General features: G+C 43.6%; 42 protein-coding genes and 1 tRNA gene (1 of these 43 running past the window's edge). 29 read left to right on the top strand and 14 right to left on the bottom strand.

Going from position 1 to position 53,471, the window contains the following annotated elements; translation table 11 throughout:
• The first annotated feature begins 374 nt into the window (after positions 1-374).
• Positions 375-2,183, top strand: a complete 1,809-nt coding sequence (locus X939_RS0115535) for an arylsulfatase (RefSeq protein ID WP_025764208.1) — start codon at positions 375-377, stop codon at positions 2,181-2,183.
• Between the two features lie 163 nt (positions 2,184-2,346).
• Here the strand turns inward: X939_RS0115535 and X939_RS0115530 are convergent, their stop codons facing one another.
• Both X939_RS0115530 and X939_RS0115525 read right to left on the bottom strand, forming a co-directional pair.
• Positions 2,347-2,739 (bottom strand): RidA family protein, encoded by a 393-nt coding sequence (locus X939_RS0115530; protein ID WP_025764207.1) that lies wholly within the window; start codon positions 2,737-2,739, stop codon positions 2,347-2,349.
• Between the two features lie 77 nt (positions 2,740-2,816).
• Complete coding sequence (locus X939_RS0115525; RefSeq protein WP_025764206.1) at positions 2,817-3,509, bottom strand: helix-turn-helix transcriptional regulator; 693 nt, start codon at positions 3,507-3,509, stop codon at positions 2,817-2,819.
• Between the two features lie 386 nt (positions 3,510-3,895).
• Between X939_RS0115525 and X939_RS0115520 the strand changes: the two genes are divergently transcribed.
• From X939_RS0115520 to X939_RS0115450, 14 genes are all read left to right on the top strand, one after another.
• A complete protein-coding gene (locus X939_RS0115520) occupies positions 3,896-5,443 on the top strand; it encodes a hypothetical protein (RefSeq protein ID WP_025764205.1) in 1,548 nt (515 codons plus the stop codon).
• 352 nt (positions 5,444-5,795) lie between these two features.
• Positions 5,796-6,362 carry a hypothetical protein gene (locus X939_RS0115515; protein ID WP_229236070.1) on the top strand — a complete coding sequence of 189 codons (567 nt, stop codon included), beginning with the start codon at positions 5,796-5,798 and terminating at the stop codon, positions 6,360-6,362.
• On the top strand, positions 6,359-7,357 hold the full coding sequence (locus X939_RS0115510) for an alpha/beta fold hydrolase (protein WP_025764203.1): 999 nt from the start codon (positions 6,359-6,361) through the stop codon (positions 7,355-7,357). The genes X939_RS0115515 and X939_RS0115510 overlap by 4 nt, the downstream gene beginning before the upstream one ends.
• A 285-nt stretch (positions 7,358-7,642) precedes the next feature.
• The gene (locus X939_RS0115500; protein ID WP_025764202.1) at positions 7,643-8,269 is read left to right on the top strand and encodes a phage tail protein; all 627 of its coding nucleotides are present in this window, start codon (positions 7,643-7,645) and stop codon (positions 8,267-8,269) included.
• 63 nt (positions 8,270-8,332) lie between these two features.
• A complete protein-coding gene (locus X939_RS0115495; protein ID WP_084299499.1) occupies positions 8,333-9,262 on the top strand; it encodes a T9SS type A sorting domain-containing protein in 930 nt (309 codons plus the stop codon).
• A 119-nt stretch (positions 9,263-9,381) separates the two neighbouring features.
• Positions 9,382-9,990, top strand: a complete 609-nt coding sequence (locus X939_RS0115490; RefSeq protein WP_025764200.1) for a phage tail protein — start codon at positions 9,382-9,384, stop codon at positions 9,988-9,990.
• Positions 9,991-10,657: 667 nt separating this feature from the next.
• The gene (locus tag X939_RS0115485) at positions 10,658-13,081 is read left to right on the top strand and encodes a TonB-dependent receptor plug domain-containing protein (protein WP_025764199.1); all 2,424 of its coding nucleotides are present in this window, start codon (positions 10,658-10,660) and stop codon (positions 13,079-13,081) included.
• 11 nt (positions 13,082-13,092) lie between these two features.
• Positions 13,093-14,400 carry a RagB/SusD family nutrient uptake outer membrane protein gene (locus X939_RS0115480; RefSeq protein ID WP_025764198.1) on the top strand — a complete coding sequence of 436 codons (1,308 nt, stop codon included), beginning with the start codon at positions 13,093-13,095 and terminating at the stop codon, positions 14,398-14,400.
• 30 nt (positions 14,401-14,430) lie between these two features.
• Positions 14,431-17,493: a SusC/RagA family TonB-linked outer membrane protein gene (locus X939_RS0115475; protein ID WP_198034427.1), complete on the top strand. Its 3,063-nt coding sequence runs from the start codon at positions 14,431-14,433 to the stop codon at positions 17,491-17,493.
• A 26-nt stretch (positions 17,494-17,519) separates the two neighbouring features.
• Complete coding sequence (locus tag X939_RS0115470; RefSeq protein WP_025764196.1) at positions 17,520-19,046, top strand: RagB/SusD family nutrient uptake outer membrane protein; 1,527 nt, start codon at positions 17,520-17,522, stop codon at positions 19,044-19,046.
• A gap of 21 nt (positions 19,047-19,067) precedes the next feature.
• Entirely contained in the window at positions 19,068-19,703 is a 636-nt protein-coding gene (locus tag X939_RS0115465) for a fasciclin domain-containing protein (RefSeq protein WP_025764195.1), read from the top strand.
• Between the two features lie 8 nt (positions 19,704-19,711).
• On the top strand, positions 19,712-20,569 hold the full coding sequence (locus X939_RS0115460; protein WP_025764194.1) for a DUF5007 domain-containing protein: 858 nt from the start codon (positions 19,712-19,714) through the stop codon (positions 20,567-20,569).
• 6 nt (positions 20,570-20,575) lie between these two features.
• Positions 20,576-22,207: a LamG-like jellyroll fold domain-containing protein gene (locus tag X939_RS0115455; RefSeq protein WP_025764193.1), complete on the top strand. Its 1,632-nt coding sequence runs from the start codon at positions 20,576-20,578 to the stop codon at positions 22,205-22,207.
• A gap of 7 nt (positions 22,208-22,214) precedes the next feature.
• The gene (locus X939_RS0115450) at positions 22,215-22,697 is read left to right on the top strand and encodes a hypothetical protein (RefSeq protein WP_025764192.1); all 483 of its coding nucleotides are present in this window, start codon (positions 22,215-22,217) and stop codon (positions 22,695-22,697) included.
• Between the two features lie 417 nt (positions 22,698-23,114).
• On the opposite strand, the gene X939_RS0115445 is transcribed toward X939_RS0115450, so the two are convergent.
• The 3 genes from X939_RS0115445 to X939_RS0115435 form a co-directional block, all read right to left on the bottom strand.
• Positions 23,115-23,507, bottom strand: a complete 393-nt coding sequence (locus X939_RS0115445; RefSeq protein ID WP_044199702.1) for a relaxase/mobilization nuclease domain-containing protein — start codon at positions 23,505-23,507, stop codon at positions 23,115-23,117.
• 13 nt (positions 23,508-23,520) lie between these two features.
• Positions 23,521-24,639: an ATP-binding protein gene (locus tag X939_RS0115440; protein WP_025764190.1), complete on the bottom strand. Its 1,119-nt coding sequence runs from the start codon at positions 24,637-24,639 to the stop codon at positions 23,521-23,523.
• Positions 24,640-24,784: 145 nt separating this feature from the next.
• Positions 24,785-24,857, bottom strand: a tRNA-Phe gene (locus tag X939_RS0115435).
• Positions 24,858-25,109: 252 nt separating this feature from the next.
• On the opposite strand from X939_RS0115435, the gene X939_RS0115430 reads away from it, so the two are divergent.
• The 4 genes from X939_RS0115430 to X939_RS0115415 all read left to right on the top strand — a co-directional run bounded on the left by X939_RS0115430 (position 25,110) and on the right by X939_RS0115415 (position 28,475).
• Positions 25,110-26,444: a 4Fe-4S dicluster domain-containing protein gene (locus tag X939_RS0115430; RefSeq protein WP_025764189.1), complete on the top strand. Its 1,335-nt coding sequence runs from the start codon at positions 25,110-25,112 to the stop codon at positions 26,442-26,444.
• A 43-nt stretch (positions 26,445-26,487) separates the two neighbouring features.
• Positions 26,488-27,285 (top strand): (Fe-S)-binding protein, encoded by a 798-nt coding sequence (locus X939_RS0115425; RefSeq protein ID WP_025764188.1) that lies wholly within the window; start codon positions 26,488-26,490, stop codon positions 27,283-27,285.
• A gap of 146 nt (positions 27,286-27,431) precedes the next feature.
• Positions 27,432-27,932 carry a hypothetical protein gene (locus X939_RS0115420; RefSeq protein ID WP_025764187.1) on the top strand — a complete coding sequence of 167 codons (501 nt, stop codon included), beginning with the start codon at positions 27,432-27,434 and terminating at the stop codon, positions 27,930-27,932.
• 60 nt (positions 27,933-27,992) lie between these two features.
• Entirely contained in the window at positions 27,993-28,475 is a 483-nt protein-coding gene (locus X939_RS0115415; protein WP_025764186.1) for a gliding motility lipoprotein GldH, read from the top strand.
• Here X939_RS0115415 and X939_RS0115410 read toward each other — a convergent pair.
• Positions 28,472-29,695, bottom strand: coding sequence for an AI-2E family transporter (locus X939_RS0115410; protein ID WP_025764185.1), 1,224 nt, complete (start codon positions 29,693-29,695; stop codon positions 28,472-28,474). The genes X939_RS0115415 and X939_RS0115410 overlap by 4 nt on opposite strands.
• Between X939_RS0115410 and X939_RS0115405 the strand changes: the two genes are divergently transcribed.
• Positions 29,694-30,551 (top strand): YjiK family protein, encoded by an 858-nt coding sequence (locus X939_RS0115405; protein WP_025764184.1) that lies wholly within the window; start codon positions 29,694-29,696, stop codon positions 30,549-30,551. The genes X939_RS0115410 and X939_RS0115405 overlap by 2 nt on opposite strands.
• Positions 30,552-30,638: 87 nt before the next feature.
• Entirely contained in the window at positions 30,639-31,355 is a 717-nt protein-coding gene (locus tag X939_RS0115400; RefSeq protein ID WP_025764183.1) for a response regulator transcription factor, read from the top strand.
• On the opposite strand, the gene X939_RS0115395 is transcribed toward X939_RS0115400, so the two are convergent.
• Positions 31,356-33,830 (bottom strand): AsmA-like C-terminal region-containing protein, encoded by a 2,475-nt coding sequence (locus X939_RS0115395; RefSeq protein WP_025764182.1) that lies wholly within the window; start codon positions 33,828-33,830, stop codon positions 31,356-31,358.
• A gap of 355 nt (positions 33,831-34,185) precedes the next feature.
• On the opposite strand from X939_RS0115395, the gene lysS reads away from it, so the two are divergent.
• A complete protein-coding gene (gene lysS / locus X939_RS0115390) occupies positions 34,186-35,904 on the top strand; it encodes a lysine--tRNA ligase (protein WP_025764181.1) in 1,719 nt (572 codons plus the stop codon).
• Between the two features lie 67 nt (positions 35,905-35,971).
• Here the strand turns inward: lysS and X939_RS0115385 are convergent, their stop codons facing one another.
• Positions 35,972-36,166 (bottom strand): cold-shock protein, encoded by a 195-nt coding sequence (locus X939_RS0115385; protein ID WP_025764180.1) that lies wholly within the window; start codon positions 36,164-36,166, stop codon positions 35,972-35,974.
• Positions 36,167-36,517: 351 nt separating this feature from the next.
• On the opposite strand from X939_RS0115385, the gene X939_RS0115380 reads away from it, so the two are divergent.
• Complete coding sequence (locus X939_RS0115380; RefSeq protein WP_025764178.1) at positions 36,518-36,739, top strand: PspC domain-containing protein; 222 nt, start codon at positions 36,518-36,520, stop codon at positions 36,737-36,739.
• On the opposite strand, the gene X939_RS0115375 is transcribed toward X939_RS0115380, so the two are convergent.
• The 3 genes from X939_RS0115375 to X939_RS0115365 all read right to left on the bottom strand — a co-directional run bounded on the left by X939_RS0115375 (position 36,720) and on the right by X939_RS0115365 (position 40,330).
• Positions 36,720-37,748 (bottom strand): glycosyltransferase family 2 protein, encoded by a 1,029-nt coding sequence (locus X939_RS0115375; protein ID WP_025764177.1) that lies wholly within the window; start codon positions 37,746-37,748, stop codon positions 36,720-36,722. The genes X939_RS0115380 and X939_RS0115375 overlap by 20 nt on opposite strands.
• A gap of 10 nt (positions 37,749-37,758) precedes the next feature.
• Positions 37,759-38,106, bottom strand: a complete 348-nt coding sequence (locus X939_RS0115370; RefSeq protein ID WP_084299496.1) for a YbaB/EbfC family nucleoid-associated protein — start codon at positions 38,104-38,106, stop codon at positions 37,759-37,761.
• Positions 38,107-38,389: 283 nt separating this feature from the next.
• The gene (locus tag X939_RS0115365) at positions 38,390-40,330 is read right to left on the bottom strand and encodes a T9SS type B sorting domain-containing protein (RefSeq protein WP_084299494.1); all 1,941 of its coding nucleotides are present in this window, start codon (positions 40,328-40,330) and stop codon (positions 38,390-38,392) included.
• Positions 40,331-40,545: 215 nt separating this feature from the next.
• Here X939_RS0115365 and X939_RS0115360 point away from each other — a divergent pair, with 215 nt between their 5' ends.
• The 3 genes from X939_RS0115360 to X939_RS0115350 all read left to right on the top strand — a co-directional run bounded on the left by X939_RS0115360 (position 40,546) and on the right by X939_RS0115350 (position 43,284).
• Positions 40,546-41,796, top strand: coding sequence for a bifunctional 3,4-dihydroxy-2-butanone-4-phosphate synthase/GTP cyclohydrolase II (locus X939_RS0115360; protein ID WP_025764174.1), 1,251 nt, complete (start codon positions 40,546-40,548; stop codon positions 41,794-41,796).
• Positions 41,793-42,221 carry a GNAT family N-acetyltransferase gene (locus tag X939_RS0115355; protein ID WP_044199641.1) on the top strand — a complete coding sequence of 143 codons (429 nt, stop codon included), beginning with the start codon at positions 41,793-41,795 and terminating at the stop codon, positions 42,219-42,221. Before X939_RS0115360 ends, X939_RS0115355 begins: the two co-directional genes overlap by 4 nt.
• 61 nt (positions 42,222-42,282) lie before the next feature.
• Positions 42,283-43,284 carry a bifunctional heptose 7-phosphate kinase/heptose 1-phosphate adenyltransferase gene (locus tag X939_RS0115350; protein ID WP_025764172.1) on the top strand — a complete coding sequence of 334 codons (1,002 nt, stop codon included), beginning with the start codon at positions 42,283-42,285 and terminating at the stop codon, positions 43,282-43,284.
• A gap of 305 nt (positions 43,285-43,589) precedes the next feature.
• Here the strand turns inward: X939_RS0115350 and X939_RS0115345 are convergent, their stop codons facing one another.
• The gene (locus tag X939_RS0115345; RefSeq protein WP_025764171.1) at positions 43,590-44,570 is read right to left on the bottom strand and encodes a hypothetical protein; all 981 of its coding nucleotides are present in this window, start codon (positions 44,568-44,570) and stop codon (positions 43,590-43,592) included.
• A gap of 129 nt (positions 44,571-44,699) precedes the next feature.
• Here X939_RS0115345 and X939_RS22510 point away from each other — a divergent pair, with 129 nt between their 5' ends.
• From X939_RS22510 to X939_RS0115330, 3 genes are all read left to right on the top strand, one after another.
• Complete coding sequence (locus X939_RS22510) at positions 44,700-46,436, top strand: DUF4153 domain-containing protein (RefSeq protein ID WP_025764170.1); 1,737 nt, start codon at positions 44,700-44,702, stop codon at positions 46,434-46,436.
• Between the two features lie 208 nt (positions 46,437-46,644).
• Entirely contained in the window at positions 46,645-47,283 is a 639-nt protein-coding gene (locus tag X939_RS23145; RefSeq protein WP_025764169.1) for a response regulator transcription factor, read from the top strand.
• A 114-nt stretch (positions 47,284-47,397) separates the two neighbouring features.
• Positions 47,398-49,497: a sensor histidine kinase gene (locus X939_RS0115330; RefSeq protein WP_131694758.1), complete on the top strand. Its 2,100-nt coding sequence runs from the start codon at positions 47,398-47,400 to the stop codon at positions 49,495-49,497.
• A 98-nt stretch (positions 49,498-49,595) separates the two neighbouring features.
• On the opposite strand, the gene X939_RS0115325 is transcribed toward X939_RS0115330, so the two are convergent.
• Together X939_RS0115325 and X939_RS0115320 are read right to left on the bottom strand one after the other, a co-directional pair.
• Positions 49,596-51,587 carry a T9SS type A sorting domain-containing protein gene (locus X939_RS0115325; protein ID WP_025764167.1) on the bottom strand — a complete coding sequence of 664 codons (1,992 nt, stop codon included), beginning with the start codon at positions 51,585-51,587 and terminating at the stop codon, positions 49,596-49,598.
• 819 nt (positions 51,588-52,406) lie between these two features.
• On the bottom strand, positions 52,407-53,471 hold the final stretch of the coding sequence (locus X939_RS0115320; protein ID WP_025764166.1) for a DUF6923 family protein. 1,920 nt of this gene lie beyond the right edge of the window; 1,065 of the gene's 2,985 nt are visible here — the last part of the coding sequence; its start codon lies beyond the right edge, outside the window; it ends in the stop codon at positions 52,407-52,409.

Genomic DNA, 53,471 nt, shown 5'->3' with positions numbered 1-53,471 from the left:
CAAGTTACTCCACAACATTTGGTCTTGATCCTTAACCAATTCGGACTCAATTCTCCAAATAGTACCAATTTGTATCCATATAAAGAGGCCATTTTAACAACTTCCAAAACTAGATCAAGCCCAATACCTTCGGTTAGCGTGACGGTTTAATAAAATTGTAATTTCATCCTTAAGCCGGTGGTCTTTATATCACCCATTCCGGGTTTTGGGAATAGAAGCAGGCAATTGATTTCTATCTGGAAACCAATAATAAAAACTTTTTCAATGGGGCATTTCTTACCAGAACATAACGGTAAGCTAATGGTAAAAACGAGATAGATATGCCTTATGGCCGTAGATTAAGGAAATATATTTATAACTAAAATTAGAGCCAGGTGGTTAATCTTCATTTTCCCTATTGCCTTCGCCCCAAAAAATTTGTAGCCATTCTATTCTTCTTGGCGATAATATGCCCTGTTTCAGGAGCAAAGGCTGACAAAAAACGTCCTAATATCATCCTCATCATGTCTGATGATCAGGGATGGGGAGATTTAAGTATAAATGGAAATCCGGATGTACAAACACCTCATATCGACCAGATAGCCGCCAACGGTGCCCGATTTGACAATTTCTACGTAAGTCCTGTATGCTCCCCTACCCGCGCCGAATTACTCACGGGTCGCTACCACCCTCGCACCGGTGTTTACAGCACCTCTGAGGGCGGAGAAAGAATAAATCTGGATGAAACGACTATGGCCGAAATATTCAGAGCCTCTGGCTATCAGACCGCGGCATTCGGCAAATGGCATAATGGAATGCAATATCCCTATCACCCGAATGCTCGGGGTTTTCAAGAATTTTATGGTTTTTGCTCTGGACATTGGGGAAATTATTTCAGTCCTCTACTCGAACATAATGGAAAAATCGTTCAGGGTGAAGGATTCATCATTGATGACCTGACCAATAAAGCCATAGATTTTATAGAGCAGAATAGCACAGAACCCTTTTTTGTTTACCTACCCTATAATACCCCCCACTCTCCCATGCAAGTTCCCGACGCTGAGTGGGGACGATTTAAAGAAAAGGAACTCACCCTACATGGTGAATCACGCAATGGCCAAGAGGATCTGAACTTTACAAGAGCGGCACTGGCACTTTGTGAAAATATAGATAAAAATGTTGGTCGTATTCAACAAACCGTTGATCGACTCAATTTAGGAGAGCACACGATTATCATTTACCTCAGTGATAATGGCCCAAATGCAGTTCGCTGGAATAATGGTTTGAAGGGCATTAAAGGCTCGACAAACGAGGGTGGCGTAAAGTCTCCTATGCTCATTCAATGGCTAGGAAAGATTGATGCCGGCAAAAGAATCTTACAAAGAGCTGCCGCTATTGACTTGCTCCCTACCTTGGCAGAACTAGCTTCTCTAGACCTTCATACGCCTAAACCTCTGGATGGGCTTAGCCTGGCACCACTGCTCCTGACCGAAACAATAAAATGGCCCGACAGGTTGCTGTTCACCCACTGGAACGGACGTGTGGCGGTTCGAAATCAGCAATATTTCCTGGATGATGAAGGTCAACTATATGATTTGTTGCTCGATCCCGGACAAACCCGAAGCCTTACACCGAACCATACCGCCGTAACCCGTGCACTGAAAGACACGTTGTATGCATGGAAAAATGAGCTTTTGAAGGATATGCCTCAAGACATTCGTCCCTTTCCCGTAGGCCACCCTAATTTTAAATATACCCAACTTCCGGCACGGGATGCAAAGAGTCAGGGTGGAATAATCCGATCCAGCAGGCACCCTAATAGTTCCTATTTCACTAACTGGACCCATATTAATGATGCAATCAGCTGGGACATAGAAGTACTATCCGCGGGTGATTATGAAGTGACCGTATACTATTCGAGCCTACCACAGGATCTGGGTGCTACCATGGAACTCAGTGCGGGGCAAAGCACCCTTAGCTTTGAAGTGGAGGCCCCCAGAAACGGGCTACCCATCAACAATGATATACTCAATAAACGTTATGATCGTGTGGAACGTAAGGAATCTTATGAACTGGATTTTAAACCTCTGAATGCAGGAACCATACACCTGGCTAAGGGCCGCACCCAGCTTTTATTAAAGGCTCTGAATATACCCCATGAAAAAGCAATGGAGTTTAGATTGATTAATCTAACAAGAAAATAATTCAGATATGGCCCCAGCGCGTCTGGCTTAACGATTTAATTGTAAAATACTTTTATTTATATATGCCTTCTGGATTAGCATATCATCTCCAGATGCAAGGCTCTGATTTTTGCGTACGGCAAATACGCAAAAATCAGAAGCCCTTTTCTATTGCATTCCATTCTTATCGGACTACTGTAGCTTCCAGCTCAATGGTCAGTGTAGCAAAAAGTCCTTTTACCTCCAATAAAGTGGTAGCCTGTTTAATCCCATATTTCTGAAGAAAGGGTACATAAATATCCATACAGTTGGTAAAGAACTCCTGCGTAGAGGTGGTATAAACGTTCAACCTCACCAGATTTTTACATTCATAGCCCGATTCGGTTACAAGCTGTTCCAGATTTTTAATAGTCTGTTGCAGCTGAGTGCGCATATCCGCAGCGCTAGGGACTCCGTAGGAATCGATGGCCACCTGGCCAGAGCAATATAGCGTACCTTCTGCATTACGCACTTCCACTGCCTGAGCAGAATTGGTTCTTTCCCCCCAAGCCCATGGGTCAATCGTTCTCTTTTCCATATTTAGTTTTTTTTAAATTTGATTATGCAAAACTAAATGGGGGCTTTGACAGCCTTATGTCAGGGGTCCGGGAGAAACTAGTGGTATTTATCAAAAAATTCCTGCAAGGTCATACGATGTGGTGCAAATCGTGTGGAAAGTATCTGTATTTGGCGTATCCGGTCTAACCGAAAATATCGGAATCCCTTTCGTGAATGACACCAGGCAATCAGCAGCCAATTTTCGGTAGTACTGATCAGTGCAAAAGGCTCTATTAGCCTAGTGGAAGCGACACCATCATCATTAGTGTAGGCTATATTGGTAATATAGAAATTGGTAATGGCATGTTGAAACTGAGAAAGGTTATCACTATTCCTCTCCCTATTCAAATTCTGTTCGAACCGGGTTCTTTCAGCAAGTAAATTAGCCTTGTCCTTTTCTGAAGGCCTTAGCACTGCCTTTATTTTATCAATAGCCTCCGTATAATCTTTTATAAATGAAGCATCCTTATTTTTCAGCACCAGTTGTTCGGCGAGAATTAGGGCATTGGCCTGACTCTCTGTAAACATCACAGGCGGTATTTTATAACCTTCCAAGAGGGAATAACCCTTCCCTTCATCTGATACAACAGGAACACCTGCGGCTTCCAAAGCTCTTATATCGCGGTAAATGGTCCGTACGCTGACGCCAAATTTCCTAGATAGGGAGGTTGCCGTTAATAACCGCTTTGTCTGAAGCTGAGTCAATATAGCCGTGAGCCGAGAGAGCCGCTTGATATCGTTTTCGTTCATTATGAGAAGTTACTATTGCTTAGTAATTATAGCTCAATTAAGCATTTTGACCGACTACAAATCTAAAGGAATTTATGAAAGTGAAACGAATAGGAAACGTGTATTAGGGTACAGCATCAGAAATAATCGTCGTCTGCATGTCCTGAGTAGGCTGGTTGATACAGGTCAGAGGTAAACTATAAAAGTTGGAAAAGGCGCATATTCAGAGTACTGACCGTGAGTATATTAATAATTCTGCAGCCTTTATAAATTCATATTATTCAAAATAAATCTTCCTAAAGTTCTATCTACGGTAAGGTACCCGAACTGCTGGTAGACATCGGGAAATCATAAGATAACCAACTAACCCACCTATGAAGTATTTATTGATTTTTGTCTTTTACTGCATGTCTACAGTCCTATCTCAAGGGCAGGATACGCCATCTCTGAGAAAGGTAACACCGGAATTTATCGCTAAAATACGGGCCAGCGGGTATGTCCGGTATAGTGACTTTGGCGCTAAGGGAGACGGTATATCCGACGACATAGAAGCCATTGCTGCGGCGCATGCATTTGCTAATGCCCATCATATAAAAGTCAAAGCAGACGATAAAGCCACTTATTATATTGGAGGTAAAAACAAAACTGCTGTGATAAAAACGGATACCGATTTTGGCAAAGCATCCTTCATAATAGATGATACCGAAGTAGAAAATCGTAATGCCTCCGTTTTTGAAGTACGTTCAGACCTAAAGCCTTTCAAACTGACAAACATAACCCAGCTTAAGAGGGATCAAAAAAAGATTGATACTGATTTACCAGGACCCTGCCTGGTTACGGTTACGAATGCTCATGTGAAACAATATATCCGCTATGGACTCAACCAGAATAATGGCTCTCCTCAAACCGATATTTTTGTCGTAGATAAAAACGGAAATGTAGATATGGATGCCCCTATCATCTGGGACTTCGATCGGATTACCGAATTAACGGCCTTACCAATTGATGAGTCAACACTCCGGGTGACGGGAGGAAAGTTTACGACGATTGCCAATAAAGCCGAATCTAAATATACTTATTATAGCCGGAACATTGCCATCAGGCGCTCAAATGTAATAGTCGATGGTCTGGAACACTATATCAAAGGCGAAGGGGAACATGGTGCTCCCTATGGCGGTTTCCTCAATATAGGAGACTGCTCATATATCATGGTCAAGAATACGGTCTTAACCGGCCATAAAACCTACCGGACCATTGGGGCAGCAGGCAAACCTGTTTCCATGGGCACTTACGACCTCTCTGTAAACCGCGCCCTAAATGTCTCCTTCGTCAATTGCCGCCAGACCAACGACATTAATGACGGTAACTACTGGGGTATCCTAGGCTCTAATTTCTGCAAAAATTTGCTATATGATGGATGTAACTTCTCCCGCTTCGATGCCCACCAAGGCGTTGCCAATGCCACCATTCGCAACTCCACCCTGGGCCATATGGGCATCAATGCCATTGGAAGTGGACGATTACTGATTGAAAATTCAACCATCCGGGGGAGAAGTTTCGTAAACCTTCGCTCCGATTATGGTAGTACCTGGCAAGGGGAGGTCATTATCCGGGATTGTGTTTTCGTGCCAGCCAATGGCCGGCCCAGCAATGCCGCACTGATCAGCGGTTCTTATTCCGGACAACACGATTTTGGATATACCTGTTATATGCCCGAACGCATCACCATCGAAAACCTCCGTATAGAAGATAACCAGCATCCGGAAAATTACCAAGGGCCGGCGATTTTTGCCAATTTCAATCCACAAATGAAAGACGAAAGTTATCAGCAGGAATATCCTAATGTCATCACCAAAAAAGTAGTTCTTCGAAACGTCACTACCGCGAGTGGCAAACCACTGAGAATCAGCGACAATGAATTTATATTCAAAGATGTAGAGGTGGTTAAAAAGTAATATTATAGACATTGTCTGCCGTAGGCAGAAATCACGAAGCATAATATCAAATCATAGGCCAGCCTTTTCCTTAGGGAATGGGCTGGCCTATTCTTTTTTGAATAGCCATTTTCCTCAGGGGAGTTCTTGTTGTACTCATATTAAAAATCATGCGGTTCAGACAAAAAAACACACAACTTAAAAAATCATATATCTGAAATTTAAACATATAGGCCATATTTGTTTGCTTTAGCATAGCGACCATTCCTCCTTATCCTCACAAGTCTGGAGTTACACCTGTAACACCTCACTCCTTAGGTGACCCGAGTAGAAAAGTTGGAAATGATAAATAGCTTTAATAGCAAAACCAGCCATGATGTCCTATAGATTTTTATTTTTTCTCTTAGCAGTTTTTTCGGCCCCTCCTCTCTGGGCACAGTCGATACGCCTAGGATATTTTGGAGAAAGCATCACCCATTATGGCTTGAAGGGAGGGGTGGAATGGGAAATGGGAAGTCACTACCAAAGCGGTCGCAAAGTGAAAAAGGGATGGCTAATCTCACCTACCTTGGCATGCTATCGGCACCCTCATAACCATATCGGGATATTACTCTCTTCCGAACTTACTTACCGCCGCAGGAACCAGCGTGGTGGAATAATAGAAGCGGGACTTTCACCAGGCATTTTTCGTTATTTCCTAGACGGCACTACCTATCAGCCTGACGATGGGGGTGTGCTACATCGGGTACGCCTGGCCGGTGGCAACGCCTTTATGCCCTCCGTCTTTATGGGGGCGGGGAAAGATCTCTCTCTCCGCCGACAGGTTAACTTAACCTTGTTTACCCGAATTAACCTTATGCATCAAAGGCCATATAATACCGGCGGTCTGATGCGCTTTAGTCTTGAAGCTGGTATAGTATCCCCCCTCAAGAAGCCATGAAACCGAGTCGTATCTGCTTGTCAATAATCGCTCTTTTCCTTTTTCTATCCTGTGGAGATCGCGACCCTAAGCCTACCGAAGACAGCACTTATTTTCTTCGCAATAAAGGAGCGGACATGCCCATCTGGGTAAAAGGAAATCGTTCAGCGAAAAAGATCATACTTTTCATACACGGTGGACCTGGCGACTGCGCAATGTGCTACCGCTACTACCTCAAAGGATTAGAAAACCAGTCGATGGTGGCATATTGGGACCAGCGAGTAGCGGGAGCATCCATGGGAAAGGTTCAGGAATCTACCCTCCGATATGCTCAGTTTGCCGAAGATTTGGGGTATGTCGTGAAGCTATTAAAAAAGCAGTATCCCGATTCAAAAATTTTCCTGCTGGCTCATAGCTTTGGTGTAGAATTAGCCTGGCAATACCTAACTGAGGGGGATCATCAGCTAGGCATAGAAGGCCTTATAGCAGTAAATGGAATGTACTCCTTCTCCAACTGGTTGGCCTCCGTGAGGGAATGGGCCTTGAATGAAGCGCGCATTCAGGGAAATTACGAGGCCGAATCCTATCTGTTGGCACATCCTGTTACCGCAGCCAATGCTGCTACTGTATCCTGGGAAGAAATATATCGATGGATGTATAAGCTTGGCGGAAACCCCGTTTCCGTGTATGACGACCATAAATATTTGATCAATTATGCCTTCAATTCTCCCAATACTACCCTGGCTCAGTTTTCCCATGCAAAAGCATATGGTTATTACGGAAATATAGAAAGCAGGCAGTTCGAAAAGGGTGCTTTACTCCAGAAAATTCAAATTCCTGTCGGGTTATTTTGGGGGGTAAAAGACGGGGTAGTACCTCTCGAAGTAGGGGAAGCCACCAGTCGGCTGCTGACTCAGGCCTTGGTCAGTAAAGTTTATTTCGACTCTTCCTGGCATGAACCTTTTATTACCGAAACAGTCAAATTTAATCAGGCGGTTATAGAATTTATTGAGTAAAGGCTGAACAAGACAAGAGCCTACCGATTTAAATTAAAAAGCCTAACGCTGTCTGAAAAAACCTAAAAAATGGAGGATGCTCTTCCTATTTTTTCATCTACCACTTACATTCTTACAGGATTTATCAAAATGGCCTTTTACGGAGAGGAATAAGGTTGGTTTTAACCAACCTATATACGCCTAATTAATTTTAGGAATATATAGTACATTGAAGTGAATTAATTGTATATTGATTTTGAATTGTATTCTCGATGAATTATAATTTTACACTAATCTCAATATACGATGACCAAGCCATTCATAACTTTTGCCTTTTCCCTAGGGGCATTATTACTTAACATGGGTCATTTGAAGGCTCAGAGTAGTCAGTTTATTGGAGAAATTAGAATGTTTGCCGGAGACTTCGCTCCGTCGGGTTGGGAGCTATGTAATGGGCAGCTTCTTTCAATATCTTCGAACCAGGCTCTGTTTTCCCTCATAGGAACTTTTTATGGCGGAGATGGAGAAACCACTTTCGCCTTACCTGACTTCCGTGGAAGAGTGCCCATTCATGCAGGGAACGGACCAGGATTATCTCAGTACCGACTAGGTCAGAAAGGGGGAGCGGAACAGGTAACACTCACCAATAATAATCTTCCGACGCACAGCCATACGGCTACCATAAAAATGGGTGTAAGCGACCAGCCTGGAAATACCTCTAATCCTATTGGATCCATTTTGGCCAATTCAGGCGCATTTGACAAAGAATATACCGATCAGGACACTACCGGAACTTTAGGGACTACCTCTGTTACGGTCAGCCCTACTCATCCCAGCCCTTCTGGTAACACAGTGCCAGTAAACTTAATCCAGCCTTATAATCAGGTCAATTATATCATCGCTCTAATAGGCATATACCCCTCTGCCAACTGATCAGTCTTGCCTGGCAGGCATCCGGTTTACTTCCATCCTCTTAACTACACACCAATACTCAATATGAAAAACCTATACCCTTTCATCTTCTTTTGCATTGTTATATTGCTAGTCTCGCCTTTCAGACTATTGGCACAAGGGCCTGAAACCATAGAGGTAGCAGGAGCCTGTATTGACTCGGAGATTTCGCTCGCTCTCAGCCCTTCTTCCCCTATAGACGGTAAGCCAGCCTATGAGGCGACGGGTACTGTAGCAGGCGTTTCCGGCACCGACCTGGCCATCTTCTGGAGCGATGCTGAGGGCAAATGGTTTCTGGCCTTTGACGGTCAACCCTATTTTTATTATGATGGTAATACCGTAGATCCACCGAATAATTTGCTGGAGAACTGGGCGGCAGCACCCGGAACTAGTTCTACCTGTCCGGAAACCTCCCCACTTCTTATCAACGGTACTGGCACTCAGAACGATCCCCTTCCGGTCAGGCTTATTTCCTTTAGTGCTGTAATCAGTGGAACCGATATACTTTTAAATTGGAGCACCACCGATGAACAAGAAAATGCTGGTTTTTATGTCCTTCGTTCGAAGGATCTGTATAATTGGGCTACTGTAGCATTTGTAGACGGTAAGGGCACCACCTCTGCGCAACAGAATTATAAATTTCTGGACACACAAGCGGGCCCACAAATTAATTACTATAGGTTAAAACAAATGGATTTTGATGGTTCCTTTGAGTATTCCAGAATCTTATCGGTACGCAATCAGGATTGGAACCTGACGGTGTACCCCAACCCTTCAGAGGATTTTTTAGATTTAATAATGCCGGAAGGCAGTAATTGGAAGTCTGCCAAAATCATCGACCAAACTGGCAGGGTCATCCTCACCCCTTCCCTTGAACAACCCATTTCTATACGTTCACTCACCCCTGGTGGTTACGTATTAACCCTTGAATCCTCAACGGGAATAACGATCAGTAAGCGATTTAACAAGCAATAACCATGTAGTCCTATTATAATTCTGGGGGATACATAAAAACTATGGCTTTACGAAATAGACCATATAAAATTATCTGAAACTAGCCGCTCAAGCGTCAATTTTAAACCATACAATACATTATGAAAAAGCTATACATAACTTCTCTTATCTTCCTTGGTACACTTCTCCTTTGCGCTCCTACTGCTCAAGCACAGGAAAATTATTTGGGCGAAATTAAAATGTTTGCCGGCTCCTACCCCCCTAGTGGCTGGGCTTTCTGCAACGGCCAACTACTGGCTATTAGCTCGCATACGGCGCTTTTTTCACTTCTCGGTACAAATTATGGAGGGGATGGAGAAGAGACCTTTGCCTTACCTGATTTACGTGGACGAGTGCCCATTCATGCAGGGAACGGACCAGGATTGTCTCAGTACCGACTAGGTCAGAAAGGGGGAGCGGAACAGGTAACCTTAACCAGCAATAATCTACCTGCGCACACCCATGAGGCTACGCTGAAAATTGGGGTGAGCGACCAGCCTGGAAATACTTCTAACCCTGTAGGAGCCATACTAGCCAATTCTGGCGCATTTGACAAAGAATATACCGATCAGGATTCTACCGGGACTTTGGGGAAAACCTCCGTTACAATTAACCCTACCGGAAGCTCCCAGCCAGTGGACATCCGCCAACCCTATAATACTGTAAACTTTATTATCGCTTTAACAGGCGTGTTTCCACCAAGAGATTAATTACTCTTTATTACTGAGATTGCCCTAAAATTGACCCTTTCCCATATTTCACTTCAACTTATAGACGAAAAGCTATAGGATCATCATCCCGTGTCCGACTGTCTAAGAGGGCGCATCATTTCCATGTCCGAAGGCCTAAAGCCATCAGAGCATATATATATTCTATAGCTTCTATATATTCTATCACTTCGGAATGCAACCCGTCCTGGTAATTCAGGATCTTGACCAGCCTGGATTCCAGTCCCTGGGCGAGCTCCTTTGCACCATGCGATATGTCCCGACGCTTCGCATCAGCACCTGTAAAGATACCTGTCGGCTTGAGAGGTACTCTGGACCTATAATAATGTTAGGATGTAAAATTGCGTCAAATACTTTCTTTAAAAAAGTTGGAATTATCCCTGTTTTGCAAACCTGCTTATTAACATTCTGTTAAGCTCCCATCTCCCGTGAAGGGTTTTTCCGGGCCACATTATCCAATGCAACCTCAGCATTTAAATATAACGCCAATCTCAGCCCTTTCGCTTAACAATAAATTAATCAAATGCTAAAGGCCTCAATGATTAGTATTTATTAATTTTATAACCATCAAATAGCCAATACTCTTCCAAGAAGCATATTATGTGTAATATTTGTTAACTATTGCAACCCATTTAATCTCTCCATTTGAATGAATTCTAGAACACAAAAACTATTGCCTAAAAGCATTCGCAAATTAGTGCATGCATTACTGGTCTCGTCATTTGTGCTGGGTTCTATCCAGGCCCAAGAGGTATTAAACATGGATAGTCTGGCCACATCGAATCGAAGTGGAATTGAAAACAGCTTACAGGGGACTGTGGCTGGATTAAGAATTAAAAACTGGACCGGCACCTCCGGTGTTCAGTCAACCCTGACCCTCCGCGGGCTAAGTTTGGATCCCACTAACGAATCTACTGCTCCCTTGATTCTAATTAATGGAGTTCCTATCCTTACGAGCCCCTCTTCTATTACCGGCATTAATCCCCTTAGCTATTATTCACCGGATCAAGTCGAACGAATCGAAATATTGAAGACCGTAGATCAATTGGCTCCTTACGGTATTCAGGCGCCCAATGGGGCTATCAACCTGATTATGAAGAGTGGTAAAGTTGGCCCATTACACCTAAGAGGATCCGCTTCGGTTGGAGTTAACCTTCTGAACAACTTTGACTCTAGTAAAGATGCTTTTTACAATTTTAATTCAACTGCAAGACGGAAGGTATTCAAAAGCGGATCTATAATACATGACCAGAGTATACTTGTAGATGGTGGAGGAGACTATGGTTCTTACCTGTTTGGGATGAATAATCATTCTGACGAAGGAGTACTAAAGTCCACCAAATTTAACAGACAATCTCTCTTCCTGAATGCCAAATATAATATCACTCCAAAATTACGTGCACACTTTTACAACAACCTAGCTTTAACCCATAGGAATGGACGCTACGCAGGAGAGTACGATCGTACATTCAAAGTCCCTGCTGTTGAAGACGAAAGCTATTTTATGGATAAAAAGCGAAATGTTGCCTTCTTGTCTTCGTTGGGTCTTTCATTTCAACTCAACCCCAAATTCAGCGTTCAGTCTACCGCAGGTATATCCTATGAAGGGGCCAGCAGAGACCTTTATATCCCTTCCAATATCCTTTCCGGCAGCATTTTTGCTTCAAGCGAGGCATATAAGCGGCAGCTTATTACTATTAATTCGTATTTAAACTACGAACATCCTCTTTCTGCTGACTGGGATATGAATTTAAAGCTCGGTCATGAAATACGCGCTACTGACAATAGACTTACTTCCGTTGATGGTTCCCGAAGTTTGGAAAGTGGGGGCTCAAATTTTGTAAAAGTGGTCACCGGTTATAATGCCTACCAAACAGATGCATTGTCCGACCATGCTAAAGAGAACCTAATCGGCTTTTATGGAATTGGAAAATGGAAGTATAAGGATGATTTGAAATTGAATATTGTGCTTAGAGCCGACGGAAGCTCCCTCTACGAAAACAAATGGAGTTTATACCCTTCCATCGGCTTCGTATATAGCCTAGCGAACGCCGTCAAACTTCCCCTTTCTTTTAATGCTTCGATAGGAAGAATTGGAATGCTGAACCGTCCTCAAGCCTATAATGGTGAACTGACAGCCAAGGGCGATTACTATAATAATAATTATCTGGGAATAGGCACACTATATCCTGCTTTCAAAAATGCAAAAAGTGTCGATATTTTTGAAGTTGATGCTGGCCTCTCCGTCCAATTCAGCCCATCTATTTCTCTAGATATTAACTATTTTAATAAAACCTACCAGCACTTCATATACCAACGCTATTTACCTAATATACAGGGAGTTGATTTTCAATATGAAACCGGTGGAAGCATTGGACTCTCCGGGTTTGAAGTTACTCTTAATGGGTCTTGGATTCAAAAGAATCACTTTACCTGGACAAGCAATTTAAACCTGGCGGCGTATAATAATCAAGTGAATAAGCTTCCCAGTGACATTGAGAATACGAGCATCGCTCATCTAAAAGCCTTGTCATCAGGGGATGCTATCACCTCATTGATTGCCTATGAGGGCACGCAACAGAAAATAGTGGGAAACAGTGAGTCTAAAATTTTTGGAGGAATAGGTAATTCACTACGGTTTAAAAATATCTCAGCCCAATTCCTTTTCAACTTCGCTTCAGGAGCCGATATTATTGCAGAGTCTTTCGAAAGTCGCTACGACGCAACGACGATCGACGGTCAATTTCCATTAAAAAATCAGGAAACGCCCTTTTACTTTATTCAAGGCGATGAAAAAGCGCTTGTCTACCAAGGCATAAGGACCATAGAGCCCGGGAGTTATATCCGGCTCAATAAACTACAAGTAATTTATCATCTAACCTCGCTATTTAAAAACCAGCAGAAGATAGAGGATTTTCAGTTGTTTTTCAGAGGTGATAATCTGGCAACTTTTGCCCGATACAGTGGAGTTAATCCCGAAGAAAACATAATGGGAATTCGTAGCACCAGCCTAGGTTTCACAGGTACTCCGCTTCCTATGACCATTGCCCTAGGCTCTAAAATTGTATTTTAAAACTGAACATCATGAAAATGAAGATTCATTATAAGCTATGGAAATTGATACCCATGGTAGTACTTTCTATTTCTTCTTGTACCGACTATCTAAGTATCACACCCGACAACAGGACGGAGGTTGCAGAATACTACAATAGTGCTCAAAGAGTAAACCAAGCCGTTATCGGTACGTATGTAGACCTTAGAAGGGCTCTACTTACCAACCATGCCTGGCTAATGTATGGCGAGGCAAGAGCTGGAGACTTAACCGTTGAGGTCGGCTACCAAGCTCTTGTGGCATCTCAGCGACTAAACGTCGATCAATATAATCTGAACCAGATCAGTGACTGGGAATACTTTTACGATGTAATTGCGAGCGCCAACAATGTAATGGAAATAGTTTCCAGTGCAGACCCCACCCTACTCACCGAATATCAACATCAATTGTATCTGGGAGAGGCTTTGGCACTAAAATCAATGGCTTATTTCTACCTGGCTCGTATCTGGGGGGACATCCCTTCGGGAGAAGCATCGGATCTGGGTCAGAAACTAACCTCCGCTGAAGCTATTGATAGAGCCATGACTTTCGCAGATAAGGCCAAAGAACTATTGCCATGGATGCTTTTGAATGACGATGGTATTGAAAGCACAGCACTAACTGCAGTAAGATTCAACAAATCAGCTGCAACCATGCTGTTCGCACAAGAGGCCCTATGGGCCGGAAAAAATCAAGAAGCCGAGACTGCATTAGAGGAGCTTTCGGCCGATGAGGCTAAGCTTTCAGGATTAGGTCTATCGATGGGAGTGGACAGGCGTACGGATATCCCACAAACACCGTTGAGCCGCACCATGGTAAGCATGCCCCTGGACAAGCTGAACAAAATTTATCCGGTGGGGGATCAACGCCGCTCCAGCCTTTTTACTATTTCCGATGGCCAGAGCGGTGCCACCTTGATCGTAAAAGATGCTTCGACATTAGAAATACTGAAATTAAGTGAACTGAACCTATTGCGGTCGGAAGCAGCGTGGAAAGTAGGTAAGGTAGATAAGGCAATAGAATACATGTTAATCGCCACGGAAGGATCCACCGAAGATTATACAACCCTCAGCGATGAAGCCTTTGCCGACGCCTTGCTCCTGGAGCGTCAGCGTATTTTGGTTGGCACCGGACAACGCTTTTTCGATCTGATTCGATTTGGAAAAATCAGCAAATTCGTCCCCTCTCTTAGCCCAGCAGCGGTAGAAAATGGAGCCACCTATTGGCCCTTATCAGCAGGCAGCATCAGAGATAATGCTTTGACTCAAAGCAGTTACTGGTCCAACCAGCAATCACAGTGATCATTTTAAAATAATTACCCAATGGAAATAATGATACAAAGAACCTGCTTTCTACTCTTCCTACTAGTGCTTTCCATGCAGGTAGTGGTAGCTCAAAAAGCACATACCGGCAAGGTGACCGATCAGGATAAAGAAATACTCATAGGGGCAACGGTAGGTGTGAAAGGAACCGACCGCTATACCATAACTGATATCAAAGGCAATTACTCCCTGGATTTATCCTTAGGAGATACCATCATATGCTCTTACATTGGTTACCATACCAGGGAGATCGTGTTTCGCCAGGCATCCAATCTGAATATAATACTGGAGTCCAGCGTAGCGGAACTTGAAAGTGCTATCGTAATTGGATATGGTTCCCAGATTCGTGAAGAGGTAACCGGATCTATTTCAGAAATTAAGATGGACAAGATTACGGAAGCTCAGGTCTCCGATTCTTTTGAATCACTGCTTCAAGGGAAAGTAGCCGGGATGAACATCCAGTTAAATTCAGGGGAACCTGGGTCAAAGCCTACCATCATCATTCGTGGATTAGCCGCGGTAAGCCGAGGGGATGCTTCCGCGGTGTCGGAACCCTTATATGTCGTGGATGGTGTGCCGATCATCTCCCGTACGGCTGACGAATTTTCCATTACGAGTACCAATGTCCTGGCCGACCTCAATCCCAGTGATATAGAAGATGTGGTGGTATTAAAGGACGCTTCAGCGGCGGCAATCTACGGATCAAGGGCGGCCAATGGCGTAATCCTGATTACCACTAAAAAAGGTCGGCGCGGGAAGCCACAAATTAGCTTCAATGCCCGGCTGGGAGTTAACTATGTCCCTCAGTTGCAGGATGTAGCAGGAGGTGCTAAAGAACGGGAACAGGTAGCCCGCTTATATGCTTCCTATGCTCCCTATGGGGTATCCATGCCCGCCATGTATACCGATATCAACAATCCATTCTATAATAACTCCTCAGACTGGCAGGGATATCTGTACAATACTTCAATAACCCAGGATTTTAATGGCTCCATACGCGGAGCGGGAGATTTTGGACAGTATAGCATTAGCATGGGGCATATGGACAACAAGGGTATTCTTTTCAATACAGGCTTTAAGCGTTATAGTACGATGGCAAGTACCAGCTTCAATGCCCTGAAAAACAGCCTGGTAATCGATAACACCCTCGCGGTTTCACGTACCGATCAAACCCGAAATCCGGATGGACTTTCGGCAAACTACTCCACGCTATTCCCCCTGCCCAATAATGATATCGTAAAAGGATCTGAGGTGTATGGTATAGGTAAAAATTCCAATGTCAATGACCGTATCCGATTCAGCTCTAACGCCACCTTAAATCTTTTCCAAAATCTCACATACAAGACCAGTCTTAGTCTCGAATATACCCGAAGTATGAAAGACACCTATAGTGCATCCCGACGTACCCTAAGAGCCTATAACAGTAGCGGAGCCAGTGAAAGTCGAAACCTGTTATTCCAGAATACACTTAATTATGCCCCAAAATTTAGTGAGGGGCATAGTCTCAATTTCCTGCTTGGCCAGAGTGCCGAGAAAATAGAGACCAAAATCACTCAGGTAAATAGCGTAGCCGCCTCCCCATCACTCTCGGAAACGGTGAACTGGCCCAGTGGCAATGCCATTGGCTCCAGCAACTATACAGCCAGCTCAATTTTGTCCTATTTTAGCCGGGTAGATTATTCCTTTCAACAAAAGTACATGATCGGGGGCTCGCTCCGGGCAGATGGATCCTCCAAATTTGGGCAAGCCAATCGCTGGGGAATTTTTCCTTCCATATCCGCCGGGTGGAACTTTGGGAAGGAAAGTCTTTTTAAAAACTTAGATTGGTTTGAAAGTGGTAAAGTACGTGCTAGCTACGGTATTTCAGGGACTACATGGAATAACGACTACCTAGCGCTTGGAATTATGGACGGAGGTGCCCTTGACAGCTATAACTCGCTCCTGGAAATATCCTATGGGGGTATATCCGGTTACTCGCCTTCGTGGTACGATGGATTCAAAAATGAAAATCTCACCTGGGTAAAGAGCCAGATGAGCAATATAGGTATGGATGTATCCTTATTTGGAAACAAACTTGAATTCATAGTCGACGCATACGAAAAGGTTACAAAAGGACTACTACTCACCACCTCTCTTCCTACCACATCGGGCTATAATGAGGTCTATCGAAATGCAGCAAATGTTTTGAACCGAGGACTGGAATTTACCGTGAATACCAACATAAACTCAGGAAGAGAATTTAATTGGAACACGGGGCTAAACTTCGCCTTAAACCGGAATCGGGTAATCGCCCTACCCGACGGGAATGCAGATATCATTAAAACCAGCACCTCGGGCCAAGACTTCGGATCTATCGTTCGGACAGGGACTCCTCTGAATGGTTTCTTTTTTTATCAGTCGCAAGGAATCTACCAAACTGAAAGTCAAATCCCGGTTAACCCCAAAACAGGGGCACGTCTGTTGGGACTTCAGAATAAGAAACTTGCAGTAGGAGATCGGAATTTCAGGGATCAGAACGGAGATTATATTATAGACGTGAAAGACCGAATCTATGCCGGAGACCCTAACCCCAAATGGACTGGCGGATGGACAAATGATTTAAGATATAAGAATTTTGGGCTAAACATCGTATCTACCTTCGTGGTTGGAAGGAAAATAGTCAATACCGCATTATTGGAAAGGCTACAATTTGGAAAGGACTTTGCCGGAGCCCGTTCCATGCCCAATCTCGACAACTATTCAATATGGGAAAAAAGTGGGGACCAGGCTAAATATCCTTCCCTGAACCCTTGGAACGATGCATCACAGATTGTTTCATACGATTCAGAATATGTAGAAGACGGATCTTACTTCAAAGTTAAAGCCGCCACCCTGTCGTATAACCTGAACAATACAATATTGGACCGTTTAGGTATAGGAAGAGCCAGGATCTATTGCACCTTCGACAATATTATAACTTTTCAAAAATATAGTGGCCCCGACGCCGAACTGGTTACCATTGATGGCTTTGATGACTCCAAGGGATATCCCATGCGCAGGATGATGCTTTTTGGAATTTCACTGGGGCTCTAATATTCATTTTTTAAAGATTAGAAATTATGAGAAACAAGATTTTTGTCTCCTGTTTGACTACGTTATTGCTCATTTCACAGGGTTGCAAAGACTGGTTAAATCAACTCCCTATCAACACCATCACTGAAGATCAGGCCTGGGTGACCGGTAGTGACGCAGAAGGGGCAGTTGCTAAATCATTTTCAATTTTCCGTCGGGCCCTTTCCGGCCTCACCAAATCCGATACCCCATCTACCACCAGAAATGGGTCCTGGGGAGATTATTACTTCTGGGGGGATGCCCGGTCTGGAGACTGGATTACACCAAATAACGATGGCGACTGGCAAGCAGGATTTAATAATAACCTCATTGCCCGTACCCAGCTAGAACCCATGACCAATTGGCGCTTATTTTATCGGGCCATAGAGCAGTGTAACCTGGTATTAGAAAACGTACCTACTATTTCGGAAGGCCTAACTGCCGAAAGGAAAGCAGAGCTACTGGCGGAAGCCCATTTTATGCGGGCTATGTCACACTTCTATGCCGCGCGTATATGGGGCGATGTTCCGATTAATCTAAGTGCAAGAAATGTGACCCCCTTGGGTAGAGAACCGATCAAAAAAGTAATGGAAATGGTCGTCTCCGAAGCAGATATAGCCATTGCCGGTTTGCCCTGGCTTTATCCGGGAACGCGAAAAAAAGCTACTTCAAGAGGAACCAGAGGGGCTGCTCTAGCACTAAAAGCGCATGCCCTCATGTGGCTTAAGGACTATCAAGCAGCATCTGAGGCCCTAAACCAGATCATAGAGGAAGGCACTTACAAACTGGTACCGATAGAAGGATTTCGAGAAATGTTCGACACAGGAGAATCGGATGAACTTATTTTTCAAATGTTTTATGATGCCAAGGTAGGTGAGTTTTCGGACTATTACGGACATATTATGACCTACTATCTTACCAACCCTTATACCTCCCGGGGCAACCTCTCCCTGGCTGTTCCTAAATCTAAAATCCTAGAAATTTACCCGGATTATGCCGCCAATCAGTCTGATAGACGGGTAGCAGAGTTCTTCCAAAGTATAGACTTCTCAGTGGGAGAAAATGAGATTCGACCTGTTTTTGCAGACCCCCTCGCCAACGGGGAGCGGCTGATTATGTTCGCCAAATTCCGAAAGGCCAAAGACCGGTCCTACAACCTGATGGACGGCCCCGTCCCCATATTCCGGTATGCTGATATTGTATTGCTTAAAGCCGAAGCAGATGCCAGGCTAGGGAAGGTAAATGAAGCCTTGACCCTGCTCAATATGGTGAGGTCTCGAGCAGGAATTCCCTCATTCACAAAATCAGATCAGGCACTTTTGATCGAAGAAATTTTGGAGGAGCGACGCCGAGAACTGATTGGAGAATTCCAGCGGGTATATGACCTCGTTCGTCTGGGACGTTTGCATGAATTTAACCCATCTATTACCGAGCAAGCTGAAAAAAATGGGGCTGGTTTCTTTCCTGTCAGCGATGAAGCCTTTGCAAACAATCCCAATATGCATCAGACCTATTATTGGCAATTCAATCAATAACCCTAATAACCGCAGTCAAAAATGAAGAAATCCTTAACCGCCCTTTTAGTGGCAACCATCTTTCTAGCATTTGGATGCAATGATGAATATTTTACTGACGGGGGCATTCAGACCGATTTGAGTGGAACGATCAATATGTCCACCATGGACTACTTAAAAACTGAACCAGCAAAATTCGACACACTGGTCAGGTTAATACAGCTTTGTGGGCTGGAAACGGAAATAGCGAAAACTGGCAATACATTTTTGGCTCCTCAGGACTATTCTATTCACAACTTCTTCAAACTATTATACCCTGACGAATCCAAGTGGCCAGAGCTATCTCAATTAAAAAGTGAAGAGATAGACATGATTAGCAAAATATTGAAGAACTACATCATTCCAGACCAGGAAATAGATCGTAGAAGCCTCTCTCCTGCCTATAGCTATGCTACCACTCAAGGGGGAAGAAAAGCACGCTTCAATCTGATTCGAAACGACTATTTAGGAAATGTAAATATGGGGGCAGCCTACATCATCTTTGCTTTGAATACTAGCGCCCCCGACAGCCCTGTGGAGCAATATCAATCAGTAACTGTTGTAACCTCCGGACTGCGCTCCACCAACGGCATGCTGCATATTTTAGATTCTAACACCCACATATTCGGATTCAATTAATAAATACGATGAAACCTAAAAATACCTTGAAACATTATTGGAAGCTGTTCTTTTTGGTTGGATTTATAGTGAGTCTTTCGGGATGTGAAGAGATACCTGGTGAAGGCAGCTTAGCACCCGATATCGGTTATAAAAACAGAAAGCAATATGCGGTCTCCGGACTAACACAAAATGTCGGTGACTTTCTGACCTCCAGCTCCACCCTTCCCTTGCATTTCGAGATTGTCAATATCACCGAAACCAATGGTCAGGACATTTCTCCCTTAAATGAGGAACTGGAGGTGATCCGTTATAAGGAAGCATTAGTAGGAAACGAATCCGTCGAAGAGTTAAAGCTAAAATCTGAAATCGTACGACAACCCGCTATTACCATCAATCCCAATACAGGAACGCTTGAGCTCCTGGAAGGCAATAAAATCCCCGCCGGTGAATATCGCTTCGACGTTCAGGTGAGCAACACTTCGGGAAGCCGAATAATAAAGGACGCCATTATAATTGAGTTCGTCGAATTTGAGGTCACTTCCTGGTCCTCCGGCATGATTTCACCTCCTCAAATCGAGCGCGTGGCCGACACACCAAATCAGATTTTATTTGTAGGATATCTGGACGGAAAACAGCTCCCAGGAAATAGAATAGATTTTACCAAAGACCGAAGTCTGGGCTTTAAAGGAACCTTTGTCGACGACAACGAGCAGGGAGAACTTTGGAATGTAAGTTTCCCCGTTAAAAATGCGAATACCTACTGCAGCTGGAAGATCATTGCCGACCAAGATGAAGATGGTAAGGAAGAGATCAGCTATGTAAGTGAAAATTTCAACTTCGTTCTAGGAGTTCCTGGTAGTTATGTTATACGACTTTATAAGTAAAAACAGATGAAAAATTCTATAAAGTACTCTATATTAATCCTGACCTGCCTTATTACAGCAGGGACCTACGTGAAGGCTCAGGATAAAACAAAAAAAATATTGGTTATTGGTGTGGATGGGATAATCAATACCGCCTTTGGTTATGCTTCCACTCCCGGGGTCGATCAGCTTCTGGAAGACGCCTCCTACAGTATGAGCGGATATAGTACCGTCCCGGCCTACTCCACCACTGGCTGGGCCACGCTCCTAACTGGGGTAGGGCCTCAAAAACATGGGGCAGAGGCCAACAAAACCTTCGTTGGAAATAAATTTAACACCTTCCCTTCCGTAGTAAATCGGATCAAATCGGCAAACCCGGAAATAAAGATCGCTTCCATCGTCCGTAATGAAGAGATTAATTCAGAGCTGAACCAATATGCAGACTATAAATTTCACTTTGATTCCGATCAAGGTGTCTTCGATCAGACCAGACAGATGCTGGAACAATCCAATATAGGATCCCTGTTTGTTCAGTTTAGCAGCCCTGCAGAAGTCGGACAGGCAGTGGGATATCAGTTGCGTGAAGCGCGGTATGTACAAGCCATACAACAAATCGATACTTACCTGCAGCAATTACAAGCTACCATTAAGTCCCGAAGTACCTATGCCAGCGAAAACTGGGCCATATTCCTGGTATCCACCCATGGAGGTACCGAATCCGGCGCCACTTTCAATAACAGAAGTGAAGAATTTAATGTCCCCATTATCTTATCGGGAGGCGAGCTAGATAAGAAAGAATTAATGGTCAACTCTATTGATGCCCGTTTAAATAACGACAATATCCTTTCCCTCGCGAAAGCGTCTACCGGAGAGAAGACCTTTGTAAGGATTCCGACGAATAATACAGCCTTGAACGGAATGGACAAGTTTACCATTGAGATGTGGGTAAAAGCCGGAGCCAATTCCAGTGACCCCTCTATAATGGGAAATAAAGATTGGGGCTCAGGGGGTAATCCTGGCTTTACCATCTGCCGGAGCGGCAGCACATGGAAGATCAATTTTGCTAATACCAAACGAGAGCGCTACGACATTGGCTCTAGCAAAACCCTTGAAGATGGCAACTGGCACCATATCGGGGTCACTTTCGACAAAACCAAAGCATGTATTATTTACCAGGATGGAGAAAAAGTTGGAGAAGCCAAACTCACCTATAAGGCAGAAGATAACATGAGTTCTCCTTTTAACTTTATTTGTCTGGCCCAAGAAGGCACGCAGAACTATGGAGGGGGAGCACCCAACTGGGCAGGCTCATTCAATGAGGTTAGAATTTGGGCGGATGTACTTCCTCAACAGACAATCAAAGATCATATGCACTTGCGTAATATCGAAAACAGCGATCATCCTTATCGGTCCTCCCTGAATCTATATTTAAAATTCGATGAAGTCTCAGGTACGATGGTACGAGATATGAGCGGTAAAAACAACCACGCAGAACTGGTAGGCCCTGCCTCTTCCCGTCACCCTATGTATCCCATTGGTATGACCGATGTTGCAGTAAATATCTTAAGCCATCTGGGCATCCGGGTAGAGGGCTCATGGCACCTCGAAGGAAACTCCTTAAAATCAAATTTACCATTCCGACTATTCAAAGTTAATTAACCATACGATGATACAAGTAAGACTGAATTGTAACAGCAGATTATTGGCAGCACTTCTCGTGTTAGTAACACTCGGACTAAGTGCATGTAAAGACGATGTACTGTTAACCCCATTGGATTCCGAGCAACTCGTATCAGGAAGACTAGGCGGCACCTGGGCAAAACCTACCAATATCGTCACACCTGACGGAGTCCCAGCAGAGATATTTGGCTCAATGAGGCTGGTATTTACTACTGATGGCTCCGGGAAGCCTGCCCAATTTTTAGGACAGGAATGTCCCATTATTTTTAGCGGGTCAGCTGGAACCTGGCAAGTGTCGGGAACCCAGGATGAGGCAAGTATAAAACTTACCGGCATAACACCTGTGGACGAATTCAAAGCAAAAGTATCCTCTACCGCCTTAGTAATCTCCTTTAAAATGGGTTGGGAAAACACAGAAACAGGTGTTACCGGAGAAGGCGATTTCAGTGTAACGCTTAGCCGTCAGTGAGTGGATGCGTGTCATCGACCTAACTGACTCATATTCGGTGATTAAAGGCTGCATTCACTGCATCTTCTCAACCATGCACTCCAACAAATCGAGAAAATTAAGTTGAAGTAGGTTTACTGGCTCCAAGAGGGAAAAAAAATTAGTTGTCACAGATTTCGTGATAACTGACGTGTGAGAGCACCTGTCTCAGTTTTGCGGTCTGACCAGACATAGTGCCAACTGTTATTAGACAAAACCGCAGCAAACTCTTAGCAATAACTCCTAATCGTCAATTTTTAACGTCGACTATAGACTTAATAAATTGAATAACAAATGTTTATATTTAAACAATATGCTCATTAATAAATAGCCTTTGTATTAGAGTTGTCTTAGTTTTTGTCAAAGCAACAACTGTCAAGGAGTACTTGACAGTTCATATTAACTTTTTGTCCGCTTTATTGTAGCAATTCCATTCCGGGCATAGTTATGGGATGTCTCCAATGCTTTACTCCCATCTGTTGGCACTCGGTTAATGTAGATGTGGATATTCTTGTGAGGTTTGTCATGATGCTGATAGACTGCAATTTGGTGATCTTTTGGATCAGCACCCATTTTGGTACAGTATCGGTTAGCGGATTCAATCATCTGCTGTTGGGTCGGATTTTCTTCTGGCTTCCAGCTGAGTGATGAATGCCAAACCGGCCTTTTACATCTGCTACCAGCTGCCTCTTGCTGTATTTCCAATGCGATACCCTTTGGATCTAATGAAACAACATTATGTAAAAACAAATGCTTTGATGTCCTTACCGTTCTGGCTTTATCCAGCGCCATAGTAGCTATTCCACTACCATAATATTTCCTCAATATTATCCGGTGAAATTGCCAGTGTCTTAGCGTTGATATAATTGTCAGTGAAGGTCTGCGGAAAGCGCACCTTCTCTTTTTTATTCCACTTGAACTCATAGGCAGTCAGATCTTCACCATGCTCCTCGATAAGGTCGATTTCCTGTTGCTGCGTGGTACGCCAGAAATAAGAATTCACGTCCGTTCCGTTATAATGAAGAAATTTCATCCGTTCAGAGATGATGTAGTTCTCCCACAATGCGCCTACATCCGTTCTCGACTGTACAGGCTTAAAATTATTAATAATGGCGTTCCGTATGCCATTATCATAGAAATAGACCTTTTTGCCCTTCTTAATTTCATTGCGCACATTCCTGTTCAGTGCCGGAAGGCGAAACACAACATAGGTCTTTTCCAGTAGATCGATATATTTATCCACCGTTTTGCTATCACTACCAACGGTCTGGCCGATTTCCTGATAGCTGATTTCGCTTCCTACCTGCAAAGCAAGTGCTTTAAGCAGCTTTTCCAGAAGCAGGGGTTTCTTGATCTGCTCCAGCATCAACAAATCTTTGTACAAATAACTTCCCGTAAGAAGTTTCAGCAATTCCTCTTCTTCACCTGACTTAGTCACAATTTCAGGATAGCAGCCGTAAATCAGGCGATGATCCAGTAACCGCTTCTCCTGAATCAATCCATTCTGTTTCACCATTTCGGCGAAACTTAGTGGATACAGCATAAATTCATATTTGCGTCCTGTAAGTGGCTCATTCACCTGACTGGATAATTCAAAAGCGGAAGAGCCTGTAGCAATCACCTGCACATCCTTTATCTGGTCAGTAAACAACTTAAGTGTCAGGCCAATATTCGGTACACGCTGCGCTTCATCAATAAACAGGATTTTTTTACTGCCCACTACCAGTCGTAACTTGGCTGCTGTTGTGTTGGTCAAGATTTCCCGAACATCTGAATCGTCGCCGTTAAGGTACATATGCTCCTTTCCGGCCAATACCGATTCGACTAAAGTCGATTTACCAGATTGGCGAGGACCGAAAAGCAAAATAGCTTTTCCCTTGAATAATCGTTGTTCGATCTTGTCTTCTAGCAGCCTTGTTATCATTTCGTCAGATTTTAATTCCAAATTAACATAATAATACCGGATTACAATCCAACAATATTATTATATTACCGGAATTGGCAGAACCTGACCCACCTTTTCGCCCAGAAACAAAAAATCCCTTACTGACTAGCAGTAAGGGACTCTGTGGTGATGGACGGAATCGAACCGCCGACACAAGGATTTTCAGTCCTTTGCTCTACCGACTGAGCTACATCACCAGGCTCAATTGGTTCCTTTCGGGACTGCAAAGGTAGATGTATAGCCCTTTATTCCAAATTATTTCAGGAAAAAAATTTGATTTTTTTTTCAACACCCTCCCCCCAGCCAGCAAACCCTTTGACAATCTTTAAGTTACCCTAAAATAATAAATTTACGGGGACTAAATTCGGTGCCTTCCTGCATTTTTACCATATTTGTTTATATTATGCACGCATACTAAAACGACTCCATATCTTAATTAATCAACCCATATGATCCTGATACAACAAATTCTTTTCGTGCTGGTACTGGGAGTTACCGCTTGGTTGGTCTACCGTAGGGCTTCACTGATCGCCCGCACCATTCGTTTAGGCAGGGCTGAGGACCGCACCGACCAGCCCGCTCGCAGAATGTCTACCATGCTTCGTGTAGCTTTTGGCCAAAAGAAAATGTTTGACCGACCCGTCGTGGGGCTGTTACATTTTGTGGTATATGCTGGATTTCTACTGATCAATATCGAAGTCCTCGAAATCGTGCTGGACGGGATCCTTGGGCAGCACCGTATATTTGCCCCTGTCCTGGGGGACTTCTACCTGGTCCTGATCGGCTTTTTTGAAATATTGGCCCTGGGCGTCCTGCTGGCCTGTGTTCTGTTTCTGGTGCGCCGCTGGATTATGAAGGTAGACCGCCTTCAAGCGGCTAGTCACCGGGAGATGCGGGGCTGGCCCGAGCTCGACGCCTCGGTTATTCTCCTTTTGGAAATTGTGCTGATGATGGCCATTCTCACCATGAATGCGGCCGATAGTGCACTTCAAATGCGGGGGAGTGCACATTATCCTTTAACCGGAAATTTCCTGATCAGTCAAGCTCTGATTCCATTATTTACCGGCTGGAGCGAGGGAAGTCTGATCGCTTTTGAACGGACAGCCTGGTGGCTCCATATATTAGGAATCTTCGGCTTTGCCGTATATGTTACCTATTCCAAGCATTTGCATATCGCCCTGGCCTTTCCCAACACTTATTTTGCCAGACTCATACCCCGCGGCACCATGCAAAACATGCCTGAAATAACTTCAGAGGTCCAAACCATGCTGGGTATCGCTACAGAAGGCTCTACCGAACCCCTGCCCGTCCCCGAACGCTTCGGCGCCAAAGACGTGCAGGATCTGAGCTGGAAAAATCTTATGGATGCTTATTCCTGTACAGAATGTGGGCGCTGCACTTCCGCCTGCCCCGCCAATCTGACAGGCAAATTGCTCTCTCCACGGAAAATTATGATGGACACCCGGGATAGACTGGAAGATGTGGGCCGTAATATGCAGCAAAACGGCGGACAACTCGTTGATGATGGAAAGAGCCTGTTAGGCGACTACATCCTGGATGAGGAGCTGTTAGCTTGCACTTCGTGCAATGCCTGCGTGGAAGAATGCCCTATACTCATCAATCCTCTGGATATCATTCTTCAATTAAGACGATATCGGGTGATGGACGAAGCTCAGGCACCGGCATCCTGGAATGCCATGTTTCAGAACTTAGAGACCAACCAGGCCCCCTGGAAGTTTTCGCCTGCCGATCGCTTCAATTGGGCCGCCGATCGCCAACAGTGATTTCATCCAAAACGTCCCTTGTCTCAACCATAAGAAATAAATTATGTCTGATAACGCACTAAAAATACCCACCATGGCCGAAATGGCCGCCAATAACGAAATGCCGGAGGTACTCTTCTGGGTAGGTTGTGCTGGCTCTTTCGACGACCGTTATAAGAAAGTAACCCTGGCCTTCACCAAAATACTGGACCAGGTAGGTATACGATTCGCCGTACTAGGAACCGAAGAAAGCTGTACGGGGGACCCCGCACGCCGTGCCGGCAACGAATTCACTTTCCAAATGCTTGCACTGGGAAATATTCAGGTACTCAACATGTATGGTGTCAAGAAGATTGTCACGGCCTGTCCACATTGCTTTAATACGCTAAAAAATGAATATCCTGCTCTTGGGGGGCATTACGAAGTGGTGCATCATTCTACCTTTCTGCAAGGTTTAATTAATGAAGGCAGACTGGGTCTGCAAGGTGGAGGCGCTTTTAAGGGCAAAAAGATCACTTTCCACGATTCCTGTTATTTGGGGCGGGCCAACGACATTTATGAAGCACCTCGGCAGGTGCTGGAGACGCTGGACGCGGAGCTGGTAGAAATGAAACGCTGCAAAACTAAAGGACTCTGCTGTGGCGCAGGAGGGGGACAAATGTTTAAAGAGCCTGAACCGGGCCGGAAGGATGTCAATATTGAAAGGGTGGAAGAAGCCATCGCAACCGGAGCATCAACCATCGCGGTGGCCTGCCCCTTCTGCATGGTTATGATGAGCGATGGAGTGAAAAATAAAGAAAAAGAAGACCAGATTCGGGTCTATGATTTGGCTGAGCTGCTTATTGCGCAACAAGATTCGTAGACGATTTACAATACCCAACTCCCCGCAAGCGTTGTTGGGAGGAATCAGGCCAGGGAAAGACGAACTTTGCGTATCCTGTCATTGTTTGCCATAAGGGGAAATCCCCCTCAGCCTAGACTTAACAACGCATCATTTAATCATAACTTATGTACCTACCATTCGACGAGATAGATCTTAATTCCAGAATATGGATTTTCCAGGCCAATCGCAGCTTAACCGATACCGAGCAAGACACCATCCATGAAACACTGAAGTCTTCCTTAGAAAACTGGGAGGCCCACGGCCAGGCCTTGACCGCCTCCGTTAAGTTATTTGAGCATCGTTTTGTCGTGTTGGCCGTGGACGAGCGCAAAGAATTGCCCAGCGGTTGCTCCATTGATAAGCTTACACACTGGATGCAAGAGATTGGGCACCAAATGCAGATCGACTTCTTCGACCGCTCATTAGTTTACCTGGATGACACCGGGCATTTGCAATCTGTTGCCGTTCCTGCCATTAAATCTTCTATCGAAAATGAAATTATCGGCAGATATACCAAGGTATACGATAATCAGGTTCAGACCAAAGCTCAGTGGATGACAAAATGGAAGGTCCCAGCTCATCAAACCTGGCTGAAAAGGTATTTCTCAGGCCAATTACCGGTATAACTTGTAAACGAGTACTGCGGGGGGTAGATTTGCTAATATAATTTGATTGTAGAATATAATATGAAAGGAATTCGGGTATATATGTTGGCTCTGATGAGCTGCCTACTGCTATCTTGTGATGAAAATGTGGTTTACAGCGCCTATGACGACATTCCCGATGGGATGTGGTATCTGGATAACCGACCTACGTTTAAAGTTACCATAGAAGATACTACCCAGCAGTATAACGTATTTTACCTGATAAGAAACTCTCTTCAATATCCGTATTACAACCTATACATTTCCAAAAAAATAACGGGTCCTGATGGCGAACCCGTTTCTAATATGCTCGATGAGCTCTTTATTTCCAATCAGGTTACCGGAAAGCCTTATGGAAAGGGACTGGGAGATCTTTTTGACCATAAAATCCCAGTCTTGAAAAATTACACTTTCGATCGTAAGGGTGAATATACCTTCACCCTTACGCAATCGATGCGCCAAAATCCTTTACCCTTCATATTGAGTGTCGGCATCAGTGTAGAAAAAGTTATTGATGCCCCTTAATCAGCCCCGGGAATAGGTGCCTTTTGGATCCCGCCTTCACCCTCGGCCGGACGGTTGCGCTGTTTACGGTACCGTGGTTTACGGCGTGGAGGTCGCTGTTCCTCTCGCTCTTTCTCAATAGCGATCTCTTCTTTAATTTCATGTTCGGGCTCACCCAGTAAAAAACCGTAGGGCTCCATACTTGGAATAGCATCCATAATAACTTTCAATATTGCGGTAATGGGCAGAGCAAGGATTAATCCTGAAAGCCCCCAAAGTTGCCCCCCCAAGAATAGTGCTACAATGGCAGCAAGAGGATTCACGCTCACCTTAGACCCCACTATATTGGGAGTAATAAAGTTACCCTCCAAAAACTGCACAAAACTCATCACTCCGATTACCCCCACTGCATACCAGGGTGAATCCATGGTAACTAGGCTTAATAATGCCGGCAACACCGATCCAATGAGTATACCTATGTAGGGTATCAGGATAAGGAAGCCAGCAAGGAATCCGAAGAAAATGGCATGGGGAATTCCTAAAATGAGTAAGCCTACGCTGTTGAGCACTCCCACGATAAGGATGACCAGAAAAAGCCCTGACAAATAGCTGCGTATGACTTCGTAAATTTTCTTTAGCAAGCCATCTAACTTCACCTTCTCTATTCGGTGAAAAGCCTTATGTACGAAGCGACGGAAAAAATCGCGATAAAGCAGAAAAAAGAAAACATAAAGCGGGATCAGAATAAAAGTTGAGATGGCGCCGGTAGTAGAGAGTAGCGTATTTAATATCACGGTCTTTCCTTCACTCAAAGCTGTAATCAGGTATTTCTTCACCTGGCTTACCTGCTCACTTCTGCTTATATTGAGATATTGCTCCCCCATGGTAAGTCCCTGGTCAATGAAAGCATCTGTCTTTTTAGAGATTCGAGGGAGCTCTTCGGCCAGGCCACCAATCTGCATAGAGACCAAGGTTACCAGACCTGCCAGCACGACGACCAAACCGAAAATACTAAGTAGAATGGCCCCTATCCTAGGAATCTTACGCCTCTCCAGCCAGGAGCATAAGGGATGCAGTAAAATAGCCAGCAGAACGGAAAATGCTAGGGGGATGATCGTCTCCTGTAAGGTAGACAGAATATAAACTCCAGCAATTAAGGCCACAAGGATGCTGGCGAGCTTATAGTAATAGGGATCTCTTTGCTTATCTTTGTTTTGATCCGAACGTAAATTTAGTTTCATGAGTAAGTTAGTATATATATGGATTGCTGTGAAGTCCCTATTTAGCTCTTGCCAATTTGACCATAGGGTCAATCATACTGAAAAGGTTGGCTCACAGTACAAAATTAGGAAAATTGGCAGACTCCCCACAGCAGTACCCGAAAGTTCTGGGCTGGCCCTTCATGAAGACCGAACTACATTCTGGACACATAATGATAGTGGCGGAGAACCTACCCTATTCCGGATTGATGAAAAAGGGGCGCTTTTAGAACGGATGGTAGTACCCGAGGCGAGCAACCAGGACTGGGAAGACCTGGCCAGGGGGCCGAAGGGAGTACTATTTGTAGGAGATATGGGAAATAATGGAAATGCCCGCCGCGACCTTACCATCTATAAGGTCAGCCCTGCAAGAGAGGCTGCGAAGGCTCCGAAAACAGAAAAAATTCAATTTTATTATCCCGACCAAAAAGACTTTCCACCAGCAGTAGACGATCTGAATTTCGACTGTGAGGCCTTCTTCTTTGCCAATGACAGTCTCTACTTTTTCACTAAAAATAGAAGCAGAACAAAACTTTTTGTAAAATTATATAGTATTTCTGCCGCCCCTGGCCTTCATAAGGCCAACCTGATAGACAGTCTACCCAGTAATACGCAGATTACTGCTGCTGACATTAGCCCCGACGGAAAGACATTCGCCTTGCTTTCTTATGGAAAAATTTTACTCTTTGCCATAGACCAGGGAATCATCAATTTTGCTCAGCCAAAGGGCTGTTTCAGGTTTTTTCATAAACAATCGGAAGCCCTGGCATTCGTCAATAACAGTGATATTCTTGTCACCAACGAACAAGGGCAGATTTTTAAAATATTCCAACGATAATATTATGTTATTGTTAAAAATGAATGTTTCCATATAATGTGAGCATCACAAATACTAATTTCGAGCCAGTTTTAAACCAAAACACAAATGAGCACGGCAAAATCAAGCACTTCGGCACCCAAGGTATTGGTAGTAGATGACGATTCCGACATAGTTGAATTATTGGAATACAATCTAGAAAAAGAAGGCTATACGGTCGTAACAGCATCTAACGGAAAACAGGCCATCGAGACCACGAAGACCTTCATTCCAGATCTGATCTTACTCGATATAATGATGCCGCAAATGGATGGCATCGAAACAGGCCGCCTTTTACGGCAAAATCCTGAAATAAAGAATACCTATATTCTATTTCTGACGGCACGTTCCGAAGAATATTCTGAAGTGGCAGCCTTTGAGGTAGGCGCCGACGACTACATCACCAAGCCTATTAAGCCAAGAGCGCTGATGAGTCGAATTAATGCCTTGTTTAGAAGAGAGGCACAAAAAGCCGAATCCGGTGATCAGATAGAGATATTAGACCTGTCGATCAATAGAAAAAATTATACGGTGACGCAAGGTAGCTCCACGGCAATTGTCCTCCCCAAAAAGGAATTCGAACTACTCTTCTTCCTGGCCCAAACACCCAATAAAGTTTTTAGCCGCGACGAGTTGTTGCAGAAAATCTGGGGGGCAGATATCTACGTACTAGAGCGCACCGTGGATGTTCATATCAGAAAGTTACGGGAAAAGCTGGGAGAAACGTATATCAAAACTTTGAAGGGTGTGGGCTATATGTTTGCCACCCAACATGCCAACTCCTGATTATTTTTCGGAATTTTCCTCCTTAAGCTTGTCTTTCTTTTTGCGAAAGGCAAGCTTAATATTTACTTCTCCACTCCCATCATCCTCCGCCCTCAGGTATACATTCGTCCCTTCCTTGCGGCTTGGATCGTTTGGATTGAGCACATAGGTAGAGTCTCTACGCTTGAGATTGCTGAGTGGTATTTGTATGTTGATATTGGTTTTATTTCCAAAACTATAAACCCCATCCACAAACAGGGTCATCACGTTGGACTCTACTTCCATAGGCTGAACCTCTATTTCTTCTCCACGGACTTTAAATTCCCCTATAAGAGGAGCGAAACGAACGTTTTCGAAATTTCTTCTCTTAAAAATTAACCGCTTCATCTTGAGAAAGGGTTCAAAGTTGATAAGATGCCCCTGTCGAAAATCGATCTTCATGTCCCCATACATGGATTTGGGCACCAGTCTGGCTTCATTATTCAACCCAGACTGAAATTGAAAATCGGCATTCAACAGGCCCTTTATATTCTCGCTGGTAACTGTTTTTTGCCCAAAATTATTAAATGAACTAAATACCGAACTGATATTAGCATTTGAAAGATGCCCTTTCATTTTCATGCTAGGGTAAGTCTTAGGATTATTATTGTCGAGCTCCCCAGAAATTTCGAAGCGCCCTTTCCCAAAGGCATTCATCTGAAATTTTTTGATGATGATACTGTTGTCTTTTACGATAAAGTCTCCCTTTACATTTCTAGCTTCAAAACGCTTGTAAGTCATCCTTTTGGAATTGAGTTGGGCTGCTATGGTCATATTATCTATGACGTCTTCCAAAACATCGCTGAGTTTCACCTTCTTCCGTCGTACGGGCCTGGCCTGCCGATTGGAGGCTAGAAGGGCTTCAATCCAGGTTAATTTCCATGTCGGAATATCAATATCTACCACAGCCTGCAGTGGTCGCTTGGAGCCAAAAAGATAAGGCAATAAATCGATGAGCCTGCCCTTCAGGAATAAATCATTCTGACCATCGTTGAAAGTGAGATTTTGAAATACCAGAGCAAGTTCATTAAATACAAAATCGCCCGAGAGGTTCGTAAGGTGTACGCCTCTAGGCAAATAGTCTACTGATATATCCTTTAAGGAAGCCGTTCCCCAGAGACTTCCGTTAAATTTTTCCTTATCCGTATCGAAAAACTTTTTTAACAATCCATCGAAATGAAACTCTATATTGGCCTTTCCCTTGGTTATGCGGTAGCGCTTAGGATCCAAAAGCTGATCGAGATTATTGATAGAGTCCGCCCTAAAGTGGCCATCCAATACGGCATAGGGATTCCTGAAATTTGTTACAGACAAATTAAAATCGAAGGGCAATGAGTTAAACTGCCCCTTAACTGCCTTGGATATTAGCCGACTATTTTCCACACTGGGAAGTTGAGTACTGTCGGCCTGGTTGGTAAAGGTTCCTGCCGCCCTTACATTCCTGATGGTGCCCAAAGGCATACTAAAATCAAAAGCCTTAGTCTGAAATGCCACCACTACATTGGGCTTTTCCGGTCCTAAGCTTCCGGCGATATCCACTTGAGTATCCACCATGGTTTTAATTCCGATAGAATCGATCTGATCGTGTATGCGTCGCGTCAGCAAGGGCAGGGCGTTGTCTACGGCTATGCCCTTCGACTCAAAATGCATGTTAAATTTCTTGACCGAATCTTTCAGGTCGAATTCCCCTTTCATATCAATGCGGTCATGATGGGCCGTCATTAACGTAGAAGGGAGCAGTATGAAACTTCGCTTTTGAAAGGAGACTGTAAGAGCCACATTGGTTTGTTGATTCATAAGGAACCCTCCCTTCTCGGGTTTGAATATCAGTCCGTCGAAAAGTACCCGACCAGTAAAGGTGGCAACTGCTGCCGTGTCGGAAGCAATCAGGCCACTGGCCGCATCCTGAAAGAGGGCCCCATATTGCTTTCCGGTGAGCGAATCGGCAAACTGAGCCTTAAAATTTAGGAACCGTATACGTTTTAATTTCCCAATCAATTCTCGCAAATTGGCTTTCTCATCCTGCTCCCCATCGGCCACTTCATCGTTTTTCTTGAATATTGAGGCATTGGAGTAGCCATCGTTCCGGACAAAAATCCGAAGAGCGCCATCCTGAAAAACGAGGTTGTTAATTTTGACTTCTCCCTTGTAAAAGCTGTTAAAATCCAATGCGACATGGATTAGATCCGCCTTGAGCATAGGCGTCTGATGCTCAAAATAGAGGGTATCAGTCAGGAGCACATCCGATAAGGTAAAATTCAACCCTAGCCCCCCATTGAAAGGACGGAATTTAAAATCTCCAATTTTCAAATCCCCGTGTATTCTTTGAGTAACCTGATTCTGAATTTCACGAAATATTTTTTCCCTGTTCTTAAGGACCCACACTTCTATGGCTCCCAGCAGGAATATAACCACTAGACAGGCAATCCCTAAGCCTTTTAAAATTCTGCCTAACATGTTGCGGTTGATAGAAGAGAAGATATTACAATAAACTTAAGGCAATATCCCGAATAAATAAACCCTTCCATCAAAAACTATTCCAAAGCCAGGAATACCTTGCGTATGAATTCGGCAAAGAGACCGCCAGGGTCAAAAAGATGATCCTTTCAGAAAGCCGATTTTCCCGATGATCAGTGATAACGTCCCCTACTATTGGAAACCAAAAAAATGTGTATCACCTCGGCCTACTATCCTGATATTGCGGTATTAAAGGCAAAAAATGTTACTTTTGCGGACTCTTTTTGATAAACAGGCCATATATAAAAGGCCTATAAGGGAGCGATCACAGCCAAAAAACTAGCGATACATAGAAATGTTACTGAGCGAACAGGAAATACTACGCCGCCAAAAGCGGGACGATCTGATAAAAATGGGCATAGAGCCCTATCCAGCGGAGGCTTATCCAGTCAACGCCTATGCCGACGACATCAGTAAGAACTACGAAAATCGGAAAATTGATTACAAGAGTGTAAGTATGGCTGGTAGGCTTATGGGATTCCGCATTATGGGCAGTGCTGCCTTTGCAGAGTTCCAGGACAGCACCGGGCGTATACAGCTTTATTTTCGCCGCGACGACTTGTGTCCAGGAGAAGACAAAACCTTATACAATACCGTTTTTAAAAAGCTGCTGGACATTGGAGACATAATAGGGGTAAAAGGTTTTGTATTCACCACTCAAACCGGTGAGATTTCGGTTCATGTGCAGGAATTCACTTTGCTCAACAAGGCCCTTCGCCCCCTACCCATCGTCAAGCGGGATGAGGATGGGAAAGTCCATGATGGCTTTACCGATCCCGAACTTCGTTATCGCCAGCGGTATGTCGACCTGATCGTTAATCCGGAGGTACGGGACATTTTTGTCAAACGAGCTCGCATCATCAGTACCATGCGGTCCTATTTTGATACCCGTGGCTGGCTGGAGGTAGAAACCCCTGTCCTACAATCGATCCATGGAGGAGCCGCGGCGCGGCCATTTACCACGCACCATAATGCCCTGGATATGGGCCTTTATCTGCGCATTGCTACCGAACTCCATTTGAAGAGACTCATCGTAGGAGGCTTCGAGGGGGTTTATGAATTTGGGAAACTCTTCAGAAATGAAGGTATGGACCGTACCCATAACCCTGAATTCACCACGGTGGAATTATATGTGGCCTACCAGGATTACTTGTGGATGATGGAAATGACCGAGCAGTTATTGGAAAAAGTTGCTTTGGCCGTTAATGGAACTACCAAGGCTCACTTCGGAGCGGTAGAGCTCGACTTCGCCGGCCCATATCCTCGCTTGAGTATTACCGATGCAATCCTTCAATATACCGGCCTGAATGTCGACACCCTTGACGAGGCCGCCATCAGGGCCCAGTGCCGCGAATGGGGCATGGAGGTCGACGAAAGTATGGGGAAAGGCAAGTTGATCGACGAAATATTCGGTGAGAAAGTAGAGGCCAATATCATCCAGCCGACCTTTATTATCGACCATCCTGTAGAGATGTCACCGCTTACTAAAAAGCATCGCTCCAAACCGGGAATGGTAGAACGTTTCGAACTTTTTGTAAATGGTAAGGAAATCGCCAACGCATACTCCGAGTTGAATGACCCTATCGAGCAAAAGGCCCGTTTCGAAGATCAGCTAAAACTCAAAGAGCGGGGAGACGACGAAGCCATGGAAATGGACGAAGACTTTATCCGTTCTTTAGAATATGGTATGCCCCCTGCATCAGGGATTGGTATCGGTATCGACCGATTGACGATGATGCTCACCAATAATGCTAGCATACAGGAAGTAATATTTTTCCCCCAGATGCGTCCAGAAAAGAAAGTAGAGCTGGCTAAGGACGCCGATTATCTGGCTGCCGGTGTACCGGCCGTATGGATTCCGGCCCTCCAGAAGTTGAACATTCATACTATAGAACAACTGAAATCTGCGAACCCTAATAAGGTGTTCAACGATCTGGGTGGTATTCGAAAGAAACTAAAGATAGAAGAAAAAATGCCTAGCTTAGAAATGGTTAAAGATTGGACCACTGCCTAGGAATACCTTTAAATCAACAAAACCGGAATCTCTTCCGGTTTTGTTTTCAATTTGACCAAAAGAAAGATTACAGTTTTCTAATTTGTACGGCGTTCAAGCCCTTCTTACCTTCGACCACTTCAAATTCTACATGATCATTTTCACGGATAGTGAGTCCGCCCAATCCTGTCACGTGAACAAAAATGTCCCTGTTTGTGTCGTCTTCAACGATAAAGCCGTATCCCTTGGCTTCATTGAAAAATTTTACAGTACCTGTTGGCATAATAGTGTAATAAAAAATGAAATAAGGTGAATATATTCTAAGAATCTATAGTTGACTCATCCTTTGGCATTACTTTTTATCCCCAAAGGAAGATGGGGAAGTTAAGGAATGAACAATAGAAATTTTGGAATTTTGTACCAGAACATCTTGAAAGTAATGAAGCAATTATAAATTCTTATATCACAAAGAAACAAAAATTGTTGGGAAAACAATTTATTTGTGGTAATAATTTGAATATTTATAAGTAAACGGTATTTTGCCCTTTCTTGCTTAATTGTACGGAATTTATCTCATAAATTGTACATTATCATGAAGACAATTAATAAAGAGGTCAGCAATGGCCAAAGGATGATGAATAAGCTTCGGTATTTCGTAGAGGATCAGATCTTTGGTGTCTGTGCTAATATGGGGGATATGCTCAAAATTCCGGCCAGCAGCATACGGTTGTACTTTATTTACGCCACCTTTATGACCTTCGGCTCCCCTATTATTATCTATCTAATACTCGCTTTTTGGATGCAGGTGCGTCAGCACTGGCGGCGTCACCATAACCCTACGGTTTGGGAACTTTAGCCGTATGTATACCGGGAAGCTCCGGAAACTTGTGATGGCTATTGATAAAATATTCCCATACTACGCTTTTATAATAGAGTGGAGCCCTATATCGGGTACGCTTTTCATTTCTGATAAGCGCGGGAACCATGGAGTAAAAGGCGAAGTGAGCCCTTAAGATGGCCAATACATCGGGCCAGGCGCCGGTGGCCATAAACCGCACACTAGAAATTCCATCCAGTACCAAACGATAAAGAATGGTCTTCCAACGCCGTCCCTTGGGCAGATTCTTGAAAAGCATTATCAGATTGTTGCGGTAGTTCAGGAAGGTTTTCCTCGGGTTGGACTTATGGAGGGTACCGCCCCCTACATGATAAACGGTAGACCGTCCCGAATAAGTCACCCTATACCCTGCATTCAGGAGTCGCCAACAGAGGTCTATTTCCTCCATATGAGCGAAAAAACGCTCGTCGAAGCCTCTGGCCTGCCGGAAAGCCTCGGCCCTCAGGAATAGACAAGCACCCGTAGCCCAAAACACATCTACTTCGTCATCATATTGCCCCAGGTCCTCTTCCCGTGTATCGAAAATTCTGCCCCGGCAAAACGGATAGCCCAGATAGTCCATATACCCTCCAGCAGCTCCAGCATATTCGAAATGGGAAGGCAGGTCATAAGCCCGTATCTTGGGCTGACATGCGGCAATCTGCTCATCAGATTCCATAAATTCGATCACCGGCTCTATCCAGTTGGCGGTAACCTCAATATCGGAATTGAGCAAGACAAAATATTTAGCTTCTATTCGGCTCAAGGCATAATTGTAGCCTCCCGCGTAACCAAGATTATTGGCAATCTGTATCGTGTGTATCTCTGGATAATGGGATTGTAGCCAGATCATTGACTCATCCGTAGACGCATTGTCGGCTATCCAGATAGGATAACCGACAGAGTTTGCTACGATTGTAGGAAGAAACTTTTCCAGGTAATGCCTGCCATTATAATTCAGTATTACTACTGCGGTGCCTGAGCTCATTAACTACCAATTATTTCATTAAACTGCTCAAATCGAAACCGGGTATATTAGGCATCACTCCGGCCGTGGCCTTCTGTAAATGATCTTTTATTTTGGGTTCGATATTCTCCAGTGCCTTGTTAACGGCGGCTACGACCAGATCTTGCAGCATTTCCTTGTCATCAGGATTAACCAGCTCTGGGTCAATCTCCAGGCTAACCAGTGTTTTTTGACCATTTACAGTGGCTTTTACCATGCCTCCTCCTGACTCAGCGGTCTCTACAATGCCAGTCAGCTGCTCCTGTGCCACCTTCATATTCTCCTGAAGATCTTTCATTTTGCCCATTAGGCCCATCATATCTCCCATGTTTCCAAACATCGCTTCTCGTTTTTTTTGTTTTATAATTGATTATAACAAGCCCATTTCCTACCCCTCCCTTTCTTGCGTCTCAGGCTCTTGCGGTACCCCATTTTCAGAAAATATTGCAGCATAAAAGTACCACTTTTTTCAACTTATTGATAACATAGAGCACAGTATAATGTGCTAAAATAGCTCTTTGCATGCTTTTAACAATATCAGATTGGTATTCATTCCCCAAATCCTCTCCTTATCCACAACATAGTATTTTGGACGGGATTGAATCGGCTTCAAAACCACGGTATTATCTTAGTAGTAGCATGCTGCCCTTTTTAACAAATGCCGATCCATCGTGCCGTTGCACTTCCAGTTTATAACTGTAGTATCCTTCATCGAGTAACTGCCCTTGGCTGCGTCCGTCCCAATTAGCCAAATCTCCTTCTCCCTGGTGCACTAAGGAGCCCCATCGATCATAAATAAACAGTTGATAAGTTTTAGCAAAATAGACCTTCACCTGGAAAGATTCATTCAGACCGTCTCCATTTGGGGTAAAAACATCGGGAATCTGTATGATAGGGTCCTTCTGGAACCTTACCACATTCGAGAAGCTTGCCCCGATACTCCCTGAGCCATTGATGCGGACACGATAATAATTATCTACAACCGATGGGTCACTTAAAGAAATTGGGTGGGTATTTGAACTACCCATTGGTATGGTCTGAAGTAATTTTCCGGAATCATCCATAATTTCCAGGTGATATTCTTCTAGATTTTCCAAGAATGGAAGCCAGTCCGTCCACACCAGTCCATCTGTCTCTGACCCCAATAAGACCGTGCATATAGGGGCGCTGGGAGGGCTGGATAAATTACATGAATTTTTGTAAATAAATCGATAACAGTATTGCTGGCTATCGGTATCCAGACCCTTTTCAACATAGGAAAGATTCTGGTTAGGATCTGGAGATACTCGCGTATAGTTAGAGGTTCCGGCTATAGCCCGTTCTATTTGAAGATCGTAAGTACGGGTAAGTCCCTCACCTGAAAGTGCCACACTGGTATGGACTTCTCCAGAACTGGCAACTGACACCAAAGCCGAGCCAATCTCTTCGGGAACCGAAGCTGTGGGCACACTTTCCAGATAGCGAAAGCTGGATTGGACTCCATTTTGCAGAACGGCAACTAGTTCATAACGGTATGCCTGTTTACAAACGACCGTATTATCCACATACGACGTTTTATCGGCAGAGGCGAAGATCTCTTTTCCATCCCGTATCAGTTTAAATTGGAGCACCCTCTGGGACTGAGGCAGACTATTCCAGAACAAGGATATGCTTTCGTCCACCAGGAGCGTCCCCTCCTTCAATACCATAGTACTGACAATAGCGCTTTGAATTAAATTAAGGCAAATATCTTTGGAAGCCAGGCGAAAGCGATATGTCCGACTGGGATCTAGGTTCGGAATGGATATGCTCTGCATCCCTCCCCCGCTTTTTTTAATACCTGTATCTGCGAAAAGGCCATTTCCCTGATCCATCCATACGGAGGTTTCAATACCGTCCATACCCATAAATCTTAGCTTTACAGTGCCATCATTTTCCATAGTTACGGCGTGTATGCGTATGGATTCCAGAGAAGGCGCTGGCTTATTCTTATCGAACACCAAGGGCTTTATAGCCCCTTGGCAACGTCCATCTCCATACCAGCCCCGGACTGTAATGCTGGGAAGAGCTACTTGATAGCGATGCTCAATTATAGGAGTTTTGCCTGCCGTCCACCGGGTTTTGGGGCTACCGTCCCCCCAATCTATTTCCAACCCGTCATAGGCCATAGTGACGGCACTTTTTATGACAGTAATACGAGCACGTCCGTCAGGACAGGTTACCAAATCAACTTCGGGAGGGGCCGTTTCATGTACGGTAATATCTTTACAATAATTAAAGCCGGTACCCATGGCACTCCCCACCTGAACGATCGTGTATTGTCCACCATTTTGGTAAGTATAGGTCTCATCTATGCTAAGCGTGGCATCTGCAGGTGGTACCGCACTCGTGTTATCAAAATTGTACGCATACTTAATATGGACTGCATCGGCGACTTCGTTCTGAACCCTTACCTGCAGGGGAGCGCAGCCCTGCTCGGTGCTGACACTAAACCCACCTGTCTGCTGGCAATATTGGCTCCATACCATAGCTGGCATCCCCAGCAACAGCCCTATTATTAAATTAATTTGTAAGGTTATTTTCATTCTTCATTTTCCATAACAACAGATACCTTCATCCTCGTCTTGACCATTTAGCAAGACTGAAATCCATCTTCTTTATCACCATTGTATTGAAACCGAAGCGGTTTTTGCTTTGTTGCTTCATTACCATGTCAAAATTAAAACTTTTCAATATTAAGGCTTTAACTTTGCATCTTTAACGAGTGTTTCAGTGAAACTATTTTTCACCTACCGAACTAATGGATAATAATAGCAGTAATTCGATAAAGTTAGACAGCATTGAAGAGGCCATCACAGCCATTAAAAATGGCGAGGTTATCATTGTTGTGGATGATGAAGACCGGGAGAACGAAGGCGACTTTATTTGCGCCGCAGAGGCCGTTACTCCCGAGATTGTTAATTTTATGGCGCGTGAAGGACGGGGGCTGATCTGTGTTCCCATTACCGAAGAGCGTTGTAAAGAATTGAATCTTGAGATGATGGTGGGCAATAATACTGCCCTTCACGAAACGGCTTTCACCGTTTCCGTAGACTTGTTGGGGCATGGCTGCACCACGGGTATCTCTGCCAGTGACCGTTCCAATACCATCCAGGCTCTGGTAAACCCAGAGACTAAGCCGGAAGACCTGGGGCGCCCTGGCCATATTTTTCCTTTAAAAGCAAAGTCAGGAGGTGTTCTGCGACGTACGGGCCACACAGAGGCCGCTATAGACTTCCCTCGATTAGCGGGAATGGCTCCAGCAGGCGTTTTGGTAGAGATTCTCAACGAAGATGGCACTATGGCCAGACTTCCTCAGCTTCGCCAGATAGCAGACAAATTAGAGTTGAAGCTCGTTTCTATTAAGGATCTGATTGAGTATCGCCTCAAGAAAGAGTCGCTCATAAAAAGGGAAATCGGTGTAGACATGCCCACTCAATGGGGGCATTTCGAGCTGATTTGCTATCGCCAGATTAACAATAATGCCTTACACCTCGCCCTGGTAAAGGGGCAATGGGAAAAAGATGAAGAAGTGCTCGTACGGGTCCATTCTTCATGTGTAACAGGCGATATCTTTGGCTCCTGCCGCTGCGATTGCGGTCCACAGCTGCACGCAGCCATGGATATGATCGACAAGGCGGGAAAAGGTGTGATCGTATATATGAATCAGGAAGGGCGTGGAATCGGTCTGCTCAATAAACTGAAAGCATATAAGCTTCAGGAAATGGGACGTGATACAGTAGAAGCTAATCTGGAACTGGGCTTTACCGTTGATGAGCGCGACTATGGCGTAGGCGCCCAGATCCTTCGGGACCTTGAGGTTTCCAAGCTAAAACTTATCACAAACAATCCTAAAAAACGTGCCGGATTGATTGGATATGGCCTGGAAATCGTTGATACCGTCGCCATTGAAATCGATTCGAACCCTCATAATGAAAATTATCTGATGACTAAACGGGATAAACTGGGTCATAGTCTTTCCAACCTCACCCTTCCCTCAACGAAAGGATGAAAAATATTGAGCAAGTTAAAACGGATGCAGATAGCCTGAAATGCCGCAGAGCCATTCAGGCTCTGCGGCCGTTGCTTTCAGATGACATGTATATGGATGCGGTACGCCAGACTTTGGCCGATCGCCGGCAGATCATTTTCATCGAGGAAAATGGCGAAGCTGTTTCCGTTGCCGTTTTCGAAACGGGCTACAACCTTTTTAGAGGACCCTATCTGTATATCGACGACCTTACCACACTCCCGGAAGCCAGGGGGAAGGGACATGCTGGCGCCTTGATTGACTGGATTCTGGACTATGCACGAAGAGAGAATATAAAAGAGGTTCATCTGGACTCAGGTGTTAATCCAGGAAGAGCCAATGCACACCGGCTCTATCTGAACAAACGCTTCCAGATTTCTAGTCTACATTTTACACACAAAATATAACAATCCGACGGTAGAATCATCAAAAGAACCCACCGCACTGTTTACGATAAAAAGCACTTTCATGGATATCGAAAAGGTATTTAAAGCATTTGACAAATTAAAAGTACTGGTTATAGGTGATGTCATGCTCGACTCTTATGTATGGGGCAAAGTCGACCGCATTTCCCCGGAAGCACCGGTTCCCGTAGTACAGGTAACTCGGAGAGAATACCGCCTGGGCGGGGCAGGCAATGTACTCCTCAACGTACAGGCCCTGGGAGCAGAAGCCATCGTATGTTCCGTAATAGGCACAGACAGTCCTGGCGACCTTTTGGAAAACAACTTGAAAGAAAAAGGGTTGAATTGTGAAGGCCTCATCCGAAGTCAGGATAGAATTACCACTATTAAGGAAAGAATTATTGCCGGATCCCAACAAATTGTTCGCATCGATACAGAAACAGAAAGAGATATTTCACTAGAAGAGCAACAAAGGCTCATTGATAAGGCTGCGGAATTGATTCCTTCTTGCCAGGTTATTATTTTCGAAGATTACGACAAGGGGGTATTGACAAGCAATACTATCTCCAGCATCCTGTCACTCGCCAGAGCACATGGGGTGCCCACTGTAGTAGATCCGAAAAAGCGCAATTTCCTTTCCTATGAGCATACCACCCTTTTTAAACCAAATCTGAAAGAATTGCGGGAAGGGTTGAAAATCGAATTTAATGTAGACAATCCCACTGAACTCGCCGAGGCGGTGCGACGGTTAAAATCAACTTTAAATGCCGAGGGGGCTCTGATTACCCTTTCGGAAAGAGGGGTATATATTGACTTCCAGGATGAGCAGCACCATTTGCCTGCACACCTCCGTCAGATCACCGACGTATCGGGAGCTGGCGATACGGTCATTAGCATTGCCGCATGTTGTGTTGCACTAGGCTTACCATCGAAAGCCATAGCAGCAATTTCTAATCTGGGGGGCGGACTGGTTTGCGAAATGATTGGCGTCGTACCTATTGACAAGAACCTGCTGCGCGCGGAGGCAGAAAAGCTACAACTTGATGCTGTAACAGCCAGCCAATAGTCCCCGCTTCAACAAAAATTCCTAGGTCTTCGACATAAGTTCCGGGGCCTTCGACAGGCTCAGGCTGACAGAGCGTGTCACACGGAACTTGTCGAAGTGTAAAGAAACAGACCAGGGGCCTTCGACAGGCTCAGGTTGACAGAGCGTGTCACACGGAACTTGTCGAAGTTTAAAGAAACAGACAGGGGGCCTTCGACAGGCTCAGGCTGACAGAGCGTGTCACACTGAGCTTGTCGAAGTGTGAAAAACAGACCAGGGGTATGTTTTAAATAGGTGCCGCACTCATCCGGAGACAGGCTGGACACTTACCAATTAATACCAGTTTGGCCTAAACCCATTTTCCGGATAAACTTTGAAGAAAATTTAGATCGATGAGTAATATAGCGCACGCTGGCCCCGATGTAGGGAGTGGACTGCGGCGTAAATGATGATAAGTTTTCCCGGGCACTATTAAAAGTACGCACTTGCCGGAAGGTAGATAATCCGGCTTCTACAGACACATTAAGTACTGAAAATAGGTGGGCATTGGCCGAAAGTCCCAGCTTGATCTGGCGATAATTTTCGCGCCTTAAAAGTTTCTCTTCTGGTGTCTGAATCTGAAATCCACCGCTGTAACCATTCAGCCCCGCCAGCATGTCTACGTTAAACCATTTGGTAGCCTTATAATTGGCATTGACCATAAAAGGCAATAAGGCAGAGACTCTCCAGTGTTTGCCTATTCCTTTATTTACACCAAAAATGGGTACAAATTTTATTTTTTGATTATAGGCCAGAATGGATCCATACATGATCTGGGTTTTAAGACCAAGGATATGCATGCGAGCCCCCCCTCCCCAAAGGAAGGGTTGAGGCGTAAAAAGCGTTTCATTGGTTTCAGTGATACCCAAACCACCCCCATAGACCCAGAGTTTGTCTTTTATACTCGCCTGCATACGTAGTATCCCTACTGAAAGTGTTTTGTACCCGTTTTCAGGATTATCGATTCCCCCTATGGTGGGTTGAAGTTGATTATATTGAGCCAGCATGACCGTATGTACTGCACGCAGATCTAGCTTTTTCTTGAGACTTAAGCCTAATTGTACCTCACTCTGAATAGGGATAATCCCCATAAACCCGGTCTTTGTGAGGCCATATTCCGTATTGTCGCCTATAGGTGAAGGAACTGCATGTTCGGCCTTCAGAGTAACATTAGGGTAAAACAATCGGCTTAGGGAAAAGTGCTGAGCCTCCACGGGAAGGGCCGCCAGGATCAAAAGTGCCGGTATAAGTGAGATTCCGAATCGCATACAATCAGTTTGGGTAACTAGGGGATTAAAACGTGCAAAGTTAAGGGGTATTGTGTTGCAAATTAAGTTATAAAATGATCAAAAAATTGACCTTATTTGTACCATCTTCTCCCTAGCCCGGCAATCTATATGTTCCGATCCATTTCTCTAAAAGAAGCATTAGCTAGCATTTTTAGCACCTTTTCAAGATTTATCTGGGTTCTCATACTGGTTATTTTTCGAACTGCTGTCCATATTTCACTTATTGAGGATACCAAAAACACACCACTTTACAAGGAACTTCTGACAAAACTTCTCCTGATTGGGCTGCTAGCCTGTCCGCTTATGATTGGCATTTCGTTTGCTGCTGAGAGAAGATCTCATCCCCGCCGATGGAAACTAATAGGATTTGGACTGCTTTTGATCCTGATGGTGCTTTATTTTCTGTTTGGAATCAGCCCTTCACCCACGGTTACCGATTACTATCGTTTCGCCGTACTTTTCGTAGGGGCCCATTTATGGGTAGCCTATGCACCCTTCCTGAAGCACCATGAATCCAATGCCTTCTGGCAGTTTAACAAGGCTTTGTTTTTGCAATTTTTGAATGCCACACTTTACGCTGTCACCCTATTTATAGGCCTATTAATCGCTGTGAAAACAGTAGAATTTTTATTTGAAATAAAATACTTATTTGAAATAGAAGCAGATTTGGCCATACTAATTTTCTCATTCTTTCACAGTTTATTTTTTCTAAGTAAGGTACCTGCCCATCTCGCTCACCTTCAGAACGATACCTCTTATCCTACAGGACTTAAAATTTTCACCCAATATGTATTACTTCCCTTGGAAGTCGTGTATTTGCTGATCTTATACGTGTACACAGGTAAAATTTTAATTAATTGGAGCTTACCTTCAGGAGGGGTAGCCTATCTCGTTCTGGCATTCTCGGTAGCCGGAATATTTGCCCTCTTGCTGCTGTACCCTCTGCGTCATCAACACAAAGAGAAATGGGTACATCTCTTTAGTCGTAGGTTTTACCTGGCATTGCTACCCTTACTCATCTTATTATTTGTTGGAATTCTCCGGCGTATATACGACTATGGCATAACCGAAAATCGCTATATCGTAGTAGCCATGGCATGTTGGTTAGGGGCGCAGACCCTTTATTTTTTATTTAGCAAGAGAAAAGATATTATCTGGATTCCCATTTCCCTTTCTATTCTCTGCCTTTTCCTCGTATTTGGGCCCTGGAATATATTTCAGGTATCCCGGAAGAGTCAGCTAGCCGCTTTCCGAAGTCTTGCCCAATCCCGTCATCTATTGAACGATAAAGGGAAAATAGTAAGCAAATCGTCCCTTTCGGCTGAAGAGTATGAACAATTATTTTCCATAGTCAATTATTTCAAGGAAAGAGACTCTACGGCACTAGCCATCTTTTTTCCAAACCCCTTACCTACACCCGATAACTCTTCCTCCGGCAATGACCAATACACCTACTTATCCAGACTAATCAGTAATAAGGGTTCTAAGAACGAGTCCATCAGTTTCGGTACCGACTACGACGAAGTGATGGAGGTAGCGGGGTTTGAACATCTTAAGTCCTTTGATAGTTTTCAAAAAAACAGCTCCGAGAAAGAAGAGTGGAGCTTTGTAATTCGCGGCAGTGAGCTGATTATCTCTAAACACGGCACCCCGGTGATGCTATGCGATTTGAGAAATAGGGTTAGAGCTATCGGAGAGAAATATGGATATATCCAAAACAATATTCCTAAAGCAGCCATGACCTTCGAAGGTGACCACCAGGGAAAAAGACTCAGAGTAGTTCTTTACTCCATTACGATGGACCAGAACAAAAATTTTATAACCAATGGGGTGCTATTGTATTGAAAAGTATGCTAGGTTCAAAAACACCCTAACAAGAACTACAGAGACACATTCTAAATATTAATTCTACAAAACATCCAGAGGAATTATAGATTATTTACTATATATCAGTACTAATGTTTGACAGTTCGACTGAGTAATTTTTTTGTGGTCTCAAACATGTTTATTATTTTAAAGAATAAATTCAATAAAAATAATAAACAACACACTAATGATACAAAATCCGAATTCGGTAGCTATCATTTTTGAGGACCATAGGATGTTTGCAGATTCCTTTTCTTTGGTATTAGAACGCTTGAATATTTTCGAATCTGTTCACATATTCATTGATGAAAAGGATTTAATAAGATTTTTTATAGAGAATTCTTCAAAGAAGAATATTTTTTTATTTATAGATTATTATATTAAAGACAAACATGCCATTCCCCTGATAAGCGAGGCGAGAAGGTTAAATAAAAGAATCAAAGTCATCATTGTTAGTAGTGTTATTGATCCCAATGTGATCAAATATATATTTCTTTATTCACCCGAGGGATTTATTAGCAAATCAAGTGGCTTTGGAGAAGTAGTAGAGTGTATAAAAGATATACAGCAGGGCCATATATTCACGAGCCCATTTATTTCCAATATCATCACTGAGACCGCTGAGACAGATCCGATCCCATTTACTACGAGAGAACTAGAGATTTTGCAACTTTTTGCACAAGGTCTTTCTATAATCGAGGCTGCGGAAAAATTATTTTTAAGTAAGCACACCATCATAGCCCACCGTCGACACATGATGCAGAAAGCCAAATGTTCTTCCATTGTTGAGCTTTTAGCATTTTCTAGGAAGCGAGGCCTTATATGACTTCAAATGGTTACTCTCGAAGCTTACTTCCTGAGAAAGATCTCAAGTTTTCAGGTAGGAGCAGAAGTTCGTCGTAAAATTCATTTTCAATAGGAATATTTTTTCAATTACAAAATGCCCCTAGTCTTACGCATATTCGTCTTCTCGCTAATGATCAGTCTGATTAGTCCACAATTTTCCGAAGCACAAATTAGTAACCATTTATTTCAAGCACTACCCGACACCCTAAAACCTAAAGACCCACAGCATCTGACGATCGCCGAAACACAAAAAATACTTTCCCATACCTATGAAATTGAAGAATGGACCATAAAAGAATATGAGCAGACCGATTCATTATGTTTGTTATTTGCCCCTCGATATAAAGACATTACTACCCTAAAAGAGCAAAGAACTTTTCTATTTGATATTTGCCAATATCTGTTCCGAGCTACGAATTACCATAAAAATAAAAAGAGTCTGAGGGGTCGAGGAAATGATTACAATTACCCTTATCAAGAAATTGGGATGCAGTATTGCAATTTATATTTAAAACTATTTCCCAAATCACAGAATCCCAACTTAGGGCAGTTCTCTAGAGTACTAGCCATTCAAGCGGTCTTCCAGATAGAAGAAGATAACTTTGAGAATGCATATTTTACTTTAAAAAAAGCCATAGCGGTGGCGAAACAATCGAGAGACTCTAATGTTGTTTTACCAAAATATACTACCATTGCTCAATTATTCGAGCGATTGGAGCTTCCGTTGCAAACCTTAATTTACGCAGATAGTGCGGGTACACTTATTGCTAGACTGGCTCAAACTCCCAAGAATCTAGCTTTGGCAGCATACATTATTCGATTAAAGCAAGTTGCGAACTTTACCCTATACCAAAGCACCAAAGAAGCAAAATATTCCCAACGCATATTCTCATTGCATGAAGAAGCTAAACTGACACCTAAGAAGAAATGGTATAAGCGACTATTGGCTTATTCTTACGTTTTAACGGCAGGTATAGCTTTCGAAGAGGGTAAATACCCAGAAGTATTGGCAAGAATAGATTCTGCATATCACACTTTCCCAAATCTAGAAATTATTGATGGATGGGAAAGTGCTATGGTATATAAGGGATTAAGTCTACGACGGATGGGATTAGCCTCCCAGAGTGAGAAAGTCTTCACTAAGCTCAACTTAACTGATTATAGGAAACCAGTTATTTATAAGGTGCTTCAGGAGCTATACCAAGAACAGCGAGTAAAGGGGAATACCACCAAGGCACTGGCATATCATGAACAAATGATGCAGTTTCAGGAGCGTAAGCACCTTTTAGAACTGCAAGGAAAAGCTCTTGAGATGAAGCAAGTATTCGATTTAGGCCAACGAGACCAACATATTCTTTATCTTACAGAGCGGCAAAAATATGGCAAAATCATTTTCTTGTTTATCCTTACCATATCCATTCTTATTATTCTTGGCTTGATCTGGCGCTACCAAATAACCTTAAAAAGAACAGAGGAGTTGGTTCACCAGATCGAAGATTCTACCAAATTACAAGTATATGAAATCGAAGCTGCTCGAGAAGAAGAACGAAAAATACTAGGCCAGGATTTACACGATAATCTCACGTCTTCTATTGCGGCCGTAAGTCACCAAATCGAATTATTGATTTTAGATCACCCTACAAACCCAGTGGGCGATAAGCTAAAACTTCTTCAAAATCAAATAAATGAGATATACCAAATATCAAGGGATAAAAGTCACAAATGGTTTAAGGATAGCGCAAGCAATCTCACCGATACCGTTTTTGCTTCTCGAATGGAATCCCTGGTCAATGGTGCATTTCCGGCCCCTCATTACAAAAAAAACCTCGACATCGACACTGCCGCCTTATCCTATCTTGACTTTAATGCAAAAATTCATCTCTTAAGAATAATTCAGGAAGCGCTGACAAATATTCTTAAGCACGGAAAAGCTAATTCTATTACATTATTAATTTATGAAGAATTGAATACAGTCCATCTCAATTTGTCAGATAATGGAAGAGGATTCGATATCCAAGAAGTAGCAAAAAAAGGTTCCGTAGGTATTTTATCTATTCAAGACCGAGCGGCTAAGTTATGCGGTCAGTTAACTATCAATTCTAGCTTCAATGGAACAGAAATACGCTTATCTATCCCCAAACCCAGATATAAGTTATATACAGAAGAGGCGAATAATATAACCCTTCAAAAATAGGTTTGCAGTTGAGTATTAGAATGGGGAAAGATTGGTCTGGAAGGACCTCTCCAGACCTACTTAAATGAATAAGTACATCTGGAGAAGGAAGACCTTCATTATTTGTTTACGACCAGCTTGTGTGTGCTTAGTGAGCCATCAATCAGGAATAATTTCACAATATAAATACCAGAGTTAAGTGCACTTATATCGATTCCTTCTGATGTAACAGGGAGAGGTTTGGGAAAGGAGAGTACAGTCGCTCCACTCAAATTAGATATCACAATTTGCCTAACCTTATCCATTGGAATAGAATTATCTTTCTCGTCATTAATAAATAATAACTGATCACTTGGGTTAGGGTATAGACTAAACTGAAATGATTCACCTGACAAATTTATCGATCTAATACGGCTGTACTGATAGCTGTTGTCTTTATCAATCATTTTCAGCCTATAATAATTTGTACCAGTAAATGGAGTTTCGTCAACAAAATGATAATCCCTTTGTCTATTGCTTTCTCCTTCAGAAACTATTTTTCCAATATTTTCCCAGTGATTGGCGTCATGACTACGTTCAATCTCAAACCTATCGCTATTAATTTCCAAAGCAGTGGACCAATTCAGAATGACTGAATTCTCCCCCCCATTCCTAACATCATAGCTTATAAGTTTCACGGGCAAGGCATCAGCATCAAAGGGAACCTGAATAACCTTCGGATCCGACTCTATGCCAGCATCATCGAAAACAGAATAAGCCAGCTCAACGACTATCTCGGTAGAGGAATCAGCTCCATCAGGATCTACAGTCACCAGAGAAGGATTAAAGTTAGATACTAGTACTCCTTCCGGGTTAACAAGGACTCCATTATAATATAACGTACCCCCAGTTACTGGCACCAGTCTTACCGATCTTCCAGATAAGTTGTTTGCATAGGCTCCATCTTCAAGATCCGTTCCGGAAAATCTCGCTGAGCTCACTGGACTTTGAACATTTGAACCTGGGTTTTTTCTAGAGTCATCCACCCCTTCGGCTACTTCGGGCTTTTTATTGACACCAAAATTGGCATTGGTAACGTCAGCAGTAGAAATAACCACTCCCGTTAAAAGCCCGTTTACTGTCCCATCTGACGTCCCCGGAACGACCCCTAATTGCTCCCCGGTAAAATTCCAGTCGGTCGGAAGTGGAGCATTTCCCACCGTATTTCCACTTGCATTCGTACTTAAAACCACTGAATATGTTCCAGGGTTTACTGTAGAGAATGTATAAGTTCCAGTATTAGAAACAGGAATGGTTTGCAGACCATTACCAGCACTATCCACCAAGGTTACATAAAGTGCTTCGCCCAAACTTAATGCTCCATCGACGGGATCGATTGCGCCTACACCTGAAGTATTAACTAAGGCCCCGCCAGAATCATTTAATCCATTACCGTCATTGTATATATTTCCTGACAAAGTGTAGCTAACCACACCTATTTGCAGGGAACCAACAGATCCTTGCCCCCCATTAGCAATAGTATATATTTGCGTAACTGGAGAACTGGTAGTCCACTGTCCAAAGCCATAGTTAGTTATAGAACTACAGTTAACGGCATTTCCATTAGAAATGGCATCATCGGTTAGAATCATGCCAGATCCAGAATGAGTTGAAGTTATGCTCCCAACCGCTGTAGGACCATAACTAAGTGACTCTCCACCGATAAAACCCGTACCCATATTATTCCATCTCATCTGAAAAGGAGAACTAAGGGTAACCGTTAATCTCCCATCGTAAATATTGAACTCATTGTTAGTCCAGACAGATTTGCTATTAACATTTCCAGCTCCATTGATATATAGTTGCTGTCCGGGGCTCCCTCCTAAACATGGGGTAGGGGATCCATCATATACATACCTAAGATTCAGGCTTACTCCATTCAATTGTGGAATGCCCAGCTTTTCTCCAATATTTAGAAAAGTTTGGCCAGAAGATGAAGCTACAGTTGAGGGATTAGCACCGAGAGTAGACCAATTAATAGTACGATAGGAAGTGGTTTGGGCAAGAACAGACGAACAGATAGCGAACAGAAGTATGAAACAATTTATAAGTGTAGTTATTAGACTTTTCATAAGCGTGTATATTTAATTATAATTTAATTCAATTTTTTAAGATCAGCACACTATTCAATCGAATGCTAAGGATTAGTGCTTAAAAATTATTTTTCCTTTGGCCTAGTATGTTTTGGCTAAGTATTTAACTGAATAATATTTTAATCTCTCACGTGCAAATATTACAACAATATACCTAGTCAAAAAAAATACTAAAGTGTATAACATAATGATGCTATCTTCAATGGGCTATTTAACAAAAATTTGTTACCACAATTCAGCAACCAGCATAGATTTTAGGAATAATCAAGGGAGCATGCATACATAGTATATCCACCCATAGATTTTTCGGAATAGGTAGTGGATGGGGACTCTACGGCAAGTGCTTACCTACAGGTAAATGAGTCCAATGTATACTTTAGGGAATATGGCCAACCAATGCTGGCCACAAATAGATGTATGATCCACTCTGCTTTAGAAAGTATCATTTTGTTAGACTTTGCAGGAAACTAATCGAAGGGCTCCTTAGGCTAAACACAACCTTAGAATCGGGACCTCATGCTGTCTAAGTGCAACAGCATAGGTTACAAAGTCAATCAGGGTTATTGAATTGGCAGTTTCTATTACTCTACAGGCCCGCAAGTCTTATGGAATCTCGTTGTTTGCCGGGAACTATCTATGACAGGTTTGAGAACTATTACCCTGATGCTCGAAAGCTTATAGAACCAGATCCCGACCACACAGTAGTATTTTAGGAGGAGGCGGGCTTCCCGTAGGTATGCATAAGATTACCCTGACAGGCCTGGAGTAGGCACAAATGACCTATCAGGGTATCCTATATTATTTTATAACGATGACTTTATGACTTTCCAGCGCCCCGTCGACATTCATTATATTGAGCAGGTATATTCCTGAAGTAAGGCCGTCGAGCCGAATCTTACCCGTAGCTTCAATTTTCGACCATCCAGCATTTACCGGGTCGCCATTCTGCCTTATAAGTTGATATAAACTTCCCTCTTGATACTGATCAACCATCAAGTACTCAGTGGCTGGATTAGGGTAAACGGAAAGGCCCGATTCTACTTGCTTAAATTTCACACTGACCAGGCGACTGTAGCTAAAACTAAGGTCGAGGTCTACCATTTTTAGGCGATAAAGATTTTCACCCTTCAACGGATGCTGATCAATAAAATCATATTTACGTAGTTGCTCACTTTCTCCATGGGTTTCTACTTGACCTATTGCATTCCAGGTTTTGGCATCATTACTGCGTTCTATTACGAAATGTGAACTATTCGACTCCATCACGGTAGACCAGCTGAGAATTGTCGTTTCGGATTCTGTAGTTGCCGAAAACGATATCAGGGTTACTGGCAAAGGACAGTTCACATTAACAGAAATAGTCGAGGTAGACTCCAATGCATTTTCATCGACTATAACGTAGTCCACAGTAGAAATTCCCTGAAAGTTAGACGCGGGCGTAAATTGAACGATACCTGTACCTGGATCGAGCGTATACACCCCTTCTCCGGCGATGCTTACAGTCAGAACTCGGCTCCCGTCAGCAGGATCAATGAGACGGGTTTGGGCAGGGACAATGGGAGCACCACCCGCTATATCATTCTCCAGTATATTTACTGAGCCCATTTCACATGATGTTGAAAATTCATCAGGAACCGCAGTGGGCGGTGGAGTCTGATAGATAGTGATAGGATAGTCTTCTACTTCCCCATTATTTGCCGACCCACTGTCACCACCTGGATTAGCTACTTCTGAAGCGATAGATGCCAGCCGCAAGCGGATATAACTCTGACCAGCACTAAGTCCACTTAAACCCGTCCAATTTAAGGTGACGGACGTTGCTCCAGCAGGAACGTTAACCTGAGCCCTTTCAGAGCTATTAAA

Source organism: Dyadobacter tibetensis Y620-1, assembly GCF_000566685.1.
Lineage (GTDB): Bacteria > Bacteroidota > Bacteroidia > Cytophagales > Spirosomataceae > Dyadobacter > Dyadobacter tibetensis.
The sequence above is the reverse complement of the archived record's forward strand: the minus strand, read 5'-3'. Positions and strand labels throughout refer to the sequence as shown.

Bases quoted from the DNA above. Each gene is read 5' to 3' on its own strand.
- X939_RS0115515 (WP_229236070.1), top strand. From the start codon at position 5,796: ATGATGTCCTATAGATTTTTATTTTTTCTCTTAGCAGTTTTTTCGGCC.
- X939_RS0115330 (WP_131694758.1), top strand. From the start codon at position 47,398: ATGCCCCTAGTCTTACGCATATTCGTCTTCTCGCTAATGATCAGTCTG.
- X939_RS23145 (WP_025764169.1), top strand. From the start codon at position 46,645: ATGATACAAAATCCGAATTCGGTAGCTATCATTTTTGAGGACCATAGG.
- lysS (WP_025764181.1), top strand. From the start codon at position 34,186: ATGTTACTGAGCGAACAGGAAATACTACGCCGCCAAAAGCGGGACGAT.
- X939_RS0115450 (WP_025764192.1), top strand. From the start codon at position 22,215: ATGATACAAGTAAGACTGAATTGTAACAGCAGATTATTGGCAGCACTT.
- X939_RS22510 (WP_025764170.1), top strand. From the start codon at position 44,700: ATGTTCCGATCCATTTCTCTAAAAGAAGCATTAGCTAGCATTTTTAGC.
- X939_RS0115380 (WP_025764178.1), top strand. From the start codon at position 36,518: ATGAATAAGCTTCGGTATTTCGTAGAGGATCAGATCTTTGGTGTCTGT.
- X939_RS0115415 (WP_025764186.1), top strand. From the start codon at position 27,993: ATGAAAGGAATTCGGGTATATATGTTGGCTCTGATGAGCTGCCTACTG.
- X939_RS0115345 (WP_025764171.1), bottom strand. From the start codon at position 44,570: ATGCGATTCGGAATCTCACTTATACCGGCACTTTTGATCCTGGCGGCC.
- X939_RS0115455 (WP_025764193.1), top strand. From the start codon at position 20,576: ATGAAAAATTCTATAAAGTACTCTATATTAATCCTGACCTGCCTTATT.
- X939_RS0115370 (WP_084299496.1), bottom strand. From the start codon at position 38,106: ATGTTTGGAAACATGGGAGATATGATGGGCCTAATGGGCAAAATGAAA.
- X939_RS0115425 (WP_025764188.1), top strand. From the start codon at position 26,488: ATGTCTGATAACGCACTAAAAATACCCACCATGGCCGAAATGGCCGCC.
- X939_RS0115510 (WP_025764203.1), top strand. From the start codon at position 6,359: ATGAAACCGAGTCGTATCTGCTTGTCAATAATCGCTCTTTTCCTTTTT.
- X939_RS0115395 (WP_025764182.1), bottom strand. From the start codon at position 33,830: ATGTTAGGCAGAATTTTAAAAGGCTTAGGGATTGCCTGTCTAGTGGTT.
- X939_RS0115520 (WP_025764205.1), top strand. From the start codon at position 3,896: ATGTCTACAGTCCTATCTCAAGGGCAGGATACGCCATCTCTGAGAAAG.
- X939_RS0115430 (WP_025764189.1), top strand. From the start codon at position 25,110: ATGATCCTGATACAACAAATTCTTTTCGTGCTGGTACTGGGAGTTACC.
- X939_RS0115355 (WP_044199641.1), top strand. From the start codon at position 41,793: ATGAAAAATATTGAGCAAGTTAAAACGGATGCAGATAGCCTGAAATGC.
- X939_RS0115530 (WP_025764207.1), bottom strand. From the start codon at position 2,739: ATGGAAAAGAGAACGATTGACCCATGGGCTTGGGGGGAAAGAACCAAT.
- X939_RS0115475 (WP_198034427.1), top strand. From the start codon at position 14,431: ATGATACAAAGAACCTGCTTTCTACTCTTCCTACTAGTGCTTTCCATG.
- X939_RS0115465 (WP_025764195.1), top strand. From the start codon at position 19,068: ATGAAGAAATCCTTAACCGCCCTTTTAGTGGCAACCATCTTTCTAGCA.
- X939_RS0115350 (WP_025764172.1), top strand. From the start codon at position 42,283: ATGGATATCGAAAAGGTATTTAAAGCATTTGACAAATTAAAAGTACTG.
- X939_RS0115495 (WP_084299499.1), top strand. From the start codon at position 8,333: ATGAAAAACCTATACCCTTTCATCTTCTTTTGCATTGTTATATTGCTA.
- X939_RS0115490 (WP_025764200.1), top strand. From the start codon at position 9,382: ATGAAAAAGCTATACATAACTTCTCTTATCTTCCTTGGTACACTTCTC.
- X939_RS0115385 (WP_025764180.1), bottom strand. From the start codon at position 36,166: ATGCCAACAGGTACTGTAAAATTTTTCAATGAAGCCAAGGGATACGGC.
- X939_RS0115460 (WP_025764194.1), top strand. From the start codon at position 19,712: ATGAAACCTAAAAATACCTTGAAACATTATTGGAAGCTGTTCTTTTTG.
- X939_RS0115445 (WP_044199702.1), bottom strand. From the start codon at position 23,507: ATGGCGCTGGATAAAGCCAGAACGGTAAGGACATCAAAGCATTTGTTT.
- X939_RS0115410 (WP_025764185.1), bottom strand. From the start codon at position 29,695: ATGAAACTAAATTTACGTTCGGATCAAAACAAAGATAAGCAAAGAGAT.
- X939_RS0115525 (WP_025764206.1), bottom strand. From the start codon at position 3,509: ATGAACGAAAACGATATCAAGCGGCTCTCTCGGCTCACGGCTATATTG.
- X939_RS0115325 (WP_025764167.1), bottom strand. From the start codon at position 51,587: ATGAAAAGTCTAATAACTACACTTATAAATTGTTTCATACTTCTGTTC.
- X939_RS0115375 (WP_025764177.1), bottom strand. From the start codon at position 37,748: ATGAGCTCAGGCACCGCAGTAGTAATACTGAATTATAATGGCAGGCAT.
- X939_RS0115360 (WP_025764174.1), top strand. From the start codon at position 40,546: ATGGATAATAATAGCAGTAATTCGATAAAGTTAGACAGCATTGAAGAG.
- X939_RS0115485 (WP_025764199.1), top strand. From the start codon at position 10,658: ATGAATTCTAGAACACAAAAACTATTGCCTAAAAGCATTCGCAAATTA.
- X939_RS0115440 (WP_025764190.1), bottom strand. From the start codon at position 24,639: ATGATAACAAGGCTGCTAGAAGACAAGATCGAACAACGATTATTCAAG.
- X939_RS0115420 (WP_025764187.1), top strand. From the start codon at position 27,432: ATGTACCTACCATTCGACGAGATAGATCTTAATTCCAGAATATGGATT.
- X939_RS0115480 (WP_025764198.1), top strand. From the start codon at position 13,093: ATGAAAATGAAGATTCATTATAAGCTATGGAAATTGATACCCATGGTA.
- X939_RS0115500 (WP_025764202.1), top strand. From the start codon at position 7,643: ATGACCAAGCCATTCATAACTTTTGCCTTTTCCCTAGGGGCATTATTA.
- X939_RS0115470 (WP_025764196.1), top strand. From the start codon at position 17,520: ATGAGAAACAAGATTTTTGTCTCCTGTTTGACTACGTTATTGCTCATT.
- X939_RS0115405 (WP_025764184.1), top strand. From the start codon at position 29,694: ATGAGTAAGTTAGTATATATATGGATTGCTGTGAAGTCCCTATTTAGC.
- X939_RS0115365 (WP_084299494.1), bottom strand. From the start codon at position 40,330: ATGAAAATAACCTTACAAATTAATTTAATAATAGGGCTGTTGCTGGGG.
- X939_RS0115400 (WP_025764183.1), top strand. From the start codon at position 30,639: ATGAGCACGGCAAAATCAAGCACTTCGGCACCCAAGGTATTGGTAGTA.